Annotated in this window: 43 protein-coding genes; 11 read left to right on the top strand and 32 right to left on the bottom strand. The window is 74.7% G+C overall.

From position 1 onward, the window contains the following. Nucleotides 1–180: 180 nt before the first annotated feature. Together ACFVN3_RS09070 and dapA are read right to left on the bottom strand one after the other, a co-directional pair. Nucleotides 181–1866, bottom strand: a complete 1686-nt coding sequence (locus ACFVN3_RS09070) for a ribonuclease J (RefSeq protein WP_378232462.1) — start codon at nt 1864–1866, stop codon at nt 181–183. Nucleotides 1867–1916: 50 nt separating this feature from the next. Then, nucleotides 1917–2861, bottom strand: coding sequence for a 4-hydroxy-tetrahydrodipicolinate synthase (gene dapA, locus ACFVN3_RS09065; RefSeq protein WP_378232461.1), 945 nt, complete (start codon nt 2859–2861; stop codon nt 1917–1919). Between the two features lie 113 nt (nt 2862–2974). On the opposite strand from dapA, the gene ACFVN3_RS09060 reads away from it, so the two are divergent. From ACFVN3_RS09060 to ACFVN3_RS09035, 6 genes are all read left to right on the top strand, one after another. Continuing rightward, nucleotides 2975–4459: an NAD-dependent succinate-semialdehyde dehydrogenase gene (locus ACFVN3_RS09060; RefSeq protein ID WP_378232460.1), complete on the top strand. Its 1485-nt coding sequence runs from the start codon at nt 2975–2977 to the stop codon at nt 4457–4459. Between the two features lie 106 nt (nt 4460–4565). Then, nucleotides 4566–5225: a TIGR00645 family protein gene (locus ACFVN3_RS09055; protein ID WP_378232459.1), complete on the top strand. Its 660-nt coding sequence runs from the start codon at nt 4566–4568 to the stop codon at nt 5223–5225. Further along, on the top strand, nt 5222–6046 hold the full coding sequence (locus ACFVN3_RS09050; RefSeq protein WP_378232458.1) for an AzlC family ABC transporter permease: 825 nt from the start codon (nt 5222–5224) through the stop codon (nt 6044–6046). The genes ACFVN3_RS09055 and ACFVN3_RS09050 overlap by 4 nt, the downstream gene beginning before the upstream one ends. After that, nucleotides 6043–6363, top strand: a complete 321-nt coding sequence (locus ACFVN3_RS09045) for an AzlD domain-containing protein (protein WP_264031477.1) — start codon at nt 6043–6045, stop codon at nt 6361–6363. Before ACFVN3_RS09050 ends, ACFVN3_RS09045 begins: the two co-directional genes overlap by 4 nt. A 42-nt stretch (nt 6364–6405) precedes the next feature. Further along, the gene (locus ACFVN3_RS09040; protein WP_378232457.1) at nt 6406–6915 is read left to right on the top strand and encodes a GNAT family N-acetyltransferase; all 510 of its coding nucleotides are present in this window, start codon (nt 6406–6408) and stop codon (nt 6913–6915) included. Between the two features lie 79 nt (nt 6916–6994). Beyond that, a complete protein-coding gene (locus ACFVN3_RS09035) occupies nt 6995–7453 on the top strand; it encodes a hypothetical protein (RefSeq protein WP_378232456.1) in 459 nt (152 codons plus the stop codon). 73 nt (nt 7454–7526) lie between these two features. Here ACFVN3_RS09035 and ACFVN3_RS09030 read toward each other — a convergent pair whose 3' ends face one another. The 8 genes from ACFVN3_RS09030 to ACFVN3_RS08995 form a co-directional block, all read right to left on the bottom strand. Next, nucleotides 7527–7961, bottom strand: a complete 435-nt coding sequence (locus ACFVN3_RS09030) for a hypothetical protein (RefSeq protein WP_378232584.1) — start codon at nt 7959–7961, stop codon at nt 7527–7529. 92 nt (nt 7962–8053) lie between these two features. After that, nucleotides 8054–8809: a 4-hydroxy-tetrahydrodipicolinate reductase gene (gene dapB, locus ACFVN3_RS09025; protein ID WP_378232582.1), complete on the bottom strand. Its 756-nt coding sequence runs from the start codon at nt 8807–8809 to the stop codon at nt 8054–8056. A gap of 207 nt (nt 8810–9016) precedes the next feature. After that, nucleotides 9017–10348 (bottom strand): M16 family metallopeptidase, encoded by a 1332-nt coding sequence (locus tag ACFVN3_RS09020; RefSeq protein ID WP_378232455.1) that lies wholly within the window; start codon nt 10346–10348, stop codon nt 9017–9019. Nucleotide 10349: 1 nt separating this feature from the next. Continuing rightward, on the bottom strand, nt 10350–12575 hold the full coding sequence (locus ACFVN3_RS09015; protein ID WP_053371618.1) for a polyribonucleotide nucleotidyltransferase: 2226 nt from the start codon (nt 12573–12575) through the stop codon (nt 10350–10352). A gap of 313 nt (nt 12576–12888) precedes the next feature. Then, the gene (rpsO, locus tag ACFVN3_RS09010) at nt 12889–13158 is read right to left on the bottom strand and encodes a 30S ribosomal protein S15 (RefSeq protein WP_021479897.1); all 270 of its coding nucleotides are present in this window, start codon (nt 13156–13158) and stop codon (nt 12889–12891) included. A 181-nt stretch (nt 13159–13339) separates the two neighbouring features. Next, nucleotides 13340–15307: a heme peroxidase family protein gene (locus tag ACFVN3_RS09005; protein WP_378232454.1), complete on the bottom strand. Its 1968-nt coding sequence runs from the start codon at nt 15305–15307 to the stop codon at nt 13340–13342. A gap of 232 nt (nt 15308–15539) precedes the next feature. Next, complete coding sequence (locus ACFVN3_RS09000; protein WP_378232452.1) at nt 15540–16181, bottom strand: response regulator; 642 nt, start codon at nt 16179–16181, stop codon at nt 15540–15542. Next, nucleotides 16178–17521 (bottom strand): sensor histidine kinase, encoded by a 1344-nt coding sequence (locus tag ACFVN3_RS08995; protein ID WP_378232451.1) that lies wholly within the window; start codon nt 17519–17521, stop codon nt 16178–16180. The genes ACFVN3_RS09000 and ACFVN3_RS08995 overlap by 4 nt, the downstream gene beginning before the upstream one ends. A gap of 220 nt (nt 17522–17741) precedes the next feature. On the opposite strand from ACFVN3_RS08995, the gene ACFVN3_RS08990 reads away from it, so the two are divergent. Together ACFVN3_RS08990 and ACFVN3_RS08985 are read left to right on the top strand one after the other, a co-directional pair. After that, entirely contained in the window at nt 17742–18860 is a 1119-nt protein-coding gene (locus tag ACFVN3_RS08990) for an ABC transporter permease (protein ID WP_378232450.1), read from the top strand. Between the two features lie 80 nt (nt 18861–18940). Further along, complete coding sequence (locus tag ACFVN3_RS08985) at nt 18941–19702, top strand: ABC transporter ATP-binding protein (RefSeq protein WP_378232448.1); 762 nt, start codon at nt 18941–18943, stop codon at nt 19700–19702. A 42-nt stretch (nt 19703–19744) separates the two neighbouring features. On the opposite strand, the gene ACFVN3_RS08980 is transcribed toward ACFVN3_RS08985, so the two are convergent. From ACFVN3_RS08980 to ACFVN3_RS08960, 5 genes are all read right to left on the bottom strand, one after another. Further along, a complete protein-coding gene (locus ACFVN3_RS08980; protein WP_378232447.1) occupies nt 19745–21349 on the bottom strand; it encodes a DUF6297 family protein in 1605 nt (534 codons plus the stop codon). Between the two features lie 2 nt (nt 21350–21351). Beyond that, on the bottom strand, nt 21352–22056 hold the full coding sequence (locus ACFVN3_RS08975; RefSeq protein WP_378232446.1) for an ATP-binding cassette domain-containing protein: 705 nt from the start codon (nt 22054–22056) through the stop codon (nt 21352–21354). Nucleotides 22057–22058: 2 nt separating this feature from the next. Further along, nucleotides 22059–23093: a bifunctional riboflavin kinase/FAD synthetase gene (locus tag ACFVN3_RS08970; protein WP_378232445.1), complete on the bottom strand. Its 1035-nt coding sequence runs from the start codon at nt 23091–23093 to the stop codon at nt 22059–22061. 106 nt (nt 23094–23199) lie between these two features. Further along, on the bottom strand, nt 23200–24180 hold the full coding sequence (gene truB / locus ACFVN3_RS08965; protein ID WP_378232444.1) for a tRNA pseudouridine(55) synthase TruB: 981 nt from the start codon (nt 24178–24180) through the stop codon (nt 23200–23202). Then, on the bottom strand, nt 24177–24767 hold the full coding sequence (locus tag ACFVN3_RS08960) for a TetR/AcrR family transcriptional regulator (RefSeq protein WP_378232443.1): 591 nt from the start codon (nt 24765–24767) through the stop codon (nt 24177–24179). Before ACFVN3_RS08960 ends, truB begins: the two co-directional genes overlap by 4 nt. Before the next feature lie 81 nt (nt 24768–24848). On the opposite strand from ACFVN3_RS08960, the gene ACFVN3_RS08955 reads away from it, so the two are divergent. Then, nucleotides 24849–26381, top strand: coding sequence for an MFS transporter (locus ACFVN3_RS08955; protein ID WP_378232442.1), 1533 nt, complete (start codon nt 24849–24851; stop codon nt 26379–26381). 118 nt (nt 26382–26499) lie between these two features. On the opposite strand, the gene rbfA is transcribed toward ACFVN3_RS08955, so the two are convergent. The 5 genes from rbfA to rimP all read right to left on the bottom strand — a co-directional run bounded on the left by rbfA (nt 26500) and on the right by rimP (nt 32183). Next, nucleotides 26500–26943, bottom strand: coding sequence for a 30S ribosome-binding factor RbfA (gene rbfA / locus ACFVN3_RS08950; protein WP_378232441.1), 444 nt, complete (start codon nt 26941–26943; stop codon nt 26500–26502). A 139-nt stretch (nt 26944–27082) separates the two neighbouring features. Further along, nucleotides 27083–29956 (bottom strand): translation initiation factor IF-2, encoded by a 2874-nt coding sequence (gene infB, locus ACFVN3_RS08945; protein ID WP_378232440.1) that lies wholly within the window; start codon nt 29954–29956, stop codon nt 27083–27085. A 155-nt stretch (nt 29957–30111) separates the two neighbouring features. Further along, nucleotides 30112–30435, bottom strand: a complete 324-nt coding sequence (locus ACFVN3_RS08940) for a YlxR family protein (RefSeq protein ID WP_378232439.1) — start codon at nt 30433–30435, stop codon at nt 30112–30114. 81 nt (nt 30436–30516) lie between these two features. Beyond that, complete coding sequence (nusA, locus tag ACFVN3_RS08935; protein WP_378232438.1) at nt 30517–31578, bottom strand: transcription termination factor NusA; 1062 nt, start codon at nt 31576–31578, stop codon at nt 30517–30519. A gap of 2 nt (nt 31579–31580) precedes the next feature. Continuing rightward, nucleotides 31581–32183: a ribosome maturation factor RimP gene (rimP, locus tag ACFVN3_RS08930; RefSeq protein WP_378232437.1), complete on the bottom strand. Its 603-nt coding sequence runs from the start codon at nt 32181–32183 to the stop codon at nt 31581–31583. 150 nt (nt 32184–32333) lie between these two features. On the opposite strand from rimP, the gene ACFVN3_RS08925 reads away from it, so the two are divergent. Continuing rightward, nucleotides 32334–33434: a DUF4439 domain-containing protein gene (locus ACFVN3_RS08925; protein ID WP_378232436.1), complete on the top strand. Its 1101-nt coding sequence runs from the start codon at nt 32334–32336 to the stop codon at nt 33432–33434. Nucleotides 33435–33572: 138 nt separating this feature from the next. Here the strand turns inward: ACFVN3_RS08925 and ACFVN3_RS08920 are convergent, their stop codons facing one another. Further along, nucleotides 33573–35441 carry a proline--tRNA ligase gene (locus ACFVN3_RS08920; protein WP_378232435.1) on the bottom strand — a complete coding sequence of 623 codons (1869 nt, stop codon included), beginning with the start codon at nt 35439–35441 and terminating at the stop codon, nt 33573–33575. A gap of 33 nt (nt 35442–35474) precedes the next feature. Between ACFVN3_RS08920 and ACFVN3_RS08915 the strand changes: the two genes are divergently transcribed. Further along, nucleotides 35475–36398 carry an Fpg/Nei family DNA glycosylase gene (locus ACFVN3_RS08915; RefSeq protein WP_378232434.1) on the top strand — a complete coding sequence of 308 codons (924 nt, stop codon included), beginning with the start codon at nt 35475–35477 and terminating at the stop codon, nt 36396–36398. 16 nt (nt 36399–36414) lie between these two features. Here the strand turns inward: ACFVN3_RS08915 and ACFVN3_RS08910 are convergent, their stop codons facing one another. The 11 genes from ACFVN3_RS08910 to tsf all read right to left on the bottom strand — a co-directional run bounded on the left by ACFVN3_RS08910 (nt 36415) and on the right by tsf (nt 47190). Next, nucleotides 36415–37377 carry a GNAT family N-acetyltransferase gene (locus tag ACFVN3_RS08910; RefSeq protein ID WP_378232433.1) on the bottom strand — a complete coding sequence of 321 codons (963 nt, stop codon included), beginning with the start codon at nt 37375–37377 and terminating at the stop codon, nt 36415–36417. Nucleotides 37378–37384: 7 nt separating this feature from the next. Continuing rightward, nucleotides 37385–38524 carry a flavodoxin-dependent (E)-4-hydroxy-3-methylbut-2-enyl-diphosphate synthase gene (ispG, locus tag ACFVN3_RS08905; protein ID WP_021482273.1) on the bottom strand — a complete coding sequence of 380 codons (1140 nt, stop codon included), beginning with the start codon at nt 38522–38524 and terminating at the stop codon, nt 37385–37387. Between the two features lie 218 nt (nt 38525–38742). Then, nucleotides 38743–40053, bottom strand: coding sequence for a M50 family metallopeptidase (locus ACFVN3_RS08900; protein WP_378232432.1), 1311 nt, complete (start codon nt 40051–40053; stop codon nt 38743–38745). A gap of 55 nt (nt 40054–40108) precedes the next feature. Next, nucleotides 40109–41308, bottom strand: a complete 1200-nt coding sequence (gene dxr / locus ACFVN3_RS08895) for a 1-deoxy-D-xylulose-5-phosphate reductoisomerase (protein ID WP_378232431.1) — start codon at nt 41306–41308, stop codon at nt 40109–40111. A gap of 58 nt (nt 41309–41366) precedes the next feature. After that, on the bottom strand, nt 41367–42128 hold the full coding sequence (locus ACFVN3_RS08890; protein ID WP_378232429.1) for a class I SAM-dependent methyltransferase: 762 nt from the start codon (nt 42126–42128) through the stop codon (nt 41367–41369). Nucleotides 42129–42153: 25 nt separating this feature from the next. Beyond that, nucleotides 42154–42705, bottom strand: a complete 552-nt coding sequence (locus ACFVN3_RS08885; protein ID WP_378232428.1) for a DivIVA domain-containing protein — start codon at nt 42703–42705, stop codon at nt 42154–42156. Further along, a complete protein-coding gene (rlmN, locus tag ACFVN3_RS08880; protein WP_047232700.1) occupies nt 42702–43793 on the bottom strand; it encodes a 23S rRNA (adenine(2503)-C(2))-methyltransferase RlmN in 1092 nt (363 codons plus the stop codon). Before rlmN ends, ACFVN3_RS08885 begins: the two co-directional genes overlap by 4 nt. Nucleotides 43794–43918: 125 nt before the next feature. Further along, the gene (locus ACFVN3_RS08875; RefSeq protein ID WP_378232426.1) at nt 43919–44776 is read right to left on the bottom strand and encodes a phosphatidate cytidylyltransferase; all 858 of its coding nucleotides are present in this window, start codon (nt 44774–44776) and stop codon (nt 43919–43921) included. Between the two features lie 32 nt (nt 44777–44808). Continuing rightward, nucleotides 44809–45366 carry a ribosome recycling factor gene (gene frr / locus ACFVN3_RS08870; protein WP_277515627.1) on the bottom strand — a complete coding sequence of 186 codons (558 nt, stop codon included), beginning with the start codon at nt 45364–45366 and terminating at the stop codon, nt 44809–44811. A gap of 69 nt (nt 45367–45435) precedes the next feature. Further along, a complete protein-coding gene (gene pyrH, locus ACFVN3_RS08865; RefSeq protein WP_378232425.1) occupies nt 45436–46191 on the bottom strand; it encodes a UMP kinase in 756 nt (251 codons plus the stop codon). Nucleotides 46192–46350: 159 nt separating this feature from the next. Further along, entirely contained in the window at nt 46351–47190 is an 840-nt protein-coding gene (gene tsf / locus ACFVN3_RS08860; RefSeq protein ID WP_378232424.1) for a translation elongation factor Ts, read from the bottom strand. Nucleotides 47191–47390: the final 200 nt, after the last annotated feature.

Raw genomic sequence — 47390 nt, 5'->3', positions numbered from 1 at the left:
CCCGCGTGGGCGGCGCCGCCCGCGGGGGCCGCGCGGGTGGGGCCCCCCCCCCGCGCGGGGGGGGGGGGGGGGGGGCGGCCCCCGCCCCCCCGCCCCCCCCCCCCCCCCCCCGCCGGGCCCCACTTCTCACCTCTCGCGCCATCGACGCCCCTGAGGGGCGTCGGCGCGTCCGACCGCCCGTCAGGCCTCGACGACCACCGGGACGATCATCGGGCGGCGGCGCAGGCGGTTGGAGACCCAGCGCCCGATGACGCGGCGCATGACCTGCTGGAGCTGGTGCGTGTCCGTCGCGCCGCCGGCGATCGCGTCCTCGAGCGCCTTGACGACCTCCGGCTGGATGTCCTGGAACACCTTGTCGTCCTCGGCGAACCCGCGCGCGAGGATCTGCGGCCCGGCGAGCACCTTGCCGGTCGCGGAGTCCACGACGGCGAAGACGGACACGAAGCCCTCCTCGCCGAGGATGCGCCGGTCCTTGAGCTCGGCGTCGGTGATCTCGCCGACGCTCGACCCGTCGACGTACACGTAGCCGCACGGGACCGCACCGACGACCGACGCCTTGCCGTCGACGAGGTCGACGACGACGCCGTCCTCGGCGAGCACGACCCGGTCGGCGGGCACGCCCGTGCGGACCGCGAGCGCCCCGTTGGCGACGAGGTGGCGGACCTCGCCGTGCACGGGCATGACGTTCCTGGGCTTGAGCACGTTGTAGCAGTAGAGGAGCTCGCCCGCGCTCGCGTGCCCGGACACGTGCACCTTGGCGTTGCCGCCGTGCACGACCCTCGCGCCGAGACGCGTGAGCCCGTTGATGATGCGGAAGACGGCGTTCTCGTTGCCCGGGATGAGCGACGACGCGAGGATCACGGTGTCGCCGTGGCCGACCTGGACCTTGTGGTCGCCGTTGGCCATGCGCGACAGCGCCGCCATGGGCTCGCCCTGGGAGCCGGTGCACATGAGCACGATCTCGTCGTCGCGCAGGGAGTCGACCTTCTTGAGGTCGATGAGCACGCCCTCGGGCACGTGGAGGTACCCGAGCTCGGCCGCGATGGTCATGTTGCGGACCATCGAGCGCCCGACGAGCGCGACGCGGCGCCCGTGGTGGTGCGCGGCGTTGAGGACCTGCTGCACGCGGTGCACGTGCGAGGAGAACGACGCGACGATGATGCGCTTCTCCGACGCGGCGAAGACGTTGTCGAGCACCGGACCGATCTCGACCTCGGGCGTGACGAACCCAGGGACCTCGGCGTTGGTCGAGTCGACCATGAACAGGTCGACGCCCTGCTCGCCGAGGCGTGCGAACGCCCGCAGGTCGGTGATGCGCCCGTCGAGCGGGAGCTGGTCCATCTTGAAGTCGCCCGTGTGCAGCACGGTCCCGGCGCCGGTCGTCACGGCGACCGCGAGCGCGTCGGGGATCGAGTGGTTGACCGCGACGAACTCGCAGCGGAACACGCCGAGCTGCTCGACCTGGCCCTCCTTGACCGCGAGTGTCACGGGCGAGATGCGGTGCTCCTTGAGCTTCGCCTCGACGAACGCGAGCGTGAGCTGCGACCCGACGAGCGGGATGTCGCGGCGCAGGCGCAGCAGGTACGGGACGGCGCCGATGTGGTCCTCGTGGCCGTGCGTGAGGACGATCGCCTCGATGTCGTCCAGCCGGTCCGCGATGTAGTCGAAGTCCGGGAGGATGAGGTCGACGCCGGGCTGGTTGTCCTCGGGGAAGAGGACGCCGCAGTCGATGACGAGCAGGCGCCCGTCGTACTCGAGGACGGCCATGTTGCGGCCGACCTCCCCGAGCCCGCCGAGGGCGACGATGCGCAGCCCTCCGGTGGGGAGCTCGGGAGGCAGGGAGAGTTCGGGGTGGGGATGGCTCACGGGGCCTCCTGTCGTGGCTGAGCCGGGGGTTTCGAGGGCTCCTGCCCTCGCTAGTTCGTGGGTGCGGCGGCGCCCGCCGCGGTGGTCGCGCCGGCGAGCACGCCCGCGGCGGCGAGGGCGTCGCGGACCAGCGCGACGTCGTCCTCGGTCGCCGCGACGTTCGGCAGGCGCAGGAAGCGGTTGTCGGTGACGCCGAGCAGCTCGACGGCGGCCTTGGCCATCACGGCCTGGAAGCCCGCACCGTTGAGCGCGTCGATGACGGGCGTCGTGGTGAGGAAGACCTCGAGCGCGCCCGCGTGGTCGCCCGCGTCGAAGCGGCGCACGACCTCCGCGAACGGCCCGGCCACCGCGTGCCCGGAGACGGAGACGATGCCGGCCGCGCCGTGCGCGAGGAACGGCAGCAGCAGGCCGTCGTCGCCGCTGTAGAACGCGAGACCGGTCGCGGCCGCGAGCTTGGCGGCGGCGTACACGTCGCCCGTCGCGTCCTTGCTCGCGACGACCCGGTCGTGCGCCGCGAGCCGCGCGTACGTCGCGGGCGCGATCCGCACGCCCGTGCGTCCGGGCACGTCGTAGAGCATGACGGGCAGGTCGGTCGCGTCGGCGATCGCCGTCACGTGCCGGTACACGCCCTCCTGGCTGGGGCGCGAGTAGTAGGGCGAGACGACGAGGAGCCCGTCGGCCCCGGCCTCGGCCGCCTGCTCCGCCATGCGCAGGGCGTGGTCGGTGTCGTTGGACCCGGCACCGGCGACGACCGCCGCGCGGTCGCCGACCGCGTCGACGACGACCCGCACGAGGTCCTGCTTCTCCGGCGCGTGCGTCGTGGGCGACTCGCCCGTCGTGCCGCTCAGCACCAGGCCGTCGTTCCCGTCGTCCACCAGGCGCTTCGCGAGCCGGGCCGCCGCCGCGAGGTCGACGGCGCCGTCGGGCGTCATCGGGGTGACCATGGCGGTGAGGACGGCACCGAACGGGCGCGCGGGGGTGGCGGGAAGGACCATGTGCACAAACTACCGTGCGGCGCGTCCGGGCACCGCGCCCGTCCAGGCCCGGGGCCGTGCCCCCGACCACCGCCCGGGTGCGCCCCCGCGACCCCGAGGGCGATACTCGGAGCATGTCCCGCCCCGCCTCGACGTCGAACCTCTCCCCCGCGCTCGTCGCGCACGTGCCCACGGGGTTGCTCGTCGACGGCCACTGGGGCCCCGCCGAGGGCGGTCGGACGTTCGAGGTCGAGGACCCGGCGACCGAGGAGTCGCTCTTCGACGTCGCCGACGCGAGCCCCGCCGACGCCCTGCGCGCCCTCGACGCCGCGCACCGGGCGGCGCCCGCGTGGCGCGCGACGCCCCCGCGGGAGCGCGGCGAGGTGCTGCGCGCCGTCTACGACCGGGTCGTCGCTCGGGCCGACGACGTCGCCGCGCTCATCACCGCCGAGTGCGGCAAGCCGCTCGCGGAGGCGCGCGCCGAGGTGCTCTACGGCGCGGACTTCCTGCGCTGGTACGCCGAGCAGGCGGTGCGGGCCGAGGGCCTCGCCCGCACGGCACCCGCCGGGGGCAACCGGCAGATCGTCTTCCGCCGGCCCGTGGGCCCCGCCCTGCTCGTCACGCCGTGGAACTTCCCCATCGCGATGGCGACGCGCAAGATCGGCCCGGCGCTCGCGGCCGGCTGCACCGTCGTGATCAAGCCGGCGCGACTCACGCCGCTCACGACGGCGCTCGTGGCCGAGGTCATCCGGTCCGAGCTCGCCGACCGCGGGCTGCCGACCGGCGTCGTCAACGTCGTCCCGTCCTCGCGCGCCGCGGACGTCACCGGGCCGCTCCTCGCCGACGGGCGCCTGCGCAAGCTGTCGTTCACGGGCTCGACGGCCGTCGGGCGCACGCTCCTCGAGAAGTCCGCGCCCCAGGTGCTGCGCACCTCGATGGAGCTCGGCGGCAACGCGCCGTTCCTCGTCTTCGCCGACGCCGACCTCGACGCCGCCGTCGAGGGCGCGCTCGTCGCGAAGCTGCGCAACGCGGGCCAGTCGTGCGTCGCCGCCAACCGCTTCCTGGTGCACGACGCCGTCGCGCGCGAGTTCGCCCAGCGGCTCGCCGCCGCGTTCGAGGGCCTGCGCGTCGGCCCGGGCGCGCAGGACGGGACGCAGGTCGGCCCGCTCATCGAGGCGAAGGCCGTGGACAAGGTCGCCGAGCTCGTCGACGCGGCGTCCGACGGCGGCGCCCAGGTGCTCACGGGCGCCGACCGGCCGCGGACCACGGGGTACTTCTACGCGCCGACCGTGCTGTCCGGCGTCGACCCCGACGCGCGCGTCGTCACCGAGGAGATCTTCGGGCCCGTGGCGCCCGTGGTCGCGTTCGGCGACGACGACGAGGGCCTCGCGCTCGCGAACGGCACCGAGTACGGGCTCGCCGCCTACGCGTACACGTCCTCGCTCGACCGCGCCGTGCGCGTGTCCGAGGAGGTCGAGGCCGGGATGATCGGCATCAACCGCGGCCTGGTGTCCGACGCGAGCGCGCCGTTCGGCGGGGTGAAGCAGTCCGGCCTCGGTCGCGAGGGCGGCGAGGCGGGCCTCGAGGAGTACCTCGAGACGGTCTACGTCGCGCTCTGACGCCCGCCGCTCGTGGTGCTGCGGGCGTGATCGGCCTCGTCGGGCCGTCACCTGGCGTTGGTAGCCTGACGCTCCCCTGCCACCGACTCCCGGAGAGCCCACGCCCGTGCCCTCGTCGCCCGCGTCGACCATCAGCCCGAACGTCCCCTCGCCCAGCGCCCGCGTCACGACCGTCGGGTACATGATCTTCGCGTCCCGCTGGCTCCAGGCACCGCTCTACTTCGGCCTCATCGTGGCCCAGGTCGTCTACGTCTGGCAGTTCCTCAAGGAGCTGTGGCACCTCATCGTCGGCGGGTTCACCGGCGAGCACACTGTCGAGGACCCCGCGACGCACGAGATGGTCTCGCACGCGTTCGGCGCCGAGGAGATCATGCTCGCCGTCCTCGGGCTCGTCGACGTCGTCATGATCTCCAACCTGCTCATCATGGTCATCGTCGGCGGTTACGAGACGTTCGTGTCGCGCATCCGGCTCGACGGCCACCCGGACCAGCCCGAGTGGCTGAGCCACGTCAACGCGAACGTGCTCAAGACCAAGCTCGCGATGTCGATCATCGGGATCTCCTCGATCCACCTGCTGCGCACTTTCATCGAGTCGTCCACGGGCCGGATCACGGGCGACGTCATGATGTGGCAGGTGATCATCCACCTCGCGTTCGTCGTCTCGGCCCTCGCGCTCGCGGCGATCGACCGCATGTCCCTCACCGCGCACCAGCGCGCCGCCAACGCCGCCGCGGCGGGCGAGGGCCCGGCAGACCCGCACGCATGAGCCGGCCCGACGACGTCCCGCGCCCCGACGCCGAGCCCGACGCCCCCGCGTCGCTCGACGCCGAGGTGGAGGACGCCGTCGAGCACGCGGTCGAGGACGAGGTCCGCGCCGCGGTCCGCCAGGCCGTCTCGGTGTCCGTCGCGACGGGGCTGTACGGCATCTCGTTCGGGGCGCTGTCGGTGGTCGCAGGGCTCGACGTGGCGCAGACCATGGCGCTGAGCCTGCTCATGTTCTCGGGCGGGTCGCAGTTCGCGCTCATCGGCGTGGTCGGCGCGGGTGGCGCGCCGACCGCCGCGATCGCCACCGCGGGCTTCCTCGGGGTCCGCAACGCTCTGTACGGGGCGCAGCTCGGCCCGCTGCTCGCGCTGCGCTCGTGGCACAAGGTCGTCGCGGCGCAGTTCACGATCGACGAGTCGACCGCGGTCGCGACCGCCCAGCGCTCGCGCCGCGCCGTCCGGGCGGGGTTCTGGTGGACAGGCGTCGGCATCTTCGTGCTGTGGAACGCCATGACGCTCGTCGGGGCGCTCGCGGGCGACGCGCTCGGCGACCCGCGCGCGTGGGGGCTCGACGCCGCCGCGGCGGCCGCGTTCCTGGCCCTCCTGTGGCCCCGCCTCGCAGCGCGCGCGATGCAGCTCACCGCGGCGGCGGCCGTCCTCGTCGCGGTCCTGCTGATCCCGGTCGCGCCGGGCGGCGTCCCGGTGCTCGCCGCGGCCGCCGTCGCGATCGTCATCGGACAGGTGGACGCGCGGCGTCGGCGCGACCCGTCGGGAGGGTCGTCCGCACCGCCCGCCGACGGGCGCCCCGGGAAGGAGTCGTCATGACGTCAGCGACCGTCTGGGTCGTCGTGCTGGTCGCGTCCGCCGTGTGCTTCGCGCTCAAGCTCGCCGGGCACCTCGTGCCCGAGCACTGGCTCGCCGACGAGCGCGTCGCGCGCACGGCGGCGCTCGTGACTGCCGCGCTACTCGCCGCGCTCGTCGCGGTGCAGACGGTCGGCGACGGTCAGGCCCTGGTCGTCGACGCGCGCCTGCCCGCGCTCGGCGTGGCGGCCGTCGCCCTCGCGCTGCGCGCCCCGTTCATCGTCGTCGTGGTCCTCGCCGCGGCCACGGCCGCCGGCCTGCGCGCCCTGGGCTGGGGCTGACCGTCGGCCCGAGGCGTGGCCCACGTCTCGTAGGGTGACCCCGTGAGCCTCTTCCGCGAGACCGCCGACGTCTCCGTCCGCCCCGCCGTGCCCGGCGACGACGTCGCGATGACCGCGATCCAGGTCGGGGCCTGGCGCTCGTCCCACGCGGAGATCCTCGGGGCGGACGTGCTCGACGCGCTCGACACCGTGCGGATGCGCGAGCAGTGGGCCGCCGCCATCTCCTCCCCTCCGGGGCCCGGCTTCGGCGTGCTCGTCGCGTGCGTCGGTGCCGAGGTCGTCGGGTTCGCCGCCGTGGCGCCCGGGCAGGTCCTCGCGCTCGAGGTCGAGCCGCGGCACCAGCGCGGCGGGCACGGGTCGCGCCTGCTCTCCGCCGCGGTCGACCGGCTGCGCCGGGACGGCGCGGAGGAGGTCGTCACGTGGGTGCTCGACGGCGACACGGCGCGCGAGACGTTCCTCGCCGGGGCCGGGCTCGGGCCCGACGGGCGGACCCGGACGCTCGCGACCGGGGTGCGGGACGTCGTCGAGCGACGCTGGGCCGCGGAGATCTGAGGCTCGTGCGACCGTTCGTCACGCAGCCGTGACACCCTCGTGACCCGTTCGCACGCGTGACCTGCGAGGATCGACCGCCATGGGCATCCTCACCGACTACTTCTCCGCACCCGACGACGCGCAGGCCGGGAGCGCGGCACGTACGGGCCCCAGCAGCCCCGACCCGCTGACGAACCAGCCGGTGTTCCCCACGGTCGAGCTCAAGGGCATCGACCCGTTCGTCGTGCTGGGCACGCTCGCGGGCCTGCTCACCGACAGACCGTACGCCGAGGCCAAGACCGACCCCCGGCACGGCTCGCTGGTCGCGACCGCCGGCGACGAGGGGCCGTGGGTCGTGGCAGTCACCGACGAGCTCGTGACCGCGCTCGCCGCGACGACCCCGACCGCCCTCGACGCCGTCGCGGTCCGCTGGGCCGCCACCGAGGAGCTCGAGGGGTCGGACCCCGCCGACCTCGCCGAGGCGCTGCGACGGCTCGCCGAGCTGTGCGTCCGCGCCGACGACGCGGGCCACCGGCTCTACTGCTGGACCAGCCTCTGACGGGCCGAGGTGCTCCACCGGGCGTGAGGTCGTCCTCGAGGCGGGCTACGTCGCGCGGGGTGGAGCACCTCGGTCAGCGGCGGGAACGGTAGAGCGCCGCGGCCTTGCGCAGCGCCTCGCGTGCGCGACGGCGGTCGCGCGCGGCGTCGTACGCGAACGCGAGGTGGTACCAGGCCTCCCAGCTCTGCGGGTCGGCGTCGACCGCGTCGCGGTAGGGTCCGAACGCCGCGTCCGCGGCCTCCCGGTCGATCCGGCCGCCCGGCGAGCGGGGCAGGTCGTCGACCGGCAGGCGGCCCCGGGCGGCGAGGTCGTCCGCCATGCGCTGCACGGTCCCGGCGAGCAGGAACTCGCGCCCCACCAGCCCGACCACGAGCAGCGGCAGGACGAGCACACCCGCGCCGATCACCATCGCGACGGGCTCGCCCGTGCCGATGAGCGCCGCGGCACGCCCCGCGACCTGCCACACGTAGAGCGCGAGCAGGAGCGTCACGAGCACCGCGCCGACGATCGCCTTCCAGGGCCGGACGGCACCCGACCGCCCGGTCGTCCCCTCCGGACGACCGTCGTCGGCGTCAGGACCGACCGGACCGCCGGGCGCGCTCACGACAGGTCCAGCACGTTCTCGAGCCCGACGGTCAGCCCCGGTCGGCCGACGACCTCGCGGACGGCGAGCAGGACGCCCGGCATGAACGAGACGCGGTCGAACGAGTCCTGCCGGATCACGAGCTGCTCGCCCGCGTTGCCGAACAGGATCTCCTCGTGCGCGACGAGGCCGCGCAGGCGCACCGCGTGCACGCGCACGCCGTCGACGTCCGCTCCGCGCGCCTCCCAGCCGGTCTCCGTCGCGTCAGGGCTCGGCGCGACGCCCGCGTCGGCGCGTGCCGCGGCGATCGCCGCCGCGGTGTGCCGCGCGGTGCCGGACGGCGCGTCGACCTTGTCCGGGTGGTGGAGCTCGATCACCTCGGCGGACTCGAAGTACCGCGCGGCCTTCGCGGCGAACGTCATCGCGAGGACGGCGGACAGGCCGAAGTTGGGCGCGATGAGCACGCCGAGCCCGGGTGCGCCGGCCGCTGCGGTGCGGCCGAGGTGCGCGACGACGCGCCCGCGGCTCTCCTCCGTCCAGCCCGTGGTCCCGACGACGGCGTGCACGCCCGCGTCGATCAGCGCGTGGACGTTCGCCTCGGTCGCGGACGGGACGGTGAAGTCGACGGCGACGTCCGCGCCGCCGAGCGTCGCGGCCGCTACCTCGTCGCCCGCGTCGAGGCGTGCGACGAGCTCGAGGTCCGCCGCGCCGTCGACGGCGGCGCAGACGGTCGCGCCCATGCGCCCGGCGGCGCCCAGGACGGCGACCCGCAGCGGGCGACCGGGCTCCCTGCCGGGGGCGGTCGGGGCGGGATCGGGCGCGGGGATGCTCTGCTCGCTCACGCCCGTCACCCTATCGCCGGTGCGCGGGGCGACCGGCGCCACGTCCGCCCCACCGGGACGTGGGCCTGCCCACAGCACGACGACGGCCGCCCTCCGTGGGGAGGACGGCCGCCGCGAGACGCCGTGGGAGGCGAGGTGTCAGCCGCCGAACGGTCCGACGCGCACGACGGACCGCGGCCGCGAGGCGAGCTCGCCGGCCAGCTTCTGCACGTCGTCGGCCGTGACCGAGCGGATCGCGTCGAGCGACTCCTCGACGCTCAGGAGCTCGCCGTAGACGAGCTCGGCCTTGCCGAGCCGGCTCATGCGCGAGCCGGAGTCCTCGAGCCCGAGCACCATGCCGCCGGAGAGCTGGCCGATGCTGCGGTCGAGCTCCGCGCCGGTGATGCCGTCGTCCGCGAGGCGGTCGAGCTCGGCGTGGAGCAGGGCCGTGACCTCGTCGACCTTCGACGGCGCGCACCCGGCGTAGAGCCCGAAGGTGCCGATGCCGCCGTGGCCGGAGGCGAACGAGTACGTCGAGTACGCGAGGCCGCGCTTCTCGCGGATCTCCTGGAACAGGCGCGAGCTCATGCCGCCGCCCAGCACCGCGCTGAGCACGGAGAGCGTGAAGCGGCGGTCGTCGGTCGCGGACAGGCCCGTGCCGCCGATGACGACGTTCGCCTGCTCCACGGCCCGGTGCACCGACAGCTCGACGCCCGCCGTCCCGACGCCCGCCAGGGCGGGGTCGGCCGGGTCGCGCCGCGCGCGCGGCGCGCTGCCCGCGTCGAGCGACCAGCCGCCGTCGTGCAGCGCCTGGCCCACCTGGGCGACCAGCGTGTCGTGGTCGACACCGCCCGCCGCCGCGACGACGAGCGTCTCGGGGCGGTAGTGCCAGCGGTAGTGCTCCCAGACGGCGTCGCGCGGGACCGCGTTGATCGTGTCCGGGGTGCCGCCGATGGGGCGACCGAGCGCGTGCCCGCCGAGCACCGCGGACGCGAACTCCTCGTGCACGACGTCCGAGGGGTCGTCGTCGTTCATGGCGAGCTCTTCGAGGATCACGCCGCGCTCGGTCTCGAGCTCGTCGGGGTCCAGGCGCGCGGACGTCACCATGTCGGCGATGACGTCGACCGCCATGGGCAGGTCGGCGTCGAGCACGCGCGCGTAGTAGCACGTGTGCTCCTTGCCGGTCGCGGCGTTGGCCTCGCCGCCGACGGCGTCGAACGCCTCGGCGATGTCCATCGCCGAGCGGCGCGCGGTGCCCTTGAACAGCAGGTGCTCGAGGAAGTGCGTCGAGCCGAAGTGGCCGTCGGTCTCGTCGCGCGAGCCGACGCCGACCCACGCGCCCATCGTCGCCGAACGCAGACCCGGCATCGACTCGGTGAGCACGCGGACCCCGCCGGGCAGGACGGAACGACGGATCGTCGCGCCGTCCTGCCCGGCGGTCAGCTCGGCCCCGGCGTCACCCGCCGGGACGAGCGGGAGGTCCCAGGGCACGTCAGGCGTCCGCGCCCTCGGTCGCGGGAGCGTCGGCCGGAGCCTCCTCCTCGACCACGGCGTGCAGCGAGAGCTTGCCGCGCGGGTCGATCTCGCCGATCTCGACCTGGACCTTCTGGCCGATGGACAGCACGTCCTCGACGTTCTCGACGCGCTTGCCGCCCACGAGCTTGCGGATCTGGCTGATGTGCAGCAGACCGTCCTTGCCCGGGGAGAGCGAGATGAACGCGCCGAACGACGTCGTCTTGACGACCGTGCCGACGAAGCGCTCGCCGATCTCCGGGACGTGCGGGTTGGCGATCGCGTTGATCGCCGCGCGGGCGGCCTCGGCCGACGGGCCGTCGGTGGCGCCGATGTACACGGTGCCGTCGTCCTCGATGGAGATGTCCGCGCCCGTCTCCTCCTGGATCTGGTTGATCATCTTGCCCTTGGGGCCGATGACCTCGCCGATCTTGTCGACCGGCACCTTCACGGAGATGACGCGCGGGGCGTTCGGGGACATCTCGTCCGGCACGTCGATGGCCTCGGCGAGGACGTCGAGGATCGTCAGTCGCGCGTCGCGCGCCTGGGTCAGCGCACCGGCGAGCACCGAGGCGGGGATGCCGTCGAGCTTGGTGTCGAGCTGGATGGCCGTGACGAACTCGCGCGTGCCGGCGACCTTGAAGTCCATGTCGCCGAACGCGTCCTCGGCACCGAGGATGTCGGTGAGCGCCGCGTAGCGGGTCTCACCGTCCACCGTGTCGGAGATGAGGCCCATCGCGATGCCCGCGACGGGGGCGCGCAGCGGCACGCCCGCGTTGAGGAGCGAGAGCGTCGAGGCGCACACGGAGCCCATGGACGTCGAGCCGTTGGAGCCGAGGGCCTCGGACACCTGACGGATCGCGTAGGGGAACTCCTCGCGGCTCGGGAGCACCGGCACGAGCGCACGCTCGGCGAGCGCGCCGTGGCCGATCTCGCGGCGCTTCGGGCTGCCCACGCGGCCGGTCTCACCGGTCGAGTAGGGCGGGAAGTTGTAGTTGTGCATGTAGCGCTTGCGCGTCTCCGGACCGAGCGAGTCGATCTGCTGCTCCATGCGGAGCATGTTCAGCGTGGTGACGCCCATGATCTGGGTCTCGCCGCGCTCGAACAGCGCGGAGCCGTGCACGCGCGGGAGCACCTCGACCTCGGCCGACAGGGTGCGGATGTCCGCGAGCCCACGGCCGTCGATGCGCACGCCCTCGGTGAGCACGCGCTGGCGCACCAGCTTCTTCTGGAGCGAGCGGTACGCGGCGGAGAGCTCCTTCTCGCGGCCGTCGAACCCGGCCTGGAGCTTGCCGACCATCTCGTTCTTGATCTCGTCGAGACGGTTCTCGCGGTCCTGCTTGTCCGCGATGGCGAGCGCGGCGCGCAGGTCGGTGGAGACCTCGGCCTCGACCGCGGCGAACGCGTCGTCCTGGTAGTCCAGGAAGACCGGGTACTCCTTGACCGGCTTCGCGGCCTGCGCGGCGAGCGCCGACTGCGCGTCGCACAGCGCCTTGATGAACGGCTTGGCCGCCTCGATGCCCTCGGCGACGACCTCCTCGGTCGGCGCGCCGACGCCCTCGTCCTTGACGAGGCCCCAGGCACCGTCGGTGGCCTCGGCCTCGATCATCGCGATCGCGACGTCGTCACCCACGACACGGCCGGCCACGACCATGTCGAAGACCGCGCGCTCCTTGTCGGAGTACTTGGGGAACGCGACCCACTGGCCGTCGACGAGCGCGATGCGGACCGCGCCGACCGGGCCGGAGAACGGCAAGCCGGAGATCTGCGTCGACGCCGAGGCGGCGTTGATCGCGAGCGTGTCGTACGCGTCGTCCGGGTGGAGCGCCAGGACCGTGATGACGACCTGGACCTCGTTGCGCAGGCCCTTGACGAACAGCGGGCGCAGCGGGCGGTCGATGAGGCGGCACGCGAGGATCGCGTCCGTCGAGGGGCGACCCTCGCGGCGGAAGAACGAGCCGGGGATGCGGCCCGCGGCGTACATGCGCTCCTCGACGTCCACCGTCAGCGGGAAGAAGTCGAACTGGTCCTTGGGGTGCTTGCCGGCCGTCGTGGCCGACAGGAGCATGGTCTCGTCGTCGAGGTACGCGGCGACGGAGCCGGCGGCCTGACGGGCGAGGCGCCCGGTCTCGAACCGGACGGTGCGGGTGCCGAAGCGACCGTTGTCGATCGTGGCCTCGGCGAACTGGATCTCGGGACCCTCCACGGGTGCCCTCCCTTTCTCGAAGCGCCGCCCGGGTAGCCCCTGTCGAGGGTTCCGGTCCGCGCCCCGGCGCGCGTGGCGCGGGGGCTCCGGTCGCACTCGACGCTCGGCGGTCTTCGATCGAGGTCCACGGCGGTTCCCGCACCGGCTCCGTCCGAGACGGGGCCGTGGGGGTCCGTGAGCCACTACCGAGGACCGAACGAGAGGCCGGCGGCGCGGTGTGGGTGGTGTCGGCTGAGGGTGTCAGCCGTGGTGTGACAGGTACATCACACCAGACCAGCCCGGTCCCCGCAGGGACCGGGCTGGCGGTGTCGTGTCAGCGACGCAGACCGAGGCGCTCGATGAGGCTGCGGTAGCGGTTGATGTCGACCTTCTGCAGGTAGCCGAGCAGGCGACGGCGCTGGCCGACGAGGAGGAGCAGACCACGACGGCTGTGGTGGTCGTGCTTGTGCTCCTTGAGGTGCTCGGTGAGGTCCTTGATGCGCTGCGTGAGGAGCGCGACCTGGACCTCGGGCGAACCGGTGTCGCCCTCGCTCGTCGCGTACTCGGTCATGATGCGCTGCTTCGTGGCAGTGTCGAGCGGCACGGTTCTCCTTCGGGTTCGTTGCGCGGTGCGCCGGGGACTGTTCTCCCGGGCTCTCTGGATCCGCGGCCGGTCAGACGGCGCATCCATCGTACCAGCGCGCGGCCGCACCGCCGGCGACGCGCGGTGCGGTCGTCGTTCGAGCGCACCTCCGTCGACGGCCCGGCCGCACCGCCCGCAGCGCTCAGGCCCCGTCGTGCCCGGCCGTCCCGTCGCCGCGGAACCGGCCCGCCGCGTCGGGCAGCACGCCCGCGAACCGGAGCAGGTCCGGCAGGGTGAGGACGAGGGACCCGTCCTCGAAGTGCACACCCTGCGCCGGCGTCCAGTGGTTGCTCGCCCGGACGTAGGACGTATCGTCCTGGCGCAGCAGGTACACGAACGTCTCCGCGAGCACGCGGCTGCCGACCTCGCCGAGGAAGCTCCCGTTGCCCTGGAGCTCGGCCTCCTTGAGGACGTAGTACCACAGCGGGGTGCCGCCGTGGTCGCCGTCCCGCAGGGCCGCGAGCGCCTGCTTCACGTCGTCGCCGGCCCTGTCCTCGAGCTGGGCCGGGGTGAGCGGGGTGAGGCCGAGCGCCGTGGCGACGGCCTCGCCCGTGGGCAGCGCGAGCATGTAGCCGCGCAGCAGGTTGCGCTGCGCGAGCTGCTTCTGCAGCGCGCTGGCCACGAGCTGGGCCGGCGTGTGCGCGGGCGGCTCGGGCGGCAGCGCGCCCTCCTTGACGAGGTCACCGAGGCTCGGCGCGAGGAACGTGTCGATCTTCTCCGCGGCCCGGAAGGGCGACGGGTCGCCCTTGTCGACGAACCGCGCCCACTCGATCGGCCAGTTCGACGGCAGCGCGGGGACGCCCGTGGGGCCGGCGCGCAGGCTGCCGCCGTTCCCCGTGAACTGGAAGAGCTGGACGAGGCTCGCGTTCCGGGGCGGCGGCCCGGTGAAGTTGACGTTGTAGTCGTACGAGTCCCGGATCATCGAGTGCCCGAACCGGAACGCCGCGACGGCGAACTCGAGGGGCATCGAGACCGGGTACCGGGGCCGGAAGAACGACGTGTCGCGCAGGAGCGTCGCGTCGAGCACCCCCGGCTTGGTGAGGGTGCGCAGGTAGTCGTTGACCACGAGCCACTGGTAGTGCCAGCGCACGAGCTGGCTCGCGCGCTCGAAGACGCCGCGCTCCCCGCCGGTGTGCCGCGTCCACGGCTCGAAGTCGTCCACCCAGTCCACGACGGCGTTGTGGAAGCGGATCATCGCGAGGTGGAACTGGGCGACGACGAGGTTCTCGTCGTTGCGCCCGTCCGGGACGAGCGGTGCGCCCTGCTCGTCGCGCGGCAGGTCGCGCTGGGCGTCGCCGCCGGGCTCGACGAGCGAGAACGACGGCCCGCCCGGGATCACGAGCGGCTCCGTGGAGATGCGCCCGAGCCGGAGCTTGGCGGACCCCGGGACGTAGGACGCCTCGCTGCGGGTGGTCCGGTAGCCGCGCTCCCCCGCGAACACCGGGCCGCTCCCGTAGAGCGAGTCGAGGTTGAGCGCGGGGTGCCGCCCGTTGTGGAGCGAGCGCACGACGACGCGCGGCGCGAAGACCTGGAACGGGACGGCGTCGACATCGCCGAGCGCCTGGTCGCCGTCGCGGCCGGCCGTCGTGTCCGGGCCGTTGGTGTTGAGCGTGATGTCGTGGTCGATGAACTGGCCCCAGTACGTGTACACCGCCGGGACGTGGGAGTTGAGGTCGCGCGGCGGCTGCCCGGGCGGGGCGACCGGCCGGGCGACCATGGACGCTCCGAGCGCCTTGAGCGCCTCGACGGTGCCCGTCGTCGCGCCGTCGCCGACCGGCAGGTGGAACGCCGGGAAGCTCTCCGCGAGCTCCGGGAACAGGTAGTCGAACGCGGTCGTGGAGTCGTAGCGGTGGAGCTCGTGGTCCCGGGCGACCGCGGCCTCGGCCGCGGGCAGGAGCGGGGCGTTCGACTCCGCGGGGTCCACGTCCGCGTGCGCGTCCGTGTCGAGCACGGCGTCGTCGGGTGCGACGGCCGCGCCGTGACCGACGCTCCGGACGGTCCGGCCGATCGGGGTGGACGCCTGGTCGACCGCGTCGGGGGCGACGTCGTCGACCACCGTCTCGGCGATGGCGTCGGCGCCGGGTGGCGCCGCGTGCTGCTGAGCCTCCATGGCTCTGCCTCTCTCTGGGAGGTCGTCGTGCGGCCCGCGCGGCGGGCCGCCGGACGCCCCCGCGGGCGGCTCGCGCTCGCGCAGGGGCGTGTGCGACCGCCCCTGGACTGCGGCCCGGGGATCTCGCGGCCGCGACGGACGCCGTGCACGACGGCGCCGCTCACCCGGAGGGAGGGAGCGCGCCCGGTCCCGTGACACGCGGCGGCCGACGGCCCGGCCCGGAGACGCCCCGCTACCCGCGCAGGAGGCCGCGCCGCCGGGCCTCGGCGACCGCCGCGGTGCGCGACGGCGCGCCGAGCTTGTCGTAGACGTGCACGAGGTGCGTCTTGACGGTCGCGCGCGACAGGAACAGCGCGTGCGCGATCTCGTCGTTGGTGCGTCCCTCGGCGACGAGGGCGAGCACCTCGAGCTCGCGCGCGGTGAGCGCCGTGCCGGGGCTGCGCAGGCGGCCGAGCAGCCGCCGCTGGACCGCGGGGCCGAGCGCGACCTCGCCCGCCGCGGCGGCGCGCACGGCGGCCACGAGCTCGTGCGTCGGCGCGTCCTTGAGGAGGTAGCCGCGCGCGCCCGCCTCGACCGCCGCGAGGATGTCGGCGTCGGCGTCGTAGGTCGTCACGACGAGCACGGCCGGGCCGTCGGTCGCGACGATCTCCCGCACCGCGTCGACTCCCCCGAGCCGACCCGGGCCGAACTGGAGGTCGAGCAGGACGACGTCGGCCCGCAGCCCCTCGCGGAGCCGCGCGAGGAGCTTCTCGGCCGAGCCGACCTCCGCGACCACGCGCACGTCCGGCTCGGCCTCGAGCACCGCGCGCAGGCCCGTGCGGACGACCGGGTGGTCGTCCGCGAGGACGACGTCGACGACGGCCGGACCGGTCATCGCTCCTCCTCGTCCTCGGCAGGTGCGAGCGGCACCCAGGCCGCGACCGCGGTGCCCGCGCCCGGCGCGGACTCCACGGACAGCGTGCCGCCGAGCTCCGCGAGGCGCGCGCGCATGGCCAGGAGGCCGAACCCTCCTCCGGTACCGCCCGCCGCGTCCTCGGACTTCTCGGGCAGTCCGTCCGGGTCGAAGCCGCGGCCGTCGTCGACCACGTCGATGGCGACCGCCTCCTCCCCCGGCGCCGCGCCCGCGAGGAAGCTCAGCGTGACCGCGACGCGCGACGCGTCGGCGTGCCGCTCGACGTTGGCGAGCGCGGACTGGGCGACCCGCAGCAGAGCGGCCTCGACGTCGGTCGGCAGCGGCACCGCGTCCCCGCTCACCCGCACGACCACGTCCGGCCCGCCGCCGGGCGCACGAGCCGAGGACCGGGCCGCGGTCCGGGCCGCGGTGCGGCGCAGGGCGTCGACCAGGTTCGACGACGCGAGGTCGACGGGCGCGAGCGCGCGCACCACGCGGCGCGCCTCGGCGAGGTTGTGCCGCGCGACGTCCCGCGTCTGCTCGACGTACCCGCGCGCGGTGGCCACGTCGCCGTCGTCGAGCGCGGTCTGCGCGGCGCGCAGGAGCAGCTCGGCCGAGGAGAAGCCCTGGGCGAGCGTGTCGTGGATCTCGCGCGCGAGGCGTTCGCGCTCGCCCGCGACGGCGCGCTCGCGCTCGGCCGTCGCGAGCTCGTCGCGCGCGCGGACGAGCTCGTCGAGCGTGCGCTGGCGCTCCTGCGACTCCCGCACGACCGCCTCGAGCGCGAGCACGACGACGACCGCGACGGCCCCGCCGATCGCGGGACCCAGCACGAACGGCAGCGCGAGGACGTTCCCGGTGAGCGCGACCATGACCGCGACCACGAGGAGCACGATCACGCCGACGGCGACCGGGCCGCGGCGCGGGCCGAGCACGTGCATCGCGACGAACATCAGCGGGAACGCGACCCACACCGCCGTGACCGAGGTGAGGCACAGCGCGACCCACAGCACGACGAGCCCGGTCACCCACGCGCCCGCGGGCCACCAGGCGCCCCGGGGCGCCCCGACGTCGTCCGGGAGCGGCAGGCGGCGCCGGCCCAGCACGTAGAGCGCGAGCAGCGCGGCGCACAGCACGACGGCGACGACGCCCCGCACCGCGCCCGCCGTGGCAAGAGCACCGGCGAGCGACAGCGCGAGCAGACCGACGAGGAGGACGTCCAGACCGCGGCGCAGCCACCGGGTGGCCGCCGGCACGACGTGCGCGCCGTGCCCGACGTGCCCGCCGGGCGCGGCAGCGGGGGTCGAGGGCGCGGTCGGGATCACGCCGACACCCTAGCCACGCCGCCCCGGCGTGGCATCGTCCGAACGGTCGATGCGCGGCTCCACCCCGCGGCGACGCAGGACCGACCGCCGCGACGATCCGGGGCGCGCCGTACCGCGAGACCGTGGACGGGACGTCGGGACGCCCGCGGCGCACGACCGGATCGCGCTCGCCGCGCCGCGCCCCGCCACCTGCACCCCACCGACCCAGGAGGTCCTTCGCGTGTTCCTCGCCCTGCGCGACCTGCGCCACGCCCGCGGGCGCTTCGCGCTCATGATCACGGTCGTCGCGCTCATCACGTTCCTCGTCGCGTTCCTCGCGGCGCTCACCGCCGGGCTCGGCCGCGCGAGCACGTCGGCCGTGACGGAGCTGCCCGTCGACCGCCTCGCCTTCGCGCCGCCGGCCGAGGGCGCGTCGCCGACCTTCACCGAGTCCGAGGTCACGTCCGCCCAGCAGGAGGCGTGGGCCGACGTCCCCGGCGTCCGGACCGCGGAGCCGCTCGGCGTCGCGACCGTGCGCGCGTCCGGCGAGACCACGGCCGCCGTCACCGCGTTCGGCGTCCAGCCGGGCTCGGGTCTGGTGCCCGGGACGGACGACGGGGGCACCGACGTCTCGGCAGGGACGGTCGTGCTCTCGCGCGGCGCCGCCGACGCGCTGGGCGCAGACGTCGGCGACCAGGTCGGAGCCGGACCGCTCGACCTGCGCGTCGCCGCGGTCGAGGACGTCGAGGCCGACTTCGCCCACACGCCCGTCGTCTGGGTCTCCCTCGACGACTGGCAGACGGTCGGCGCGCGCGGCGGCGCTGCGGGCGACGCGCAGGACGGCCCGACCGCGACCGTCGTCGCGCTCCGGTTCGGCGACGACCCGCCGACGGCGGACGCGCTCGCCGCGGCCGACGCGGAGCTCGGGACGGTCACCGCGACGCCGCGCGAGGCGCGCTCGGCCATCTCCTCGTTCACCGCCGAGAACCTCTCGCTGACGCTCATGCAGGTGTTCCTCCTCGCCATCTCCGCGCTCGTCGTCGGCGCGTTCTTCACGGTCTGGACCATCCAGCGCGCGGGAGACGTCGCCGTGCTGCGGGCGCTGGGCGCCTCGACGCGCTACCTCCTGCGCGACGCGATCGGGCAGGCGGGCGTCGTGCTCGGCGTCGGCGTCGGGCTCGGCACGGCGCTCGCGGCCGGGGCCGGCCTGCTCGCGGCACGCGTCATGCCCGTCGTCGTCGACCTCTCGACGACGCTCGTCCCCGCCGTCGTGCTCGTCGCGCTCGGCGGGCTCGGGGCGGTGCTCGCGGTGACGCGCGTCGCGCGCGTGGACCCGCACGCCGCCCTCGCCGCGCGCTGACCGGCGTCCGGCCTCCCTCGCCCAGACCCGACGCCTCTCCGACGTCCCCGCACCCAGACCCGACACCCCAGGAGCTCCCCGTGGACCTCACGCTCGACCGCATCCGCCTCGCGTACCCCGACGGCGACGGCGTCCTCGTCGCCGTGGACGACGTCACGCTCACCGTGCCGTCGGGCACGACCACGGCGCTGCTCGGCCCCTCCGGCGCCGGCAAGTCCAGCCTGCTCGCCGTGGCCGCGACCCTCACACCGCCCACGTCCGGCGTCGTGCGGGTCGGGCACGACGTCGTCAGCGCGCCGCTCGACGCACCCGACGAGGCCGCCGGCGCGCCCGTCACGCCGAGGTCCGGACGCGGGTCCCGCCGCCGGGCGCGGCGGGCCGCGGACCGGGCGGCGGCCCTGCGCCGCGAGCGCATCGGGATCGTGTTCCAGCAGCCGCAGCTCGTGGCGTCGCTCACCGTGCTCGAGCAGCTCGAGCTCATGAGCCACCTGCGGGGCCGACCCGCCGCGTCGCGCCGGGCGCACGCGCTCGCCCTGCTCGACGCGGTGGGCGTCGCGGACCGCGCGGACCGCCGGCCGGAGCACCTCTCGGGCGGCCAGCGCCAGCGGGTGGCGATCGCGCGGGCGCTCATGAACGACCCGCAGGTGCTCCTCGTCGACGAGCCCACCTCGGCGCTCGACCACGAGCGCGGTGTGCAGGTCGTGGAGCTCGTGGTGCGCCTCGCCCGCGAGCTCGACGCCGCGGCCCTGCTCGTCACGCACGACGAGGCGACCCTCGACCCGGTGGAGGCCCGCGTGCACCTGGCGGACGGACGGCTCGTCGAGGCGCCGGCAGCCGTCTGAGTGCCCGCCGGACGTCGGTCGCGCGTGCCGGGAGCGGCGCGGTCAGCGCGCCACGCGCACGTGGGTCGCGACCGCGAGCGCCACGACGGCGGCGAGCGCCTGGGCGACGACGGCGACCCAGCCCGCGGTGCCCACGAGGAGCGCGACACCCAGGGGGACGGCGCCGAGGACCGCGACGTCCGGCCCCTTGCGCAGCACGGCGGCGGCCCCCGTCGGCACGCCGCCCGACGGCGTCGCGAGCAGCGGGCCGCCCCAGTTCGGCGGCTCGCGGTAGGCGCTGCGCACGGCGGCCCCGCCCTGCACGACGGCGGTGAGCGCGGCCAGGGCGACCCAGCGCGCGTCGCCCGTCGCGACGACGAGCGGCGCGGCTCCCGCGAGGAGGCACGCGGCGGCGTTGAGCGTGGGCACGACGGTGCGCGCGAGCCGGGTCCAGCGCGCGGCGAGCGGCACGAGCGCGTCGACGACGGGCGCCATCTCCGCGGTGCGTGCGCCCTCGGCGCCGAGCACGGCGGCGGCGAGACCGGCCGCGACCAGCACCGCGAGGAGGCCGAACCCGGAGCCGAGTCCGGGGACCTGCTGCGCGACGACGGTCAGCGCGCCGAGGCCCACGAGCTGCGCGAGCGCGGAGGGGCTCCGCCCGAGGAGCACGAGGTCGGCTGCCACGACCGCGCCGAACGCGCCGCGCACGGCCGCGAACCGCCGCGGCTGCCGGACGCGCACGCGCGCCGCGCCCGCCCGGCGCAGGGCGCGGCCGAGGTCGCGCGTGTCGAACGAGAGCACGGCGCCGCCCACCTGGTCCGCGACCGAGCTCTGCGCCCGCAGGACCGTCGCGCCGAGCGACTCCAGCCCCCGCCACCAGCGCAGGACGAGCACTGCCGCGACCGCGAGGAGCCCGACCGCGACGAGCGGTGGCGCGGCGAGCGCGGGCAGCCCGGAGCGGCCGGCGACGACGAGCACGAGGCCCGCGACCGGCACGGCCGCGACGGCGACGTCGCTCGCTCGGGCGAGGGTGGAGGCCGCGCGGGGCGACGGCTGGACGAGGCCCGCGACGGACACGAGCAGGAGCCCGAGCGCTCCGCCCGTCAGTGCTGCCCGGAGCGCGGGCCCTGCGTCGAGCCCGGCGGCGACCGACACGGCGACCGTCCCGACCGCGCCCAGCACGCCGCCCAGGAGCACCGCCCGGACGAACGACGGCGCCACGAGCCCGCGCCGGTCCGCCGGGCTGGGCACCCACCAGCGCACGCCCGCGCTGCCCGCGCCGACCGGGCCGAGGCGGACCGCGGTCCCCGTGAGGAACGCGAGCAGCGCGGCCGTCCCGAGCGCCTGGACCGCGCCCGGGCCGAGGACTGGCGGTCCGCCTGCTGCCGAGCCGGGGTCGAGGGTCGAGCGCAGCATCGAGGCGAGCCCGATCACCCAGCCGGTCGCGAGCGCGACGGACACCACCGCGTAGGCGACGTCGACGACGATCTCCCCCGGGCCCGCGTCGGCCCGTGCCGCGGCGGCGCGCGCGGTCAGGCGGCGCAGCTCGCGCCCCGTGAGCAGCTCGTCCGGGTCCGTGCGCAGCACGTCCACCGCGCCGTCGGGACCGTCGTCGCGGCTCGGGCCGCGGACCTCTCCGGGAGGCCCCTCGGGATGCGGACCGGTCACCGTCAGCGCACCGCCAGGAGCGCGTCGTGCGTGTCCGCCGGCTCGAGGGCGACGCACGCGTCGTCGCCGACGAGCAGGCCACGGGCACCGGTCCGGGCGACGAGGTCGGGGTCGTGCGTCGCGAGGACCACGGCGACGCCGCGGCGCGCCTCGTCGACGAGCAGGCCTGCGAGCCGTTCGCGCATGCCGGGGTCGAGGCGCTGCTCGGGCTCGTCGAGCACGAGCAGCTCGCGGGGGCGGACGAAGCCGGACGCGAGCAGGAAGCGTCGCCGCTGGCCGGACGAGAGCGCCGACGGCAGCGACGCCGCCTGCTCCACGATCCCGAACCGCTCGAGGAGCGCGTCCACGGCCGCCCCCGCATGGGCCACGCCGTGCCCGCGCGCGACGAGGACGAGGTGCTCGCGCACCGTGAGCGCAGGGAAGAACGCGTCGTCGTCGAGCACGCCCGCGACCCGCGCGCGGAAGTCGCGCTCGCGCTCGTCGACGGCGCGCCCGAACGCCCGCACCGCGCCGCCGAGCGCGGGCTGCAGGCCGAGCACCGTGCGCAGGAGCGTCGACTTCCCGCTGCCGTTCGCGCCGATGACGACGACGAGGTCGCCTGCAGCCACGGTGAGGTCGACTGGCGCGCACACGGCGACGTCCGCATAGCCGACGCGCAGGGCCTGCGCCTCGAGCACGGGGGCAGGGCTCGGGGCGGGCGACGCCACGGTCAGGCCCCCGTGGTCGTCGTGGCCGGCTCCCCGCCCGGGACGGCGAGGAGCTCGCGGGCGCGCGCGACGTCGTCGTGCATCTGGGCGACGAGGGGCTCGATGCCGTCGAACCGCAGCGTGGGACGCAGCCGCTCGACGAGCTCGAGGACCACGTCCTCGTCGTACAGGTCGAGGTCGGCGCGGTCGAGGACGTAGGCCTCGACGCGGCGCTCGACGCCGTCGAACGTCGGGTTGGTGCCGATGGAGATCGCGGCCGGGAGCCGGACGTCGGCGTGCTCGGGGTCGGCGCCCGCGAGCTGCGGGCGCTCCAGCCACCCCGCGTACACGCCGTCGGCCGGGACCATGCCGCTGATCGCGCCGAGGTTCGCCGTCGGGAAGCCGAGCTCGCGTCCCCGGGCGTCGCCGTGCACGACCGTGCCGCGCACGCGGTGCGACCGGCCGAGGATGCGGGCCGCCTCGCGCACGTCGCCCGCCGCGAGCAGCGCCCGCACGCCCGTGGAGGACCAGCGCACCTGGGAGTCGCCCGGCGCGACCTCGTCCGTGACGGGCACGCCCTGGTGCTGCCCGACGTCGTCGATCGCCACGACCTCGAAGCCGAACCGCGACCCGAGCTCGACCATGGTCTCGATCGTCCCGGCGTTGTCGCGGCCGAAGCGCACGTCGTGCCCCACGACGACGGTCCCGACGCGGAGCCCGTCGACGAGGTACGTGCGCACGAACTCCTCCGGGGTCTGGCGCGCGAACTCGAGCGTGTACTCCACGAGCAGGACGGCGTCCAGGCCCGTCTCCGCGAGCAGCTCGACCCGGTCGGCGATCCCCGTGATGAGCTCCGGTGCGCTCTCGGGGCGGTGCACGACCGCAGGGTGCGGGTGGAACGTCACGGCGACCGCCCGCGCGCCACGCGCGCGGGCGAGGTCCACGATCCGCCCGAGCACCTGGGCGTGGCCGCGGTGGACGCCGTCGAAGTTGCCGATCGTCACGACCGACGGGCCGAAACCCGGGGGAACCTGGCTCAGGTCCGTCCACAGGTGCACGCGAGAACTCCTCCGGTGAGGGGGTGGGTCGGGCGCGCCGGCAGGGAGTCGTCGGCGCCGCTGGACAAGACTGCCACGCCCCGGCCCCGACGCCGAACCGAGGGCGTCAGGCGGGCGCCAGGACGAGCACGGGCTTGGCGAGGTCGGCGCCGCCGCGGCGCGTGTCCTCGACGAGGGCGACGAGCTCGCCGGCCGGGGAGATCGCCGCCGTGGTCCCGGGCGCCCCGGTCCCGGGGATCCACTGACCGTACGACAGCGCCGTGGCCTCCTGCGCCGTGAGGTCGCGCACGGGGAACGTCGCGCGCGCGGCCTCGGCGAGCGGCAGCGTCGCGAGGACGCCGTCGCGGTCGGCCTGCGCCTCGAGCTCCTCGAGCGTCGAGGCGACGCCGAGCCCGTACCCGCCGACGCGCGTGCGCCGCAGGGCCGTGAGGTGCCCGCCGACGCCGAGCGCCGCGCCGAGGTCGCGCGCGAGCGCGCGCACGTACGTGCCCGACGACACGGTCACGGCGACGTCCACGTCCAGGGCGGGGTGCGCGCCGTCGGGCGTCTCCCCCGGCCCCACCGAGCGCACGTCGAGGACCTCGAAGCGCGAGACGACGACGGGCCGCGCCGCGAGCGCGACGTCCTCGCCCGCCCGCGCACGGGCGTAGGCGCGCTTCCCGTCGACCTTGATCGCGCTCACGGTGCTCGGGACCTGGAGGATCTCGCCCGTGAGGTCGGCGATCGCGCGGTCGAGGTCGGCGCGCCCGACGCCGGACGCGTCCGCGGACGCGACGAGCTCACCCTCGGCGTCGTCGGTCGTCGTGCTCGCGCCGAGCCGGATCGTCGCGTCGTAGTCCTTGTCCGCGCCGACGACGTACGTGAGGAGCTTCGTCGCCCGGCCTACCCCGAGCACGAGCACGCCCGTCGCCATGGGGTCGAGCGTGCCGGCGTGGCCGACCTTGCGCGTGCCGGCGAGCCGGCGCCCGCGGCCGACGACGTCGTGGCTCGTCCAGCCCCCCGGCTTGTCGACGACGACCAGGCCGTCTGGCGCCGTCGGGCGACGTGGTGCCTGGTCGCGCTGACGCTCGGTGCGTGCCGTGGTCATCGGGTCCCCTCCGTCGCCGCGCGGCCGGGGCCGTCCGTCGGGTCGACCGTGCACTGGACGAGCACCGCGAGCACCGGGTCGTCGTCCGCGTGGGACGGCGCCTGGACCGCGAACAGGGTGTTGAGCAGCATCCCGCGCGCCACGAAGTCGCGCGCCTCCTCGTCGCTCGCCCCGGCGCGGGTGCGGTAGAGGTCGAACGCCTGCGCCAGCACCGCGCGCGCCCGGGTGCCGAGCACCGGGTCGGCGCCGAGCACGAACCCGTGCATGAGGACGCGGAGCTGGTCCGGGTCGGCGATGAGGCGCGTGTACGCCTCGCCCATCGCGGCCTTCGCGTCCGGGCCGGGCGGGACGGCCTCGAACCGCGCGACGATCTCGCTCGCGACGCGGTCGAACACCTCGCGGAACAGCTCCTCCTTGGTCCCGAAGAGCCGCACCACGTAGGGCTGGGACACGTGCGCCGCGCGCGCGACCTGGTCGGTGCTGGTGCCTGCGTAGCCGCCCTCGGCGAACACCGCGGTGGCGGCGTCGAGGATCTGCTCGCGGCGCTCGTCGCGCGTCATGCGCCGGGCCGGCGCGTCGGAACTCATGGTTGACAGGTTATCAGTCGATTACTAGCGTCGGTCAGGTAGTAATCAATCAATGCTTACTCTTGCCTCGGAGGCACGACCATGACACTCCCCTCGACCGAACCGTCGGCCACCGCCCCGTCCGGCGCCCTGATCGACGACCTGCCCGACGACGTGCGCCCGGCGCGCACCACCGTCGCGGACGCGCCGGAGCGCCGCCCGCCCACCGCACGGGTGCCCCACCCTTCCGCGGAGCCCACGGCACGGCGCGCGCGCCCCGTCGCCCTCGCGCTCGTCGCCGCGTCGCTGCCCATGTTCATGGCGACGCTCGACAACCTCGTCGTCACCGGGGCGCTCCCCGTGATCTCGGAGGCGCTCCGGCCGACCGTCGAGCAGCTCCAGTGGTTCGTCAACGCGTACACGCTCGCGTTCGCGACCCTCATGCTGCCCGCGGCCGCGCTCGGCGACCGCCTCGGCCGCCGCCGGGTGTTCGTCGGCGGGATCGCGCTCTTCACGCTCGCGTCGGCGGCCGCCGCCCTCGCGGACACCCCCGGCGCGCTCGTCGCGGCCCGCGCCGTCCAGGGCGCCGGCGCCGCCGCGATCTTCCCGCTGTCGCTCACGCTGCTCGTCGGCGCCGTCCCGGCCGCCCGGCGCGCGCTCGCGATCGGGGTCTGGGGCGGCGTGTCCGGCCTCGGCATCGCGCTCGGCCCGCTCGTCGGCGGCGCCGTCGTCGAGGGCCTGAGCTGGCAGGCGATCTTCTGGCTCAACGTCCCGGTCGCCGTCGTCGCCGTGCCGCTCGTCCTCGCGGCGCTGCGCGAGTCGTTCCGGCGCCGGCAGCCGTTCGACGTGCCGGGGCTGCTCCTCGCGGGCGGCGGCGTCCTGCTCGCCGTGTGGGGGATCGTCGACGCCGAGCGGCGCGGCTGGGACTCGGCCGCCACGATCGCGACCCTCGCCGCCGCGGCCGCCCTCCTCGTGCTCTTCGTCGTCCAGGAGGCCCGCACCGCGCACCCGCTCGTCCCGCTGCGCCTGTTCCGCTCGAGGAGCTTCAGCGCGGCCAACGTCGCGAGCCTCGCGTTCGCCGTCGGGATGTTCGGCGCGGTCTTCCTGCTCACGCAGTTCCTCCAGGTGGGCCAGGGCTACTCCCCCCTCGAGGCGGGGGTGCGGACCCTGCCGTGGACGGCCGCGCCCATGGTCGTCGCCCCGATCGCGGGTGCGCTCGCGTCCCGGGTCGGCGTGCGCCCCCTCGTCGTCACCGGCCTCGCCCTCCAGACCGTCGCGCTCGGCTGGATGGCCTCCCTCGTGGACGCCGACCCCACCGTCTACGGCGCGCTCGTCCCGGCGTTCGTGCTCGCCGGCGTCGGCATGGGTCTCACGTTCGCACCCGTCGCGACGGCGGTGCTCGCCGGGGTCGCGGACGCCGACCACGCGACGGCGAGCAGCGTCAACGCGACGCTGCGGGAGATCGGCGTCGCGCTCGGGGTCGCGGTGCTGACCGCCGTCTTCCTCGCCGCGGGCGGCGCGCTGACGCCGGCCGCCTTCGCGACCGGGCTGGTACCTGCCCTCGTCGTCGGCGCCGCCGTGCTCGCGGTCGCCACCGCGGCCGCGCTCTTCCTCCCCCGGGGTGCGGGCCGCTGACGGCGCCGACCGGGCGAGGACCCTCCGTCGCCCGGCCTGTCCGCGGGAACGACCGAGGGCCGGCGGCGGCACGCGTTGCGTGTCGCCACCGGCCCTCGGCGCGGTGCGAGGTCGGAGGTCAGCGCTCGGCCGACTCCCCCTCCTCCTCGGCCGTGCGGTACGGGTCCGCGTCCCCGGCGAAGGCCTTGCCCTCGCGCAGGGCGGCGAGCTCGGCGTCGCGGCGGCGCGCCTCGACGAGCGCGGCGTCGAGGTGCGCGGCCGTCTCGGGGACGGAGTCGAGGTGGAACTCGATCGTCGGCGTCAGGCGGATCCCCGTCTGCTTGCCGACCTCGGAGCGGATGAGACCCTTCGCGCTCTCCAGCGCCGCGGCCGTCCCGACCCGCTCCTCGTCCGTGCCGTACACGGTGTAGAACACGGACGCGTTCTGCAGGTCACCGGTGACGCGCACGTCCGTCACCGTGACGAACCCGAGGCGCGGGTCCTTGATCCGCGTGTCGAGCATCTGCGCGACGATCTCCTTGATGCGGTCGGCGAGCTTCCTCGCCCGAGGGTGATCGACCATGGCTTCTTCCTTTCGTGCCGAGCGTTCCGGCTACGGTCCCGACGACCGTACGCCGAACGGTCCCCGTCGGCCGGGCGGGACGGGAGACGAACGCCCGGGGGCGGCCACGAACCGTGACCGCCCCCGGGCGTGACGAGCGTCAGGAACGCGGCTTCTCCCGCATCTCGAACGTCTCGATGGTGTCGCCGACCTGGAGGTCGTTGAACGAGCCCAGTCCGATACCGCACTCGAAGCCCTCGCGGACCTCGGTGGCGTCGTCCTTGAACCGCTTGAGCGACTCGACCGTGAGGTTGTCCCCGACGATCTTGCCGTCGCGCAGGACGCGCGCCTTGGCGTTGCGGCGGATCTCGCCCGACCGGACGATCGAACCGGCGATGTTGCCGAACTTGGAGGAACGGAAGATCTCGCGGATCTCCGCCGTGCCCAGCTGGGCCTCCTCGTACTCCGGCTTGAGCATGCCCTTGAGCGCGGCCTCCACGTCCTCGATCGCCTGGTAGATGATCGAGTAGAAGCGGACGTCGACGCCCTCGCGCTCGGCCAGGTCCTCGACGCGCTCGCCGTACTTCACGTTGAAGCCGATGATGATCGCGTTGTCGACCGTCGCGAGGTTGACGTCGTTCTGCGTGATCGCACCGACACCGCGGTGGATGACGCGCAGCTCGACCTCGTCGCCCACGTCGATCTTGAGCAGCGCGTCCTCGAGGGCCTCGACGGCACCGGACACGTCGCCCTTGAGGACGAGGTTGAGGGTCTCGACCTTGCCCTGCTGGAGCGCCTGCGTGAAGTCCTCGAGGCTGATGCGCTTGCGGCGCTTGGCCAGGAGGGCGGCACGCTCGGCGGCCTCGCGCTTCTCGGCGATCTGGCGTGCCGTGCGCTCGTCGGGCGCCACGAGGAACGTGTCGCCCGCGCTCGGCACGGACGCGAGACCCAGCACGAGGACCGGACGGGCGGGGCCCGCCTCGGTCACGGCGTTGCCGTGCTCGTCGAACATCGCGCGGACGCGGCCGTGGGCCGTGCCGGCGACGATCGCGTCACCGACGTGCAGCGTGCCGGACTGGACCAGGACGGTCGCCACGGCACCGCGGCCCTTGTCGAGGTTCGCCTCGATGGCGACACCGCGCGCGTCCTTGTCCGGGTTCGCGCGCAGGTCGAGCGAGGCGTCGGCCGTGAGCAGGACGGCCTCGAGGAGGTCGTCGATGCCCATGTTCTGCTTCGCGGACACGTCGACGAACATCGTGTCGCCGCCGTACTCCTCGGCCACCAGGTTGTACTCGGTGAGCTGCTGGCGGATCTTGGCGGGGTTGGCCCCCTCCTTGTCCACCTTGTTCACCGCGACCACGATCGGCACGTTCGCCGCCTGGGCGTGGTTCAGCGCCTCGATGGTCTGCGGCATCACGCCGTCGTCCGCGGCCACGACGAGGATCGCGATGTCCGTCACCTGCGCACCGCGGGCACGCATGGCGGTGAACGCCTCGTGACCCGGGGTGTCGATGAAGGTGATGGCACGCTCGTTGCCCTCGTGCTCGTGACGCACCTGGTACGCACCGATGTGCTGGGTGATGCCGCCGGCCTCGCCCGCGACGACGTCCGTCTGGCGGATCGCGTCGAGGAGCTTGGTCTTTCCGTGGTCGACGTGGCCCATGACGGTGACGACCGGCGGACGAGCCGTGAGCTCGTCGTCGCCCTCGGCCTCGAGCTCCGCGTCCAGGTCGATGTCGAAGGACCCGAGCAGCTCGCGGTCCTCCTCCTCGGCCGAGACCATCTCGATGACGTAGCCGAGCTCGGCCGCGAGCGTGCCGAACGTGTCCTCGTCGAGCGACTGGGTCGCGGTCGCCATCTCACCGAGGTGGAAGAGCACCGTGACGAGGCTCGCGGGGTTCGCGTCGATCTTGTCGGCGAAGTCGTTCAGGGACGAGCCGTGACGCAGGCGGACGACGGTCTTGCCGTTGCCGCGGGGAACCTGCACGCCGCCGAGCGACGGCGCCTGCATCTGCTCGAACTCCTGGCGCTTCGCGCGCTTCGACTTGCGCCCACGGACGGGACGTCCGCCGGCGCGCCCGAAGGCGCCCTGCGTGGAACCACGACCCGCGCCGCCGCGACCGCCGCCACCGGGGCGACCGGCGAAGCCGCCGCCACCGCCGGGAGCGCCACCGCCGCCGGGGCGACCGGCGAAGCCGCCGCCACCGCCACGACCGCCGCCGCCACCACCGGGACGACCGCCGGGAGCAGGACGCTCACCGGGACGACCGATCGAGGTGCGACCGGGCATCATGCCCGGGTTCGGGCGCGGGCCGCCGGGGCGCGGAGCAGGACGGGGGCCGCCCGGACGGGGGCCGCCCGGACGCTCGCCGGACCCCGCCGCGGCACCCTCGGTGCGCTCGGGACGTGAGCCGGGCCGGGGCATGCCCTGGCTCGGCGCGAACGGGTTGTTGCCCGGGCGCGGGGCCCCCGGGCGCGGTCCGCCGCCCTGCCGGGGCATGCCCTGGCTGGTGGCGAACGGGTTGTTGCCCGGGCGCGGGGCGCCGGGGCGAGCGCTCGTACCGCCGGGACGGGGCGCGGGCGCGTTGGTGCCGCCACCCGGCTTGGGCGTGGCGGTGGGCTTCTGGGCCGGCGCGGGACGCTCGGCCGCGGGGGCCTGGGGCGCCGGTGCCTTCGGTGCCGGCGCGGCGGGTGCCGGAGCCTGGGACGCCTTCGCGGGCTCGGCCTTCGCCGGGGCGGGTGCCGCCGGCTGGGGCGCGAGCGCCTCCGCCTGGGGCGCGGCCGGAGCGGCCTTCACCTCGGGCTTCGGGGCCGGCTTGGGCGCGGCCGGGCGCGCGGCGGCGGGTGCCGCCGCGGGCTTGCTCGCGCCGCCGCCCCCGGCGGGGAAGGCGTCGCGCAGCTTACGGACCACCGGTGGCTCGATGGTCGAGGATGCCGAGCGGACGAACTCACCGAGCTCCGTCAGCTTGGTCATGATGGTCTTGCTCTCCACCCCGAGCTCCTTCGCGAGCTCGTAGACGCGGACCTTTGCCACAACTCTCCTGTCTCGGTCCGCCCCGGACAGGGAGGACCGTCGTTAGTGCTGGGTGCTCATCGCTGGGTACTCATCGGGTGCCCATCGGCTTCTAACCCGCTTCCTTGTCGACGTGTCGTGCAGTGCGGCCCCCGGGAGGGGCCGTGACGCATGGCTCAGACCTGCTCTCCCGGCGGCGCCTCGATCGCGGTGCGGACCGCGGCGAGGTCGAGGGGCCCGGCGACGCGCAGGGCCCGCGGGACGGCCCGCCGGCGTTCCGCCGTCTCGAGGCACCGGGTCGACGCGTGGAGCCACGCACCGCGACCCGGCAGCGACCGTCCGGCGTCCACCACGAGCCGGGGCTCGTCGGTGCTCGCACCGGACCGGTCGAGGACCAGACGGAGGAGAGCTGACCGCAGGTCGCGCTCCCGGCATCCGACGCACGTGCGGACAGGACCCGAGCCCGTGTCGACGGGGCGGGTCGTGGTGTCCTGGGGCATGGTCGAGGTGCGGGCGCGCGGCCCGGTCGAGGACAGTCTACCGCGCCGTCCCGTCATCCGTGACCGTCCCACTCCCGACGACTACCGGTCCCCGGCGCGGGGACCTGCGGCGGCGTCACGGTCGGACCCCTCCGCGGGAGCGCCGCCCTCGTCCGAGCGGATGTCGATCCGCCACCCCGTGAGCTTCGCGGCCAGGCGGGCGTTCTGCCCTTCCTTGCCGATCGCGAGGGAGAGCTGGAAGTCCGGGACCACGACGCGCGCGGCGCGGGCGACCTCGTCGACGACCGTGACGGACGACACACGAGCCGGCGACAGCGCGTTCGCGACGAACTGCGCCGGGTCGTCGCTGTGGTCGACGATGTCGATCTTCTCGCCGTGCAGCTCCGCCATGACGGCGCGCACGCGCGAGCCCATGGGGCCGATGCAGGCGCCCTTGGCCCCGAGCCCCGGGACGCGAGAGCGCACCGCGACCTTGGTGCGGTGCCCGGCCTCGCGGGCGATGGCGGTGATCTCCACCGACCCGTCGGCGACCTCGGGAACCTCGAGCTCGAACAGCTTGCGCACGAGGTTCGGGTGCGTCCGGCTCAACGTGATCTGCGCGCCCTTCATTCCCCGGGCGACCTCGAGCACGTACGCGCGCAGGCGCTCGCCGTGCACGTACTCCTCCGTCGGCACCTGCTCGTGCGGCGGGAGCACGGCCTCCGTGCCGCCGACGTCGACCAGCACGACACGCGGGTCGCGCCCCTGCTGGATGACGCCCGCGAGGACCTCGCCCTCCTTGCCGCGGAACGTGCCGAGGATCTGGTCGTCCTCCGCGTCGCGCAGGCGCTGGACGATGACCTGGCGCGCGGTCGACGTCGCGATCCGGCCGAAGTCGGCGGGCGTGTGGTCGAACTCGGGGCCGTACTCGACCGGGCCGCGCGGGGCGTCCTCGTCGTCGGTCTCCGGAGCGGGCAGCTCCTCGCGCGCCCACACCGTGACGTGCCCGCTCTTGCGGTCGAGCTCGACCCGGGCGCGCGAGTACGCGTCCGGGGTGCGGTGGTAGGCCGACAGCAGGGCCTGCTCGATCGCGGCGACCAGGACGTCGAGGCTGATGTCCCTCTCGCGCTCCAGCAGGCGCAGCGCGCTCATGTCCACGTCCATCGTCAGGCCTCCTCGTCGCGGGCGGTCGTGTCGTCGGTCTCGTCGAGCTCGGGCAGGTCCGCCTCGAGGGCGCGCTTGAGCTCCACCTGCACCTGCCCGCGGACCACGTCGGCCAGGGGCACGACGCGCTCCGTCACGGCACCACGCGTGCCGGTCACGTCCAGGACGAGGTCGGGGTCGACCTCGGACCCGGACCGCAGGCGCCCCTCGACCGTGCCGCCGTCGGCGAGCACGAGGCGCACGAGACGACCGCGGGCGCGCCGGAAGTGGCGGGGCTCGGTGAGCGGGCGGTCGGTGCCGGGCGTCGAGACCTCGAGCGTGTACGCACCGTGGAGCGGGTCCACCGCGTCGAGCGCCGTGGAGATCGGGCGCGTCGCCTCCGCCACCGTGTCGAGGTCGAGGTTCCCCTCGACGTCGTCGGGGAGGTCGAGCACGACGCGCACCACGGACCGGGCGCCGGCGCGCGACACCGTGACGTCCTCGAGGTGCAGACCCGCGTCCACGACCACCGGCTCGATGGCCTCGCGCACGCTCTCGCGGAGCGCGTGCGTGGCCGCGTCGCCTCCGGGTGCCTTGCCGGGCTGACCGCCCGTCTGCCCTGCCATGACTCAGCTCCTGTCCGTGTCCCACGCCGGGTACGGAAGACGACCGGTGTGTTGTTGTCTCGGGATCTCCCGACGATCCGCTCGTCGGGACGTTCGACCGGGGACCAGCCTAACGACTCACGGACCCCGGACGTGACATCATCGCCCCCGATGAGTCCCCACGCGACCGCGGTTCCCACCGCCACCCGTACCCGCCCGCGCCGGACGCCCCGGCCCGGCGGGCGGCTGCTCGCGGCCGTGACGGTGCTCGCGACCGGCGTCCTGGCGGCGGGGTGCGGCGTCCGGCTGGAGACACCGCCCCCCACCGAGCCCTCGCCCGACGCCGTCGAGGTGCTGCGCGCCGGCGCGGTGGACGACGCCCTCGCGGTGGCCGACCTCGTGGCGGACGTCACGCCGAGCGTGACCGACCCGGCCACCCTCGCGGCGCTCGAGGAGGCAGCCGCGTTCGCGGAGCAGCACGCGGACGCCCTCGGCGGGGTCTACGACTCCGGCCTGGACGACCTCGACCTCCCGGCGGGCGACACCACGTCGACCGCCCCGGCGGACGACACGGACGAGCCGGCCGACGCGGGTGGCACCGAGGAGGACGGCACGGAGGACGACGTCGCGGCGGACGAGCCCGGCGCCGCGACGACCGACGACGTCGTCGTCGCGCTCGTCGAGGCCGCGCAGCGCACGGGCTCCTCGGCCGACGCGGCGACGGACGCCGGGCTCGCCCGGCTCCTCGCGTCCGTCGCCGCCTCGGAGCACGTCTCGGCGCAGCGCCTCGCCGCGCTCACCGGGTCGACCTCCGCGGACGTGCTCGTGACGACGGCCCCGCCCGTCGAGGAGGCACCGGCCGGGATCGGCGCCGCGGACCTCGCGACGCTCGTCGAGACGGAGGACGCCGCCGGGTACGCGTACGAGGTGCGCGCGGCGCAGTCCGAGGACGACGCGCGGACGGCAGCGGTCGCGCGCGCGGCCGAGCACCGGGCCCGCGGCCAGGCCTGGGCCCTCGCGGCCGGGACGGACGGCACCGCGCAGGAACCCCGTCGCGTCGCCTACGTGCTGCCGGACGACGCGGACGTCGCCGTCCTCGCGCGCCAGGTCGAGTCGGGCCTCGCGCAGACGTACGCGAGCCTCGTCGCCGCCGCCGCGCCCACGTCCCGGGCCGGGGCGGTCGCACTCCTCGTCGACGCGTGGGCGAGCGCGGTCGCGTGGGGCGAGGCGCCGGTCGCGTTCCCCGGACTCCCGGAGCAGGCGGCCGGCTGAGCCGCCCCCGTCCCTGCCGGACGGGCTCGGGCCCACGGCTCCGGCTCGCGCTCGACCGTCCCGCTCCACGACGGCCCGCGACGACGAGGCGCCCCCGGCCCGAACCCGGACCGGGGGCGCCTCCGACGCCACGTCGTGTCAGCCGAGGAGCTCGGCCACCCGCGCCGTGACGTGCTCGACGGCGTCCTCGACCGCGACCGGGACCGCCTCGCCCGCGCGCGGGCGGACCTCGACGACGCCGTCGGCGAGACCACGGCCCACGATGAGCAGCAGCGGCACGCCGAGGAGCTCGGCGTCCTTGAACTTCACCCCGGGCGAGACCTTGGGGCGGTCGTCGTAGACCACCTCGATGCCGCGGGCGGCGAGCTCGTTCGCGAGGCGCTCGGCCGCGTCGAACACGCTCGCGTCCTTGCCCGTCGCGAGGACGTGCACGTGCGCGGGCGCGACGTGCGCGGGCCACGCGAGCCCGGCGTCGTCGTGGTTGGCCTCCGCGAGCGCCGCGAGGACGCGCGTCACGCCGATGCCGTACGACCCCATGGTCACGACGACCTGCTTGCCGTTCTCGTCGAGCACGGTGAGCCCGAGCGCCTGGGCGTACTTGCGGCCGAGCGCGAAGATGTGGCCGATCTCGATGCCGCGCGCGAGCTCGAGCGGACCCGACCCGTCGGGCGCGAGGTCGCCCGCGCGCACCTCGGCGGCCTCGACCGTGCCGTCGGCCGAGAAGTCACGCTCGGCGACGAGGTCGAACACGTGCCGACCCGGCTCGTTCGCGCCGGTGATCCAGCGCGTGCCCGCGACGACGCGCGGGTCGAGCAGGTAGCGCACGGAGTGCCGCTCGGGCACCTCGCCCTCGGCGACGTCCGCGGGCACGTCGCGGCGGACGTTCGGGCCGAGCGCCTGCGGGCCGATGTACCCCTTGACGAGCTCGGGGTGCGCAGCGAAGTCGGCGTCCGTCGCGGGCTCGACCTCGGCCGGCTCGAACGCCGCGCCGACGCGCTTGAGGTCCACCTCGCGGTCGCCGGGCAGCCCGACGACGACGACCTCACGGCGGCCGTCGGGGTGCGTGAGCGCGAGCACGACGTTCTTCAGCGTGTCCGCCGCGGTCCACGCACGGTCGGGGCGCGGGAAGCGGTCGTTCGAGAGGGCGACGAGCGAGTCGATCGTCGGGGTGTCCGGGGTGTCCTCGACGTGCGCCGCGGGCGCGTCGGCGTAGTCGACGTCCTCCGGGACGGGGGTCACGACCGCCTCGACGTTCGCCGCGTACCCGCCGGGCGAGCGAACGAACGTGTCCTCGCCGATCGGCGTCGGGGTGAGGAACTCCTCGGAGCGCGAGCCACCCATCGCGCCCGACGTCGCGGCCACGATCACGTACTCGAGCCCGAGCCGGTCGAAGATGCGTCGGTACGCCGCGCGCTGCGCCTCGTACGAGCGCTCGAGACCCTCGTCCGTGGTGTCGAACGAGTACGCGTCCTTCATGACGAACTCGCGCCCGCGGATGAGACCCGCGCGCGGACGCGCCTCGTCGCGGTACTTGGTCTGGATCTGGTAGATCGTCAGCGGCAGGTCCTTGTACGACGAGTACAGGTCCTTGACGAGGAGCGTGAACATCTCCTCGTGCGTCGGCGCGAGGAGGTAGTCGCCCTCCTTGCGGTCCTTGAGCCGGAAGATGTTGGGCCCGTACTCCGTCCAGCGGCCCGTCGCCTCGTACGGCTCCTTGGGCAGCAGCGCCGGGAAGTGCACCTCCTGCGCGCCCGCCGCAGCCATCTCCTCACGGACCACGTCCTCGACCTTGCGCAGCACGCGCAGGCCGAGCGGGAGCCAGGTGTAGATGCCGGGGGCGGCACGGCGGATGTAGCCCGCTCGCACGAGGAGCTTGTGGCTCGCGACCTCGGCGTCGGCCGGGTCCTCGCGCAGCGTCCGGACGAACAGGGTGGACAGGCGCAGGAGGTCGGCGCCCCGGACGCGGGTGGAGGCCGCGGCGGGCGCGCCGGACGTGACGGAAGACATGCGCCCCACCCTACCGGCGGGGAGGATGTCCCCATGCCCGAGCTGCCCGAGGTCGAGGCCCTGGTCCGGTTCCTCGACGACCGCGCGACCGGCCGCACCGTCGTCGCCGCCGACGTCGCCCAGATCGCCGCGCTCAAGACCTTCGACCCGCCCGTCGCCGCGCTCGTCGGGCGGGTCGTGACGGGCGCTCGACGGCACGGCAAGTGGCTCGACCTCGTCCTCGCGCAGCCCGCGGGCGGCCCGCCCGCGCCGGGGCCCGACGACGAGGTCCACCTCGTCTTCCACCTCGCCCGGGCCGGGTGGCTGCGGTGGTCGGAGAAGGCGCCGACGACGCCCGTGCGGCCCCGGCTCGGCGGGAGCGGCGGCGGGAAGGCCGCGGTGCTCGCGCTGCGCGTGCGGTTCGACGACGGCTCGGGGTTCGACCTCACGGAGGCCGGGACGCGCAAACGGCTCGCGGTGCACGTCGTGCGGCACCCCGAGGAGGTCCGCGCCGTCGAGACGCTCGGGATCGAGCCGTTCGACCCGGGCTTCACGCCCGAGGCCCTCGGCGCGCTCATGACCGCGCGCAACCAGCAGGTCAAGGGGCTGCTGCGCGACCAGTCGTCGATCGCCGGGATCGGCAACGCCTACTCCGACGACATCCTCCACGCCGCGCGCACGAGCCCCTTCAAGCTCACGCGTTCGTTCACGCCGGACGAGGTCGCCCGGGTGCACGCCGCCGTGGGCGAGGTGCTCGCCGAGGCCGTCGCGGCGTCGTCGGGCAAGCCGGCCGCCGAGCTCAAGGACGCCAAGCGCGCCGGGATGCGCGTCCACGGGCGCACCGGCCTGCCGTGCCCCGTGTGCGGGGACACCGTGCGCGAGGTGAGCTTCGCCGACCGCAGCCTCCAGTACTGCGCCACGTGCCAGACGGGCGGTCAGGTGCTCGCCGACCGCCGGATGTCGCGCCTGCTCAAGTAGCGCCGGTCGCGAGCCCTCAGAAGAGCACCGTGGCGTAGGTACCGACCTGCTCGAACCCGACGCGACGGTACGTCGCGAGCGCGCGGGTGTTGTAGTCGTTGACGTACAGCGAGACGACCGGCGGGGCGACGCGACGCGCGACGTCGGCCGGGGTGCCCTGGCGGGCGAGGTGCACGACGGCGGCCATCCCCGGCGCGGCCAGGCCCTGTCCGCGGTACCGCGGGTCGACCCACACGCCCTGCACCTGCGCGACGAGCGGCGTCACCGCGCCGAGCTCCGCCTTGAAGACGACGTGCGGCGCGCCGGCGCTCACCGCGATCCGCACGAACGAGCGGCCCGCGAGCACGAGCGACCGCACGCGCTCCTCGTAGGCGCGGCCCCCGCCCTCCACCGGCGAGTAGCCCACCTCCTCGGTGAACATGCGCACGCACGCCGGCAGGACGACCGGGACCTCGGCGGGGACGGAGCGGCGCACCCCGGGGTCGGGCTCGACATCGGGCTCGCGGTCGATCGCCAGCGACGGCTGGTTCGCCCGGATCTCGCGCGGCGACGGCCAGTGCGGCGCGAGCAGCTCCCACAGCGCGAGGACGGCGTCGCGCTCGCCCACGACCGACGACGACCGTCGCCCCGCATGCCGCGCGAGCACCGCGAACGCCGCGACCGCCACGCGCGCCCGGTCGGGCTCGAGCGACGCCGGGACGACCGGCACGAGGTTGGCACCGGCCCAGCACACCGCCTCGAGCGGGCCGACGGCCGGGAAACCCCAGGCCTGGCCCCCCGCCGCGTGCAGGCCCGCGTGCTGCGCGACCGCGAGCCGCGCGGCCGCGAGCGTGGAGGCGACCGGGTCGCCCGCGCACACCGCCAGCGCCGCCGGGACGTCCGCGTCGACGAGGACGCGCGCACGGGCGTGCTCGCCGTCACCAGCCTCCCCGCGCGCCCGCGGCCTCAGGGCCGGGACGGACGGACGCCAGCGGGCCACCGGACCGTCAGCCGACCGTGACGACCGGCGGGCCGGCCTGCGCGTCGTTCTCCGGCGTCATGGTCTCCGCGATGCGCAGCGCCTCCTCGATGAGCGTCTCCACGATCAGCGACTCCGGCACCGTCTTGACGACCTCGCCCTTGACGAAGATCTGCCCCTTGCCGTTGCCCGACGCGACCCCGAGGTCCGCCTCGCGCGCCTCGCCCGGGCCGTTGACGACGCAGCCCATGACCGCGACGCGCAGCGGCACCTCCATGCCCTCGAGCCCGGCGGTGACCTTCTCCGCGAGCGTGTACACGTCCACCTGCGCGCGCCCGCACGAGGGGCAGGAGACGATCTCGAGCTTGCGCGGGCGCAGGTTGAGCGCCTGGAGGATCTGGTTGCCGACCTTGACCTCCTCGACCGGGGGCGCGGACAGCGAGACGCGGATCGTGTCGCCGATGCCCTTGCTCAGCAGCGCGCCGAACGCCGTCGCCGACTTGATCGTGCCCTGGAACGCCGGGCCGGCCTCGGTCACGCCGAGGTGCAGCGGCCAGTCCCCCGCCTCGGCGAGCAGCTCGTACGCCCGGACCATGACGACCGGGTCGTTGTGCTTCACCGAGATCTTGAAGTCGTGGAAGCCGTGCTCCTCGAACAGCGACGCCTCCCACACGGCCGACTCGACGAGCGCCTCGGGCGTCGCCTTGCCGTACTTCGCGAGCAGGCGCGGGTCGAGCGAGCCGGCGTTCACGCCGATGCGCAGCGACACGCCCGCGTCCGACGCCGCCTTCGCGATCTCCTTGACCTGGTCGTCGAACTTGCGGATGTTGCCCGGGTTCACGCGCACCGCGGCGCAGCCCGCGTCGATCGCGGCGAACACGTACTTGGGCTGGAAGTGGATGTCCGCGATCACCGGGATCTGCGACTTCTTGGCGATCGCCGGCAGCGCGAGCGCGTCGTCCGCGCTGGGCACCGCGACGCGCACGATGTCGCAGCCCGACGCCGTGAGCTCCGCGATCTGCTGGAGCGTCGCGTTGATGTCCGTCGTCGGCGTCGTCGTCATCGACTGGACGCTGATCGGGGCGTCGCCGCCGACGTCCACCTTGCCGACCTTGATCTTGCGGCTCTTGCGTCGCGGGGCGAGGACCGGCGGCGGGGCGGCAGGCATTCCGAGACTGATGGGTACGCTCACGCCCCTAGTATCCCCCGCCCGCCGTCCGACGCCGCACGTCGGACCTGTCCGGGTCGTCACCTTCCCGGCGGCTCCGGCACATCTTCGCGCCCCCTCCACGCACGCCTCTCACCGAGGGAGAGCCTCCGGTCACGAGACAGGACGCGCCGCGTCCTCCGCCGCGACCGGAGGTTCTCCCTCACGGGCGCGGCCGGCTACGTGAGGCGGACGGGGTCGATGATGTCGGCGAGGATGAGGAGCGCGCCCACGCCGACGAGGACGACGAACATGACGTACGCGACGGGCATCATCCGGGCGAGGTCCGCCGGGCCGGGGCGCGGGAGGCCGCGGACGCGCGCGACCGTGCGCTTGGCCCCCTCGTAGAGGGCGTTGACGACGTGCCCGCCGTCGAGCGGCAGGAGCGGGATGAGGTTGAACACGAACAGCGCGACGTTGAGCGCCGCGAGCAGCATGAGCATCGTGACGACGCGGTCGAGGACCGGGCTCTCGGCCCCGGCGACGTCCACGGCGACCCGCCCGACCCCGACGACGCTCATCACGGAGTCCTGCCCGCGCGGCGCGTCGGTGAACGCGGCCTGGGCGGCCTCGTAGACCTTGACGGGGAGGGTGACGATGATCCCCGCGGTGCCGGACACCTGCTGCCACGTGGCCTCGGCGGCGACGCCGATGCCGGTGGACTGCCGCTCGACCGTCGGGGTGAAGCCGACGAACCCGGCGGGCTCGGTCACCGGGTCTCCGGAGTCGTCCACGACGGGCGTCCCGTCCTCGGCGACGACCTGGCGCTCGACGTCGACCGGCGTGATGGTGAGGTCGACCTGCTCGCCGTCGCGCTCGACGACGACGGGCGTCGCCTGCCCGGCCGATCCGCGGATCATGCCGGAGAGCTGGTCCCAGGAGGTGACCTCCTCGCCGTCGAACGACACGACCGTGTCGCCCGGCTCCAGGCCAGCGGCGGCCGCGGGCGACGGGTCGGCGGTGGCGGCGCACTCCTCCTGCTCGGTCGCGACGACCGACGGGACGCACGCGGAGACGGAGCCCACGGTCGTCGTGATCGCGGGCAGGCCGATGCCGACGCACACGATCGCCATGAGCACGAACGCGATGAGGAGGTTCATGAACGGGCCGCCGAGCATGACGACGACCTTCTTGGGCGCGGAGAGGTTGTAGAAGGCCCGGTGCTCCTCGCCGGGACGGATCTCCTCGGTGCTCGCGTCGCGCGCGTCGGCGACGACCTGCGAGAAGAAGCCGTTGCCCCGCGGCCGGGCGCCGGCGGGCGCCGGCGGGTACATGCCGACGAGGCGGACGTAGCCGCCGAGCGGGATCGCCTTGAACCCGTACTCGGTCTCGCCCTTGGTACGCGACCACAGGGTCGGGCCGAACCCGACCATGTATTGGCTCACCCGGACGCCGAACCTCTTCGCGGGCACCATGTGCCCGACCTCGTGCAGCGCGATCGAGACGACGATCCCGACCACGATCACGAGGATGCCGATCAGCGTCGCCATCGTTCCCTCTGCTCCTTCTCGGCCCGGGTGCTCGACGCGCCCGGACGGTTGCTCGTCACCGGCGGTCCAGGATCTCGTGCGCGCGGGCGCGCGCCCAGCTCTCGGCCTCCGCCACGTCGTCCAACGTCACGGCGTCCGCGGGGGTTCCGTCGTGCGCCGCGAGCACGCGCTCGACCGTCGTCACGATGTCACCGAAACCTGCGCGTCCGCTGAGGAACGCCGCGACGGCCTCCTCGTTGGCCGCGTTGTACACGGCCGGGTGCGTCGCGCTCGCCGCGACGGCCGCGCGCGCGAGGTTCACGGCCGGGAACGCGGCCTCGTCGAGCGGCTCGAACGTCCACGACGTCGCGGCCGTCCAGTCGCACGGCGGGGTCACCGGGTCGAGCCGGTCGGGCCACGACAGCCCCAGCGCGATGGGCAGGCGCATGTCCGGGGGCGACGCCTGCGCGATCGTCGAGCCGTCGAGGAACTCGACCATCGAGTGCACCACGGACTGCGGGTGCACGACGACGGTGATGTCGTCGGCGGGGACGTCGAAGAGCAGGTGTGCCTCGATGAGCTCGAGGCCCTTGTTCATGAGGCTCGCGGAGTTCACGGTGACGACCGGCCCCATGGCCCAGGTCGGGTGCGCGAGCGCCTGCTCGACCGTCGCCGTCTTGACCGCGTCGGCGTCCCAGCCGCGGAAGGGGCCTCCGGAGGCGGTGAGGATCAGCCGGCGCACCTCGGCGCGCGTCCCGGAGCGCAGGCACTGCGCGATCGCCGAGTGCTCGGAGTCCACCGGGACGATCTGGTCGGAGCGCTGCTGGGCGGCGCGCACGAGCGCACCCCCCGCGACGAGCGACTCCTTGTTCGCGAGCGCGAGCGTCGACCCCGCACGCAGCGCGGCGAGCGTCGGGCCGAGGCCGACGGAGCCCGAGACGCCGTTGAGGACGACGTCGCTCCCCCGGCCGGCGAGCTCGGCCGCGGCGTCGGGTCCGGCGAGCACCTCAGGGATGTCCCCTCGGCCGGACACCGCCCTGACCAGCGCCGCCTCGAGCGCCGTCGCCCGGCTCTCGTCCGCGACCCCGACCGCACGCACCCCGAGATCTGCGGCCTGACGCGCGAGCAGGTCGACGTCGCCCCCGCCCGCCGAGAGCGCCTCGACGCGGAACCGGTCCGGATGCGTCCGGACGACGTCGATCGCCTGCGTGCCGATCGACCCGGTCGAGCCGAGGATCGTCACGGTGCGGGGGGTGCGAGCGGGACTGTCGGGCATGGCTCCCATCCTTCCAGGCCGCGGACGGTGCGCGGGCACCGCGCCGGTCGTGGCCCGGTCAGCGCGGGGCGGTCCAGTCGAGCGTGTACCGGAAGAAGAGCCGACGGCGGACGCGCGCGCCGGGCAGGAGGGTCCGGGCCGTGCGCGCGACCTCGTCGACGGAGTGCTGCGGGTCCCGCACGGGCATGCCCGGCGCGTCGGGCCCGGTGTCGCCGGGCCGGGCTCGACGGGGGTGCTTCACGAGGCCCACGAGCGGGTTGAGGAACGCGGACGCGACGTCGACCGCGAGGTCGCGTGCCGACGCCACGCGCGCGAGCCCGACGACGAGCAGGCGCCCGCCCGGGGCGAGCAGGCTGCCGGCGCGCCGGAGCGCTTCGTCGAGGTCGAGGTGGTGCAGCACCGCGACCATCGTCACCGCGTCGTAGCCACCGCCTCCGGGGCCGCCCAGACCCTCCAGGCGTCCCGGTGGGTCGGACCCGTCGGGCGAGCGGACGTCGTCGGGCGAGCGGACGTCGTCGAACCTCAGCAGCCGCACCGTGACGGCGGGGTCCGCGGCGTGCCGCGCGCGGGCCTGGGCGACCATGCCGGCGTCGGCGTCGATCCCGTGGACCTCGTCCGCCCGGCGACGGAGCCTGCCGAGGAGGACGCCAGCACCGCAGCCCACGTCGAGCACGACCCGGGCGTCGCGGGGCACGCGGCGCCCGACCCAGCCGTGGTAGTGCTCGTTGTGGTTCCAGGGGTGCCGGGCGTTGACGTCGCTCAGCCACGACGCCGCGCGCCGGACCAGCGGGTTCGAGGACGCCCGGGGGTCGAGGCTCACGCGGGTCGGGACGGGCGGGGCGTCGTCACTCGACGCCGAGCAGGACCTCGATCGCGCGGGCGAAGAACGCGTCGACCGCACCCTCCGCGTACCCGTCGCGACCGCGTGCGCGGCCGAACGTCGCGGAGCGGATCTCCGCCGCCGTGATCGGCACCTGCCGGTCGAAGTAGGCGACGAGCCGGTCGCACAGGTCGTCCACGTCGTCGACGTCGTACGCGGGCTTGCCACGCTCCGCCAGCGCGAACTTCTCGCCGTCCGGGCGGCCCAGGCGACCGTAGAGCGACCGGGCGCGCTCCGCGAGCGCGTTCATCCAGGCCTGCTGGCCGTGCGCTGCCACGTACTCGGCGCGCTGGCGCGCGATGAACGCGCCCTCGAGACGGTCCAGCGCCGCGTCCACCTCGTGCGTGTCGTAGCCACCGCGGACCAGGTCGAAGACCGACGCCTGGATCTCGGTGCTCGTCAGGCGCTCCGGGACCCGGCCCTCGTACACGTCACGGGCGTGCTCGAAGAAGTCGTCGACCTCCTCGGGGTCGTACCCGTTCCGGGTCTTGCCGACCGTGGTGAACAGCGAACTCACTCGTCCTCCTCTGCAGCGAGCTGCCCGCAGGCGCCGTCGATGTCGCTGCCGCGGGTGTCACGGATCGTCGTCGGGATCCCGTGCCCGCGCAATCGTGCCACGAACTCCGCCTCGACGGCAGGGTCGCTGGCCGTCCAGATCGAGCCCGGGGTCGGGTTGAGCGGGATCGGGTTGACGTGCACCCAGCCGCGGCCGCGCGCGTTGAGCTTCTCGCCGAGCAGGTCGGCGCGCCACGCGTGGTCGTTCATGTCCTTGATGAGCGCGTACTCGATGCTCACGCGGCGGCCCGTGACCTCGAAGTAGTGCCGCGCCGCGTCGAGGGTCTCGTCGACGCTCCACCGCGTGTTGATCGGCACGAGCTCGCTGCGCAGGTCGTCGTCGGGGGCGTGCAGCGACAGCGCGAGCGTCACCGGGATCCCCTCGTCGGCGAGCTTGCGCATCGCCGGGACGAGCCCGACCGTCGAGACGGTGATGTTGCGCGCCGACATGCCGAGACCGTCCGGCGCCGGTGCGACGAGGCGGCGCACGGTGCCCATGACGGCCTTGTAGTTGGCGAGCGGCTCGCCCATGCCCATGAACACGAGGTTGTTGAGCCGGGTCGCGCCGCCGGGGATCTCCCCGTCCGCGAGCGAGCGGGCCGCGGAACGCACCTGCTCGACGATCTCGGCGACGGACAGGTTGCGCGTGAGGCCGAGCTGCCCGGTCGCGCAGAACGGGCACGCCATGCCGCAGCCCGCCTGGCTCGAGACGCACAGCGTCGAGCGCTGCGGGTACCGCATGAGGACCGACTCGACCTTGGCGCCGTCGAAGAGGTGCCACAGCGTCTTGACGGTCGTCCCGCCGTCGGCCTCCATGCGACGCGCCGCGGTGAGCAGCGGCGGGAAGAGCGCGTCCGTGAGCACGTCGCGCGTCGCCTTCGGCAGGTCCGTCATCGCCTCGGGGTCGCGCGTGAGGTGCGCGTAGTAGTGCGTCGCGAGCTGCTTGGCCCGGAACGGCTTCTCCCCCAGCTCGACGACGACGTCGCGCACCTCCTCGGGTGCGAGGTCGGCGAAGTGGCGCGGCGGCTTGCCGCGCCGGGGCGCGGTCATGACGAGCGGGAGCGGCTTCGACTCCGCGGACGGGCGGACGGAACGGACGGTCATGAGGAGGTCCAAGCGTGGGGGGGTCGTGCGGACGGTTCGCACCGCGGTGCGAGCGGGTCGTCGGACGGCTGTCAGACGGCGAGCGCGAGGAGCACGTACACGAACGGGGCGGTGAGGAGCATGGAGTCGAGCCGGTCCAGGATGCCTCCGTGACCGGGCAGGAGCGACCCCATGTCCTTCAATTCTAGGTCGCGCTTGATCATCGACTCGGCGAGGTCGCCGATCGTGGCGGTGAGCGGGGCGAGGACGCCGAGCGCGACGCCCAGGAGGGGACTCGCCCCGAGGCCCACCACGGCCCCGACCACGCCGACCGCGGTCGCGAGCACGAACGAGCCCGCCAGCCCTTCCCAGGACTTCTTGGGGCTCACCGAGGGGGCCAGCGGGTGGCGCCCGAACAGGACGCCCGCGACGTAGCCGCCGACGTCGTTCGCGACGGCGAGCAGGATGAAGATCAGGACCCGGACACGCCCGTCGGGGGCGGCGAGCATGAGCATGACGAAGCCGGCCATGAACGGCAGGTATGCCGCCGCGAACGTCGCCGCGGCGGCGTCGCGCACCGCGGCGGTCCCCGACCCGTCGATGACCCGCCACACGACGGCGCCCGCGACCGTGAGCATGAAGGAGACGAGCAGCGCCTCGGGGCCCGAGTAGTACGAGGAGACGAGGATGCCCACCGTGCCCACGAGGAGCGGGAGAAGCGGGAGGTGCAGCTCGCGGCGCTTGAACGCCTGGGCGAGCTCCCACAGCGCGGCGCCGACCGCCACGGTCGCGAGCAGCACGAAGAACTCGGGCCGGAAGGCGAGGCTCGCCGCGACGAGCGCGAGCAGGCCGAGGCCCACCGCGATCGCCACGGGGAGGTTGCGGCCCGCCTTGGGGGCGCGCGCCGCGGAGGTGCTGTCGCCGGCGGCCGTCGGAGAGGTGTCGGTCATCGGTGCGTGGAGGAGCTCGCCGGACGAGGCGCTCAGACCTCGAGCAGCTCGCTCTCCTTGCCCGCGAGCAGCACGTCGACCTGGTCCACGTGCGCCTTGGTGAGGGACTCGAGCTCCTTCTCGGCGCGCCCGACCTCGTCCTCGCCGGCCTCGCCGTCGCGCGCGATGCGGTCCAGCTCCTCCTTGGCCCGACGACGCACGTTGCGGATCGAGACGCGCGAGTCCTCGGCCTTCGACTTCGCGAGCTTCACGAAGTCACGGCGACGCTCCTCCGTGAGGGCGGGCAGCACGACGCGGATGACGTTGCCGTCGTTCGACGGGTTCACGCCGAGGTCGGAGTCGCGCAGCGACTTCTCGACCGCCGTGATCGAGCTCTTGTCGAACGGGGAGACGAGGATCGTGCGCGCCTCGGTCACCGTGAACGACGCGAGCTGCTGCAACGGCGTCGGCGCACCGTAGTAGTCGACCGTGATCTTGTTGAACATCGCGGCGTTCGCACGGCCCGTGCGGATCGCGGCGAAGTCCTCCTTGGCCACCTCGACGGCCTTGTCCATCTTCTCCTCGGCCTCGAGGAGGGTCTCGTCGATCACCAGTGCTCCTTCGTCGTTCGTCGTGGGTCGGTCCGTGCGGTCGCGGCCGGGGTCACCGGCGCACCGAGGTCAGTCGGTCGTGACCAGTGTGCCAATATTCTCGCCGACCAGGGCACGGGTGACGTTCCCCGGCTCGCTCATGCCGAAGACGCGCATCCGCACGTCGTTGTCCCGGCACAGGCTCAGCGCCGTCGCGTCCATGACCCCGAGGTCGTTGACGAGCGCGTCGGTGTACGTGAGGTGGTCGAGCTTCGTCGCCGAGGGGTCCTTGCGCGGGTCGGCCGTGTACACGCCGTCCACGCCGTTCTTGCCCATGAGGACCTCCTGGCAGTGCGTCTCGAGGGCGCGCTGCACGGAGACCGTGTCGGTCGAGAAGTAGGGCATGCCGGCGCCGGCGCCGAAGATGACGACGCGGCCCTTCTCGAGGTGGCGGATCGCCCGCAGCGGGATGTACGGCTCGGCGACCTGGCCCATGGTGATGGCGGTCTGCACGCGCGTCTTCACCCCCGCCTGCTCGAGGAAGTCCTGGAGGGCGAGGCAGTTCATGACGGTGCCGAGCATGCCCATGTAGTCGGCGCGCGCGCGGTCGAGCCCCCGCTGGGAGAGCTCGGCGCCGCGGAAGAAGTTCCCGCCGCCGACGACGATGGCGACCTGCACGCCCTGGGCGACCGCAGCCGCGATCTCCTGGGCGACGCGCTGGACGACGTCGGGCGCCAGACCGATCTGCCCGCCGCCGAACGTCTCGCCCGACAGCTTGAGGAGCACCCGCCGGTGCTCGGTCCCCTCGCGGGGCGTGGTCTGCTCGCCTGCCGTCACTGTCGACACCTGTCCTTCGTCCTGGCCCGGTGGGGCGGGGTGGTCCTGCTCCGCCGTCGTCCCACCCGATGGTGCGGCACGACGCCGGTCGTCGCGCGCCCGGGGCCGGGTGCGCGGTCGGCCCGGTCCCGTCGCCGCACGGGCGACGGGACCGGGCCGACGGGGGCGTCAGGCGCCGACGCGGTACCGCACGAACTCGGTGATGGAGCCACCGGCCTCGGAGACGACCTGGCCGACCGTCTTCTTCGGGTCCTTCGCGAGCGGCTGGTCGACGAGGACGACGTCCTTGAAGAAGCCGTTCAGGCGACCCTCGACGATCTTCGGCAGCGCGGCCTCGGGCTTGCCCTCGTTGCGCGAGGTCTCCTCCGCGATGCGGCGCTCGTTCTCGACCGTGTCGGCCGGGACCTCGTCGCGCGAGAGGTACGTCGGGGACATCGCGGCGACGTGCTGCGCGACGTCCTTCGCGACGGCCTCGCCCGCGGCGTCCGTGGCGACGACGACGCCGATCGACGGCGGCAGGTCGCGCGCGGTGCGGTGCAGGTACGCGGTGACGCGCTCGCCCGCGACGCGGGTCACGCGGCGCAGGACGATCTTCTCGCCGAGCGTCGCGGCCTGGTTGTCGATGACCTGCTGGACGGTCTCGCCGTCGGCGTCCGCGGCGAGCGCCGCGTCGGCGTCGCGCGCACCGGCCTCGGCCGCGGCCTTGAGGACGCGGTCCGCGAGGGAGATGAACGTCTCGTTCTTGGCGACGAAGTCCGTCTCGGAGTTCAGCTCGATGAGCGTCGCGACCTGGCCACCCTCGGTGTCGCGGATGTCGACGGCGATGAGGCCCTCGGAGGTCGAGCGGCCCTCGCGCTTGGCGACGCCCTTCAGACCCTTGACGCGGATGAGCTCGAGCGCCTTGTCCGCGTCGCCGTCCGCCTCGTCGAGAGCCTTCTTGACGTCGAGCATGCCGGCGCCGGTGCGCTCGCGCAGCGCCTTGATGTCAGCGGCGGTGTAGTTCGCCATGGTGGTTCCTCACTCGTGGTTCGTCACGGGTTCTTCGTCACGGGTACGTGCAGGGGCACCGCGGCGGTGCCCGGTGTGCGCCGGTGGGACGGCACGGGGTGGGGGGGGGGGGGCCCCCCCCCCCCCCCCCGGCGGCCCGGGGGTAGGGGGGGGCGGGGGGGGGGGCCCCCGCCCCCCCCCCCGCGGCCCCCCCGCCCCCC

The sequence above is a fragment of the Cellulosimicrobium sp. NPDC057862 genome (genome assembly GCF_042797035.1).
Taxonomy (GTDB): Bacteria; Actinomycetota; Actinomycetes; order Actinomycetales; family Cellulomonadaceae; genus Cellulosimicrobium.
The sequence above is the reverse complement of the archived record's forward strand: the minus strand, read 5'-3'. Positions and strand labels throughout refer to the sequence as shown.

What these genes read in the sequence shown, in the direction of transcription:
- dapA (WP_378232461.1), bottom strand. Translation starts at nt 2,861, where the DNA reads ATGGTCCTTCCCGCCACCCCCGCGCGCCCGTTCGGTGCCGTCCTCACC.
- ACFVN3_RS08920 (WP_378232435.1), bottom strand. Translation starts at nt 35,441, where the DNA reads ATGTCTTCCGTCACGTCCGGCGCGCCCGCCGCGGCCTCCACCCGCGTC.
- ACFVN3_RS08915 (WP_378232434.1), top strand. Translation starts at nt 35,475, where the DNA reads ATGCCCGAGCTGCCCGAGGTCGAGGCCCTGGTCCGGTTCCTCGACGAC.
- truB (WP_378232444.1), bottom strand. Translation starts at nt 24,180, where the DNA reads ATGACCACGGCACGCACCGAGCGTCAGCGCGACCAGGCACCACGTCGC.
- ACFVN3_RS09060 (WP_378232460.1), top strand. Translation starts at nt 2,975, where the DNA reads ATGTCCCGCCCCGCCTCGACGTCGAACCTCTCCCCCGCGCTCGTCGCG.
- ACFVN3_RS09050 (WP_378232458.1), top strand. Translation starts at nt 5,222, where the DNA reads ATGAGCCGGCCCGACGACGTCCCGCGCCCCGACGCCGAGCCCGACGCC.
- ACFVN3_RS09045 (WP_264031477.1), top strand. Translation starts at nt 6,043, where the DNA reads ATGACGTCAGCGACCGTCTGGGTCGTCGTGCTGGTCGCGTCCGCCGTG.
- nusA (WP_378232438.1), bottom strand. Translation starts at nt 31,578, where the DNA reads ATGGACGTGGACATGAGCGCGCTGCGCCTGCTGGAGCGCGAGAGGGAC.
- ACFVN3_RS08940 (WP_378232439.1), bottom strand. Translation starts at nt 30,435, where the DNA reads ATGCCCCAGGACACCACGACCCGCCCCGTCGACACGGGCTCGGGTCCT.
- ACFVN3_RS08955 (WP_378232442.1), top strand. Translation starts at nt 24,849, where the DNA reads ATGACACTCCCCTCGACCGAACCGTCGGCCACCGCCCCGTCCGGCGCC.
- rlmN (WP_047232700.1), bottom strand. Translation starts at nt 43,793, where the DNA reads ATGACCGCGCCCCGGCGCGGCAAGCCGCCGCGCCACTTCGCCGACCTC.
- ACFVN3_RS08875 (WP_378232426.1), bottom strand. Translation starts at nt 44,776, where the DNA reads ATGACCGACACCTCTCCGACGGCCGCCGGCGACAGCACCTCCGCGGCG.
- ACFVN3_RS09035 (WP_378232456.1), top strand. Translation starts at nt 6,995, where the DNA reads ATGGGCATCCTCACCGACTACTTCTCCGCACCCGACGACGCGCAGGCC.
- ispG (WP_021482273.1), bottom strand. Translation starts at nt 38,524, where the DNA reads ATGCCTGCCGCCCCGCCGCCGGTCCTCGCCCCGCGACGCAAGAGCCGC.
- rbfA (WP_378232441.1), bottom strand. Translation starts at nt 26,943, where the DNA reads ATGGTCGATCACCCTCGGGCGAGGAAGCTCGCCGACCGCATCAAGGAG.
- rimP (WP_378232437.1), bottom strand. Translation starts at nt 32,183, where the DNA reads ATGGCAGGGCAGACGGGCGGTCAGCCCGGCAAGGCACCCGGAGGCGAC.
- ACFVN3_RS09000 (WP_378232452.1), bottom strand. Translation starts at nt 16,181, where the DNA reads ATGACCGGTCCGGCCGTCGTCGACGTCGTCCTCGCGGACGACCACCCG.
- tsf (WP_378232424.1), bottom strand. Translation starts at nt 47,190, where the DNA reads ATGGCGAACTACACCGCCGCTGACATCAAGGCGCTGCGCGAGCGCACC.
- ACFVN3_RS08925 (WP_378232436.1), top strand. Translation starts at nt 32,334, where the DNA reads ATGAGTCCCCACGCGACCGCGGTTCCCACCGCCACCCGTACCCGCCCG.
- ACFVN3_RS08900 (WP_378232432.1), bottom strand. Translation starts at nt 40,053, where the DNA reads ATGGCGACGCTGATCGGCATCCTCGTGATCGTGGTCGGGATCGTCGTC.
- ACFVN3_RS08960 (WP_378232443.1), bottom strand. Translation starts at nt 24,767, where the DNA reads ATGAGTTCCGACGCGCCGGCCCGGCGCATGACGCGCGACGAGCGCCGC.
- dxr (WP_378232431.1), bottom strand. Translation starts at nt 41,308, where the DNA reads ATGCCCGACAGTCCCGCTCGCACCCCCCGCACCGTGACGATCCTCGGC.
- ACFVN3_RS09005 (WP_378232454.1), bottom strand. Translation starts at nt 15,307, where the DNA reads ATGGAGGCTCAGCAGCACGCGGCGCCACCCGGCGCCGACGCCATCGCC.